A 55,734-nucleotide genomic window follows, 5' to 3' on the forward strand; every position below is an offset into this window, starting at 1 on the left:
TAAACTGATTACGTATATGCCAATTGAATGTGAATAAACTGAACGACCATTTGGCAAATTTCACCGGCTTGATCGTACCCCCAATAAACTGGATAAGCGCCATCGCCAAAACCGGATTGTAACATGGGGATATGGTAATCGGTATCAGGAATCGTCCAGTTCAGCCAATCGCCTCCATTACGCTGATACTGCGGATTCTCGCGGAAACTCTTTGCAAACAGGGCGGCAAAATAATCATCGTATAGATTACCATTAGGATGTTCTTGATGCCACCGACTAGCAAAGTCGCAAAAAGCTTGATGCGCCTGCTTATCGCAAATACATGCGAGACCGGCATCTACATTGAACCCAAAAAACTCCTCGTCCCCCATCCCCAAAATATCTTCATGTCCAATCAGAGCTTCCTCGAACCTGACGGCAGGAACATCGGAGAAACGCAGACGAACGGCGGCATAGCGGGCACTGTCACCATCCTCGTCCGGTCGCACCACACAGACTTCAGTTGAATAGGTTCCAACAGGCGACGTTTGGAAATAAGGCTGCTCTTCAATATGTCCCAAATAACATAGCGGATCTCGGACAAGAATTTGGCCGGTAGGAATGGAAGTGGGACCGATATCTAAAACTGCCAGCTGCTTGCCTGCAATTTCAGGCAAAATAAAATAGTCATTCAGATCTACAGGGCATTTCAATCTGTCACGCTGCTGCTCCCACTGGGACAGCCATTCATTTGTTGGTGCCATAGGTATTCATCTCCTTAAGGTACTGCTATTTTAATGCCGGAATTTCACATTCCCATGTATTTTCGCGTTCGTTGATATATCCTGAGAAGCGGTAGGTCGGTTGATAAAACCCTTTTGTGTCATAGGTATAATCAAGTTCATAATTCTCTACATATAATTTATCATTTGTCTGGAACGGCACGTACTGCTCAAACTTACCAGCCTCTACCTCTGAGAAGGCTTCCTTCGGGGAAATAATGTTTTCCGTTGCTACATATTCATTCCAGTAAATATCGTACAAGAGGGAAGCTGTGTTACCTTTAGCACCAAACTGCATGAGAACGGAACCCGAAGCAAATGCCGCTGTATTCGTAGCTAAATCTTTTTTCACAATGGCATCCCATCTTAAAGTGTCGTTATTCTGTACGGAGAAGACGGCAGAATCGGGAAGCAGCCCATTCTTCTTGAACCAGTCCTCATACCGTTCTCGATTAGATTTGACGTCAGTCTTCGCAAGCGAAGCGGCGTCCTCCCATGTCGTGAAACTCCAAGTTCCCGTTCGGACAAAGAAAGTAAGCTGCACCGCATTGCCCTGAGCTGACTTGCCCGGATACACCTTGTTATCGCCCTCACGCCGAGTAGTGCTGGAAAAAGTTATACCCTCCGCATCTGCAACAGCAGCTGCAACGTTCTTAGTATACGAGTTATCTTTGACACGAACATTTCGATATACGGAAGCAGAAGAGGGGGTTGCAGGCAGGGTCAAATCTATTGTCAGATTGACTTTGGTCATATCTTGTTTTGCGGCAGGCAAAAAGGCTAGATTGCCATAGGGTTGACTTTCATAAACCCAGAACGCCCCTCCAATAATTATTGCAATCAAGCAAGGAAGTATTAGCACCTTGGCAATAGGAGTGAAGCGGATGCGTCTTTCCCGGATAATAGAAAGGATGGCCATCATACAGAAGTAACCGAATAGGCTTCCTAAACAGTTGTGAAACAGATCGTCGACTTCAAATATGCCTTTTCCCGTCAGTAGTTGACCAAATTCGATAAAAGCGGTTGTCCCCAGGGATGCCAGGAATGTAACCTTAAATCGTTCTGCTTTGTCCCATAAGAGGGGAAGTAAAAAGCCGAGCGGAACGAACATCAACATATTAAAGAGGATAAGCTGCAACTCGCTGATTGACCACTTATTCCAGGCGTTGATATATCCACTAAAATAGTCAATGTTGACATTGCCGGTATAGTTTGCTCCACGGCTTGTTATAGTAAGCGCCAATACCAGTAGCAGCCAGCACGAAAGTAGAAAAGCGGTGACCCCCTGTTTTTTTGTCATGTTTTTTTCTCCGTGAAACCCCTTTTTGTAAATCGCATAAACAATCCAAATAACAAGCGCAATCGAAGCTCCGCCTACTAATGCCAACACGCCCCATCGAAGCAGAGCATGAATAATCGTAATAATATCCATCTTTCTATGGCCTCCTAAAGAGAAAGCAGAAAACAAACTCCCTGCTTTCGTTTCTTTTATTTTAACGAAAGCAAGGAGTCTATATTTTAAGATTACATAGATAAAATCCTAAGAAAATCTTAAGAATCGGCTTCCCGGGGGGGTTTGTGATATAATCATCAGCCCCAAGCGTAAGACCAGTGATTTTATCCGTTTCCTCATCTTTGGCGGTAAGCATAATAACGGGATAAGTATGACTATCTCTTTATTTTCCCATTACACTACCCGCCTCTTACACACGAGCCTGCGGCTCTTCTTCGCCTAACGTCTTCGTCATATAAGTCTCGCCCCACTGCTTCATACTCACAATGATGGGTTCCAAGGTGCGTCCGAAGTCAGTGAGTGAGTATTCCACCTTGGGAGGAACCTGATGGTACACCTCACGGTGCACAATACCGTCATGCTCTAGCTCTCTAAGCTGCAGGGTCAGCATACGCTGCGTGATGTCCGGGCAGATTTTGCGAAATTCATTGAAACGCTTGGTCCCGTCAATCATGTGATACAGCAGCACACCCTTCCATTTGCCGCCTATGACATCGAGTGTATATTCAACGGGACATCCTTCTTTGTTAGGACAGGTCTCCCCATATCCGGTCTTGCGGGTTCTCATTCCAGTCATCCTCTCTCACGGTATACAACTTGATACTACATAACATAAATGTGCGTACTTCCTTATACGCTTGTTATCCCATATAATTGTGCCAAAATCAATACATAAAGAAAGGAATGAGTTATATGAGTAAAATGAAAGCCGTAGGACTTCATCAATATCTGCCTATTGATCACCCGGACAGTCTGCTTGACCTTCAATTGGAGAGACCGGTACCCTCAGGGAGGGATCTGCTTGTTCAGATTCACGCCATCTCCGTTAATCCGGTGGACACCAAGGTCCGCGCTCCCAAGGACAAGACCGAGGAACAGCCGCGTGTGCTGGGCTGGGATGCGGCCGGAGTCGTCGTCTCGGCCGGGCCGGACTGCCAGCTGTTCAAGGCTGGTGACGAAGTCTACTATGCAGGGAGCATCACGCGCCCGGGAAGCAATAGTGAGTTTCAGCTCGTAGACGAACGCATTGTCGGCAGGAAACCGAGCTCTCTTGGCTTTGCTGAAGCGGCCGCCCTGCCGCTGACTTCGATTACGGCGTGGGAGGGACTTTACGATAGGCTAGGGATTTCACCGATTAGGGAAGATAATCACGGGAAATCCATATTAATTATTGGCGCTGCCGGAGGCGTCGGCTCAATCGCAACCCAGCTGGCCAATTTAGCCGGATTAACCGTGATCGGCACAGCTTCCCGGCCTGAATCCGTTCAGTGGGCACATGAGCATGGGGCTCATCATGTTATCAGTCACTATGAGCCATTCCTGGATCAGCTTCAGCAGCTGGGACTGCAGGAAGTGGACTATATTTTCTGTCTAAACTATACGAATCAGCATTGGGCTCACATGGCCGAGGCCATAGCTCCCCAAGGGATTATCTGCTCTATTGTAGAGACTCATGAACCCCTTAATTTGAACCTTCTCAAAGACAAGAGTGCCGCCTTCGTATGGGAGTTCATGTTCACCAGAGCCAAATACGGAACTCCAGATATGATTCAGCAGCACCAGCTCCTGAATGATGTCGCAGATCTGATTGATCAAGGCCGCCTTAAGACCACCGTGACTCGCCGATTGGAGCCGATTCACGCCGCTAACCTGCGCACAGCCCATCAGCTTGTGGAGTCTGGAAGCATGATCGGGAAGGTCGTGCTGGAACATTGGTGACTGGACTGTTCCCAAGCTCGGCAACCTTCCCGGGCATCGGCATCCAGCTAGTCCATGGCAAATAGATGTACAAAGAAACCGTCCCTTTACAGATGGTGTGTGTTACTTCACCCCATCTAGGGACGGTTTCTTTGCGTATGATGCATGTAAATCAATAGTTCATTTTATATTTGGGAGCAATTGTCTTACTGCTCTTTGGTACTAATTAACTTGTTCATCTTCAGCGAACCGTCAATGACAACCAGCTTGTACACCGATTTGAACTTCTTGTTCTTGGTCGTACCGTCGTTGTAGCTAATGTTGTACTCCTCGGCAGTAGTCACTTCATAGCTCTTGCTGTCCGCACTGGCCTTGAAGTCGGTCACGGTCTGGGAGACCAGCTCTTCCGTGATCCCCTTCTCGTTCAGGTGGTCGATATAGCTGGAAGACTCCTTATAGGCAGGACCTGAAGGGTCGATGTAATAAGCAACCTCTTCAAAACTGCGGTCATTAATCGCACTAACGGAAGTTGTCAGATAATCGCTCATAAAAGACTGGATGGCAGAGGCGTCGGCTTGTCCCGCCGCGGACGTCGTATTTACGGATGAAGAAGCTGCTGATCCGCTGGTGTATACCTTTGGTGACTGCTCCTTGATTTCCTTCACATTCTCATCACTGTAGCTGTAGGTCTGTTCCTCGGAATCCACCAGCCAGGCCTTCTTGGCCGCATCATACGTAAGGATGAAGCGCTCATCATGGGTAGCATCCTCCAGCACCGGAACCTCCCCTTCGTAAAAGGTATCTTCATTGTACTCACCCTGAACGAGCACCGAAGCATGCCATTGTCCATTGTCGTTATACAGGTTGAATGAACTCATATCGAAGCGGGTACCCAGATATTTACCTTTATAATAATTGCCGGACTCTTTGTTATACAGAATTCTGGAAAGTTCATTCTCTTTATAGCTCTGCGTAGCCTGAGTAAAAGCCGCCACATCCCCAGACGTATAAGCCTTGAGTCTTTCTTCTGAATGCTTGGTGATAACCTTCATAATGCCACTCTCAAAATCACTGTTCGCCGCCAGGTTGACTTCGACATAACTACCGTTAATCGGCACTTCATCGGTTCTCATTTTGCCCCAAGGGTAATTCCCCTCAACCGCAAGCTTCACGGAGCCGTCGGTCATGACCGGTCCAAATGAGGACTGGGCGAACGGGTCAAGCCCTACGTCTTTGCCATTAATGATCAGGCTTCCTTTCAGACCGGTCTCTGCCCCGAGACCTGTAGAGATGGTGACATCTTCGCCTTGCAGCTCGAGATTCTCCGCGTATTCACGGCCTGATCCGAACAGGTCGACCTCTTCGGACTTCACCAGATCTACGAAGTCGGTCTTCAGTCTTGCCTCCAGCTTGTAAGTTCCCGGTACATATGGACCGACCGTCTTCTCGTAAAACTCTTTGTCCGACTTGGTAACTTCCTTCCCATCTACAAGCAGGCTTACGTCTTTATAATTCGTGCCGAGCTTCAAATATACCGGAGTTACATTCAGCTCGTAGTTATTGTAGACAAGCAGCTTCTTGCCTTCCTTCTCCAGGCTGATGGAACCTGAGGAATAGGCCTCATCGGACTGTTTGGCCTGAGTTTTGAGATCCTGGATCAGACTGCTCTGCTCGTCCGGGTGCTTCTCCAAATAACTCATCAGACTCTTAACCGAAGCTTCGTTGATGACCAGCTGCTTGTCGTTGGAGGTTAGAAGCGAGGCTACCTTCTTGCTGTCTTTCGCTTGGAGAGCTAACTCAAAGCGGCTGACCAGCCGCTCCTTGGACAGCAGATACTCCCCGGTCTTGTAGCCGGCAATCAATATAACGATCAGTGCTCCAGCCGAGATTAGAGTCCACTTCGTTCTCTTTGACATCGGCTTGGACGGAATAGATTGACTTACCGGCGCAGCACTGCGCTGGAGCTGGGCTGGCACTGCAGCCTCCCGCACCTGTCCGGCCCGGGTCCCGCATTCCTTGCAGAAAGCCGCATTCTCTTGAAGCGTTGATCCACATTCTTTGCAAAAAGCCATTTTCCATACTCCCCCACTCAAAAACACCTCCAAGGCCCCTATTACTGGAGTGATGGAGGTGATCTGATTATTTATTGTGTTGATACAGACTGAACTAAAGGTGTCCGGACTAAATCGGCACGGCTCGGTGCCGCGCAGCCCTAGTTCAACCTAAGCTCATACCTTACCAGAACATGCTGCTAGGAACAACGTCATCCATGATCTTGGTGATGGCCTTGCCCATGATATCCAGGGTGATGAACGTAGCAATGTAGGTTAACAATACCCCGTAGACTACATCCAGCCCTCTGGCATCCTTCTTGACCCAGCTGGTGATTACAAGAGGCGGCGCAATGAATAACAATCCCAGAAATGCCCCCACCAGGAAAATAGCAAAAATCTCAAGCTGCAGAATGGACAGTACGAAGGCAATGACCATCAGGCCTAGGAAGGGAACCAGCAGGGCGCCGAATCTGGCTATAACATCCCGGTAACCCGCATTCGTCTTCGCCAGCTTAATTGCACCAAAGCAGAACGTAGCGATCAGCAGGATCAGAATGGCCAGCGAAAGGGTCGGCTTGATTACAACCTCAACGAATGAAATACTCGGATGCGCTACATTATCCAGAAATGGACTATCAGAGAAATACTTTCTAGCTACGGAGCTAAGGTAAAAGTAGAGCATAAGCGGAGCCAGCAGGCTGAACAGCACCATCGTAATAATTCCGTTGACCAGCTGCTCTCCGCCTATGTTATGAATGCTTGAGAAAGGTTTCTTCAGAATCGCCCCGAAATAGTTAAAATACAGCCGCGATACATTCTTGGCATTCTGCAAATACACATTCGGCTGAGCCGGAGATTGTCCGCTGCCCGGGTATCCCGCATGCTGCTGATAAGCAGGCTCCTGCTGCTGTGTATATCCGGGCTGATCTTCAGGCCGCCCCGGAGGCTGCACCCCAGGCTGCAACGCAGACGGTTCTACCGTCTCAGAGGCTGCTGCGACTTCCACCGGAAGCTTGGCTCCGCAGTTCTCGCAGAACTTCCCGCCCTCGTTGTAGTGATTACAATTTGTACATTGCATAGCATCTGTTCCCCCGTTTTGATAAAATTATGTACTTAAATCCACTTCTTCTTATGTCGAAGCAAGTCTTATAACCTATAAAATTCGGATATTTTTGCCGAATTTAGGTCTTTATGTCTATGACTCTTTCAATATTATCATATAACTTATAGGATTAATCAACCCTGTTTTCTTTCATGCGTTAAAGGAGACACTTGCATTTTCGCCGCCTAGCTGCTCATAAAAAAAAGGCCCTGCTCATGGAAAATCCACGAGCAAGACCGCCATAACCTCTATTAAATGGTAAGGGAATCCTCTTCCATATGAATGAATTCGTCGGGGTGACTCCGGATATATGCAGCAATGCGCTTCACCACTCCGGGAACAACCTCCTGGTATCTCTCTTCAAGAACTTCGATTGAGGCAAGCAGCTTTGGATGCTGCTGTAGATGCTCTCTGGAGAGATCGAACTGCTCCAGGCTCAGAGGATGCCCCGTCTCTACCAGCACCTTCTCCGTGCTCTCCAGAATATCCAGAAGCTCATCTTCTCCGAAGAATCTAAGACTTGCCTTTAGCCCCGACCAGCGCGCTCCGGTTGCCAGAAAGTATGCACTCCACCAATAATACTCTGTTAAAGACTCGGACGCATGCAGGTAATGCGTCTGGAATACAAATAAGGCCTGCTGTCCCGGGGTAAGCTGATTGAACAAGTTAGTAAAATCATTCCCCAGAGTCTGCTCCTCTTTGTACCTCTGAATTAGCGGGTCAAAACAAGCTTTCCCTAGCTCTTCGTCATTCAGCAAACGGAACGTTACTCTGTTCATATGGACCAATAGAATAAGAATCACTCCTTCAGAATGATTATATAATATATCTATTCAATTCATCCATAATTTAACAAAATAATCAGATTTCCCTTTGTTACTTTCCCCCTGAATGTCTTCACTCTAAGCTCATTCAGTACAACGGACACCTTACAGCGTATCCTGCCCGGTCCGCTTGAACTCGTGCTTCTCTACAACTGCAGATATCTTGTCCTGAACGGCTTGCCGCTTCAAATCGCGGAATCCGATGAATTTCTTCTTCTGCTCACTCCAAATCCGGAAGCGGAGCGACTTCAGACTGGTTAACAGCGTAATCGTCTGTACCTTCTGAAGCTGAGGGTTCTGATTATGAACCTTCTCCAAATAATAATTCGGCACCCTGGAGCTTAGATGATGTATATGGTGGAAGCCGATATTGCCGGTAATCCAGTGCAGCAGTCTTGGCAGCTTATAGAAGGAGCTTCCATGCATTGCTGCCTGAACATAATCCCAATCTTCCTCCGGCTCAAAGTAGCTGTCCTCAAATTGATGCTGGACATAGAACAGCCAGATACCCGCTACACCGGAGACGAAGAAGATCGGAAGCTGTACAAGGAGAAATGCCTGCCAGCCTATCGCCCAGATCAGCAGGGCAACAGCCGCGGCAATCCCCGCATTAGTGATATATGTGTTCATGCGTTCCTTCGGCTTCGCACCCTTGCGGTTAAAGCGGTAGGCAATAAGGAATACATATACCGGGCCAATGGTGAACATAATTAACGGATTGCGGTACACCCGATAATAGAACCTTCGAAGCGGAGAAGAGGCCAAGTACTCCTCCTCGGTCAAGGTCCAGATATCACCGGTACCCCGCCGGTCAAGATTGCCATTAGTGGCGTGGTGGACCGAGTGGCTATGACGCCACTGATGGTAAGGACAGAGGGTCAGAATCCCTGTCAGCGTGCCCAGAATTTCGTTGGCCGTGCGGCTTTTGAAGAATGAATTATGACAGCAATCATGAAATATGATAAAAGTTCGGACCAGGAATCCCCCCGCTATAACGGCAAGAGGCAATGTAATCAGATAAGAGACAGACAGACTCAGATATGCCAGATACCAAAGTACAAAAAAGGGAACGAAAGTGTTAATGATCTGCAGGATACTACGTCTTAGCTGTGGTTTCTCATAAGGAGCAACCTGCTTGCGCCATCCACCTTGTTCCTTGTTAAACATGCTGATACTTATCCCTCTCTCTTGGAAGCTAAATTTTATAGATATACTCTCTACGTATTACGTAAGGTTAACAGAAAGGTTTCAATATTAACTCAGGTAAAATATTCTGTCGCCTTATTGAAATAGGTACTCGGGTGCAGGGCGGGATGCTTGAAGAACACTTTCTCGTCCGTCACCTGTTCCGAGACACTTAGATCATAACCAATGATCCTGCGGACCTTGTCGGCGAAGGGCCTTCCTTTGACCAGAATGCCCAGTTCGAAGTCATGGCATGCGCTCCGCTCATTAATATTATAGGAGCCATGAAAGACACAGCTTGATCTGGCATCATAAGTGATTTTCCAGTGGGAGAAGCGTTCGGTCTTGCTGTAATCATAGTAGGATACCCCTTTCTGAAAGGGGCCGTACATATGACTCTGGACCGCGGCTTTGTTGGTCGGATGATCGTTCACGTTCAGCGGATTGCAGATGATGATATGCTCGGCCTGCTCTTCACTTAGGCTCCCCAGCATCTCCCAGAACGCATTGTCGATCAGATAGGGATTCACAATGATGGTCTCATCTTCCGCATATTTAAGCAAATCCAGATAGTATTGCTGAATCAGATTCACCGGGTTGCCGGGGAAGCTGGCGAACAGGGTGCACTGCTCCTCCCCGAAGCTGCGGTCCATCTCGGGATAGTAGAAGTCATCCGCCGGATCGAACACCTCCCCGCCCAGCACCGTCCACTGGAATACAAAAATCTGATTCAGCGAGTAAGCCGCCGCCCCCCGGATGCGAAAGCAGCCGTCATGCCACTCGTCTTCCAAGCTTGGATAACCGAGCTTTCTGCCGTCTATCTCCTGGTCTCCTTCGGCGATAACCGGATTCTCGAACAAATATTGATCCCCAACATTAATGCTTCCCACAATAGACGTAACTCCGTCGATTACTAGGAACTTCCGGTGATTAATCACATTGAGGCCCGTTGTAATCTGCTCCTGCACATAATCTTGAAGGAACAGACCGTGTTCTGGTACTCCGGCTGCGGCAAGCTCTTCCCTCTTGCTTTTCCAATCCACATTGCTGTAACTGGTTGTAAACGTATTGATAAGCTGACAGCCAGCGGCCTCAAGCTGCTCGGCCAGACTGCCGAAGTCACCAAACTTCAGGTTGCTGTTATACCCTACGGCGGTAATGCCGTAGTCCACCATCACCCTTACAATAATCCCTCTAGCCCGTGCGTCCAGCAGCGCCTGAACTACCTTTTTGCCGGAATTATCGTTGAAGAAAAGCATGACAGACAGGTGAATATAACGCTCCGCCTGGTTAATCTCCTCCAGCAGGACCCGCAGGCAGTCAGGGCCGTTCACATAGGCGTCAACCTGATTGTTCTCCGTTGTTCCCGGAAGCAGGGCGCTCAGCCTGCCCAGATCCAGCTTATCTACCAGGTAAGCCAGCTGCTCCAGAAGCTCTAGCGTCATACCGGGCAGCTCCTTCAGCTGCTCTGGCGAGGTGAAGAATCCGCCCAGCTTCTGCCGATATCGGACTGCTTCTTTGAACGGAATATGAGTATCCGCGAATACTTTGGCCAGCTCCGCCCCTTCTACAACCTTGTCAACCGGGCCGCGGGACAGATAGTAGTTCATGAAATTGATCATCCCGTCCTGCAGCTTCCGATCCCACTGATCCATGGATACAATCTCCGTGTGCTCCATTACGCAACCCTCCTCCCGTGCAATTCGTCATCTTGGTAGTATATTAAACCGAACATGCCTACTATGACCCGGGATGAATGAAGAAAGAGACTATGCTCTTAAGTCTGGTGACTTGGAGTGTAGTCTCTCGAAGCTGCGTTACACAGGTGTGGTAATGAAGGAAAGAGTTATAATCTTATCGGTTATAGTTATCCTGTAGCTCGTTATTGTAGCCAACATAAACCACTATAGTAACTCCTGTTTGTGTATGAACAGTCGAGCCTTTTTGGGGATCAAGGACATATTTTCTCTAACAGCCTATTTCCCTCTCAGAAAAGCCGCCGCAAACTCGATCGCCTGCACGACCTCTTTCACGAACTGCGCGTTCTCCTTCTCCCAGTTGGCGGGATTGTCCATCTCATACTCCTCCACCCAGTCTCGAAGCTGGGCGGCAGCTTCCTGGCGCTGAGCGGGCTTCGCAGCTCCGCCTTTGCCGCGCAGAGCCTGGGCCGCGAACTGCATCGCTTTACAGGTGTCTTTTACAAACCCGTACTCGTCCTTGTCCCATGCCTTGGGATTGTTCATATCATAGAAGGAGATCCACTTCTCCAGCAGCCCGGCTGCCTTCACAGGATCCATTTTCACGCTCGATTGTGCCATTTTCAACTTAGCTCCATTCTTTTGTCATATAATATATAAGATGCAGTTAGGATTTTCACATTTTGGGTACGGTCGTAACTACGGGGAATGCTTGGACTTCCGGCCGCTGTTGTCTCCAGATTTCCGATTTATACTATTGTGTTGAAATCCGGAGACAAAGCATATGCTTCCGATGTAGCTTTCCTTTAGAAAGCTTGTAGGCGGTCGCTTCGCTCCTACAGTTCCAACCTTCCCCTCCCTTACGCCTCTTCTCCATGTCATCTTTTTAACTACATCTTATATAGTCACAGGCCGCACCTGTAATCGCTCCCCTTAGTGTACCACCCCGGCGGGGGAGAATTCCTGTTTTTTGCATTTTTACGGCCTAATTAATTTGAAATATACGTTAGACTATGTATTATACTTGAGGCATTCATTTAAGAAGATGCGAAGGAGATTACATTTGAATACACCTGAATTCATATACACCTATGCCTATCCTGAGGAGGAAGTCTCCTTGTGTCAGCTTGAGATGCGGGCCCTCTTCGGGTTCGTGCCTGAGACCAGCCTGCTGAAGAGCACCACCGAAATCGACCCCAGCCGCAGCCCCTTCATCCGGGAGCGCATTGATGTGATGTACGAGGGGGACAAGCTTGAGGATATCCTCAAGCAGGTGGAAGAGATCGAACTGAATGGAGACACATTCAAAGTTATTTTCGTGAAGACGAACGATCTCACCGGCGACGACAAAGTCGAGTACGATGAGCGCCGCGCAATCGAAAGAGAGATGGGGATGCATATTGAGGGAGAGGCGGACGTGAACAAGCCCGATCACTGGTTCGGCCTGGTTGCCATGGGCGGACGCTGGTACTTCGGCCGCTACCAGAAAAGCACTGCCGTATGGCTCCATCATATGAAAAAGCCACGCAGCTACTCCATCGCCCTGAGTACGCGGGTAGCCCGGGCTGCGGCCAACATTGCCGTTCCGAAGCCCGAAGGCGTACGGGCCATCGATCCCTGCTGCGGCATTGGAACGGTCATGATTGAAGCCCTGTCCATGGGCATAGATATTATCGGCCGGGACATCAATCCGCTGATCGCCCGCGGTGCGCGGGAGAACATTGCCCATTTCGGCTACAACGCGCCGGTAACCCTCGGTGATATTGCGGACATCACCGAGCATTATGATGTCGCGATTGTCGACATGCCGTACAATCACTTCTCGAAGGCCTCTTCGGAGACCCAGCGATCCATTCTGAAGCACGCCCGGCGGATAGCGGACAAGGTCGTCATTATCAGCGTCGAGTCGATGAATGAGATGATTGCAGAGTCCGGGCTAACTGAGCTGGACCGCGGATTTGTTCGGAAGGCGGGATTTACCCGTCAGATTATTGTCTGCGGGTAATTGTAATTACCGGAGACTGCTTCGGATCAAGCCTGCCCATGACCTTGAGAAGGTTCGCCTCTGACATCGCCATACAGCCGGCGGTAGGCTTATCTTGACTGCGCCAGATATGCAAGAAGATGGCGCTGCCTTTTCCTTTTATAATCGGATTGTCGTTGTACCTGATTACCACAGCATATTTGTACTGCGGGATATACAGACGCTCGAAGGACTTCCACCTAGCAGCCGGATTGCCCGTATAGTGAACCCATTTGTTATACTGCGCTGAGGTAGGATCATCGATCCAGTAATCCTGCCGGCCTGCCAAGGCATAGGTCATCTTCAGCCCTGCTGGCTTAGCTGCCGTGCCAAAGGCGTGACCGATCGGGAAGGTGCCGGCAGGCGTCTTCCCATCGCCTTCGCGCGACTTGCCAATCCCGTTCTTGCCGAGTACCACGGAATTCCGCTGAGTGTGGTCTTCCATTCCCCGTTTATTTTCTCGCGCAGAGACAAGGTTCCCTTGAATGAGGAACTGCTTGCTGCCTCAACCAGAATAACCTGCCCTTCCGAAGTCTCCTGGCGAACCGGAGGCATCTTATCAGATGCACCTTCTGCGGATACGCCAGCGCACAACACCATCGTAGTTACAGCCATAAGAAGCAAAACTCTTAAAACTCTCACCCGTTCTCCCCCTCCGAGATGCCAATTCTACCAAAGCCCTCTTCCTCTCATTACCCCCTATTTAACGACAGAACTTCAGGCTTTTCTAGACAAAATTTAGGGGATTCCGGGTTCCTGGGAGATTTGTTAGCGAGAGTTTCTTACTTACTTGCGATTTAACTATACCTGGAAAAAATTGTTGACAACTTGCGGCGATGCAGTATATTTATTAATTAATAAATAAATGAAATCTTGGAGGACATCAAGAAGTGGCCAAAGAAGATCGCAAGCAGCAAATTCTCGAAACAGCCATAACCGTCTTTGCCGAACAAGGGTATTACAAGACCACGACCGCACAAATTGCTCACGTAGTAGGGATTACGCAGCCCTATGTATTTCATTTTTTCAAAACGAAGGAAGATCTGTTCATCGCAGTGCTGCAGCAGTCCGTTAAGCGTATTGCAGGCATATTCAGGGAAGTTGAGGCGCCGGCGGAGCAGCTGATGGATCAGATGGGCAGAGCGTTCTATGATTTGTTAGAGACACACCGGGACGAAACGCTTCTGTCGATGCAGGCGTTCACGACGGCTGAGCCGATCATTCGCCAAAGGGTCCAGGAAGGCTTTGCCCATATCCATCAGGTAGTTAAGGAAAAATTCGAGCGAGCAAAGATCCCCCAACCCGGCTTCCAGGCTTCTAGCTTCATTGGACTCGGAATGACTGCGGTCATGTCCAAGGTATTGGAGCTGCCCCAGCTTTCACCATACTGTGAGGAGGAGTAACATCCCTTATCCTGTTTTTGATTACACCAATTAGTTAACAACCCATTGTTGAAGGAGATGAATTTCAATGGCAAAAGTAACACCTGGAAGATACACAGCTCGTATAGAGGGGGACTTCGTCGTCTTCCTAATCGGCATGCGCGTCAACAAGCTTTGGGCCGTGCACAAATGGCTACCGGTATTTCTGGCCATGACGCCTATGGTGCGGGAACTTTATACCAATCGCAAGCTTGGCTTCCGTGGCACGGAGTTCATGCTGGGCTGGCGCAGCATCCATCTGCTTCAATATTGGGATTCATATGATCAGCTGGAGGCGTATGCCCGAAGCGGGCAGCATCTTACCGCATGGGGAAATTTCAACCGCAAGATCGGAACGGATGGAACAGTCGGAATCTACCATGAAACCTATAAGATCCGAGCCAACGAGTATGAGTGCTTATACGGCAACATGCCGGTGTTTGGGCTTGCGAAGGTGTCGGAGCATATTCCGGCTGTGGGCCGGATGGAGACGTCGCGCCGTCGTATGGGAGGGGAGAATGATCCCGCCGTGCCGACTCCGGCAAACCCTCAATAATCGTTGCAGTTAATTACCTAAATACATATTATGGTAATGTGGTTGTGAAAGAGGGACGGGGCGGGGGGTTTTTGAATGGGAAGTGCAACATTAGGAATTATAGCTATCACTCTATCTATTTCTTTTTATTTGTTAAGACGACGGCTGGTTGGAATTTATCATTATCACCCTTATCCTGTCGGGTGGTTTTCGGGCCTTTGTAGATTGGAAATATAGAAAAGGCTCCAAAGAGTATCTGGCTTCACTTATTGTATTAGCTCTTGGTGTAACGTTAGTCTTATTGCTTATGTAATTTATCAGCAGCTGAGTTGAACCTTCTGAGCGGTTTGAATCTCGATCTCAAATATCTATGTAATGAGATTACAAAAATTTTGATATAGTTGGGAGCTGAACATGATGATAAAAGGTTTTGGGGGCGTTTTTTGGAGAACCAGGGATCTTAAGACTACCAAGAAGTGGTACAGCGAAGTGTTAAAGCTTGAGATTGGTGACTGGAATGGAACTATAATCAAACCTCAGTCAGGAAATGAGACTATTCTTTCCTTCTTCACTGAGGAGGACAACTACTTCCCAACAGGGCAACAAGTGATGTTAAATTTCCAAGTACATAATCTGGACGAGACGCTTAAGCATCTTGAACATGTCGGAGTACCTCTTGCCAAGCAGCAAGAGACTAGTGATTTCGGAAAGTTTATTTGGATTGAAGATCCCGATGGCCGGCTGATCGAGCTTTGGGAGAAATAACAATAAAGAGGAACCTCAGATTAAGTTTTTTAAGGGAGGACTCTAGATGTCTTTAGTTAATAAATTAAGAATAGTCAGCGCTTTGATCATGAGTGGTGGAGCCCTCTATCCCATGGGATATGCTCCAAAAAGCGTGTACTTTTTCACACTTGTACCCGGACTACTACTCCTCTTCGTTTCAACCCATCTCGAAAGCAAGCAGAGGCGTTAGCAAATGAAGATGATAATAAGGGCAGTCCAGGACTTTATCTATTCGGTCCACGGCTGCCCTGCTTTCATTTACTTGAGCCTACTTTACGTCTAACCACTGCATACCCGCTGCTACTGTACGTCCAAGCACCACATACCCGCTATTTATTCGCTTTATGCACCTTCAGCTGCTTGCCCTTAATGGTGGTATGCTTCATAACCTGAAGCACGAGCGGGCCCTTGCCGTTAAGAATCTCTACATAGCTTACATTGTCCTGTATGGTAATAATGCCGATGTCCTCCGCCGTAACGCCTTCGATCCGGGCCAGGGTGCCGACAAAGTCCACGGCTCTAAGCTTCTTCTTCTTCCCGCCATTGAAGTAGAGCTTCATGATCTCCTTGTTGATCTCTTCACTCTTCTCTTTCTTGAGTGCGGTCCGCGAATAGATTTTCTGTTCAAAAGCTTCCATCGCTCCGCTCACTTCCTCCTCGGAGGGCGCCTCCACCCGAGGGATCTGGAATCCGATATACTGTTCGATCTCGGCCAAATACTTGTCCTCCCGCGGCGTCATCAGCGTAATAGCCTGTCCGGTGCGTCCCGCACGGCCTGTACGGCCTGTCCGGTGAACATAGCTCTCCTTGTCCATGGGAATATCGTAGTTAATGACATGCGTGATGTTCTCAATATCGATCCCGCGCGCGGCCACATCGGTGGCAACCAGATAGCGGAATTGACCCCGGCGGAACGCATTCATGACCTCGAACCGGTCCTCCTGCACCATGCCCCCATGAATCCGGTCACACGGATACTCTGCGTCGGCAAGCTGCCGGAACACCTGGTTCACCAGCTCCTGAGTCCGGCAAAAAATCATACAGCTGTCCGGGTTCCTTGTAATCAGCAGGTTCTGAAGCACTTCAGGCTTCTCTGCTTCCGTAACCTCGATAAGAGAATGCTCGATCTGGTTCGTCGTGATCCCGCCGGTTCCTTGAACTTCGATATATTCGGGATCCTTCATATACTTGCGGCTCAGGTTGTCGACATCCTGAGGCAGCGTAGCCGATAGCAGCACGGTGACCCGATCCGCCGGCACGGCCTGAATGATCGCCTCCACCTGATCAATGAAGCCCATGTTCAGCATCTCGTCCGCTTCGTCAATCACAAGGTATTTCAGGCGCCCAAGCGGCAGCGATCCCCGCTGAATATGGTCCAGCACGCGTCCGGGAGTGCCTACCACAATGTGATTCTTCTGCTTAAGCTCCAGCTTCTGCACAGCATAAGGGTGTCTCCCATATACGGCCGCGGCCTTGACCCGCTTGAAGCGGCCAATGTTCGTGATGTCCTCTTTCACCTGTACGGCAAGCTCCCGGGTCGGTGTCAGGACGAGCGCCTGCGGCTTGTTCTCGTTCCAGTCCACAAGCTCACAGAGCGGAATGGCATAAGCGCCCGTCTTGCCGCTCCCCGTCTGTGACTTCACTACAATATCCCTGTCTGCAAGCAGCAGGGGGATAACCTGACTCTGCACATCGGTGGGACGGTCGAACCCGAGGCCCTGAAGGGCACGGACAATCTCTTCACTTAATCTGGCTTCTGCAAAATGTTCTATGTTCATGGCTGCAACCTCTTTTATCCTAAGTTATGTTGGCTGGTAATCGGGCCAGATCCTGGCCTGGCATCTGCTCAAGCTTATTCTAGCACAGTCCCGAGGAGGCTCGTTAGCCCGCGAGCTAAGGAAGTCATCTCGCTTCAGAGCATAATCCTGCTCCTTGTACATATGGTAGTTACAGAGGAGGAGATGTCCTATGACTTTTCAGCTTAGTGTAACGCTCATCGCGGTGGCTTTTGCTGCCCTGGCTGCCGTTGGCATTCTGACTTTGCGCAAGACGATGACTTCTCTCGACGAGACGAACAAGACGCTCGGGGAAGTCCGCAACGCCGTCCACGGACTAACCCAGGAAGCGCAGGTACTGATCCGTAATGCCAACCAGATCACCATGGACGTTAAGGGCAAGATGAAGGCCGTCGACCCGATTGTGGAATCCGCCCATGATGTGGGTGAGGTGCTCCATAATGTGACAAGCACGGTCAAGCAGGCGGCCTCGGCCATCGGGCAAAAGGTGACTGAGCAGCGCGCCCACGGGCAGAAGGTAAATGTGAAGGTGAAATAGCCTAGCGTGCATGAGATGTGAGCCAGGCTGAATGCCATACAGAAGTCAGTCTGAGTGCAAGGCGATGCTCCCAGCGCACAGTGCTCAACGTCACATGACGCCCATAGCGACCATAGGCCGCCCTTTGCGTAAGGGCAGCCTTATTTTTATGCCAAATTAGCTCGCGCGCATTTATACCCTATGCTCCTCGCCCTCGCCCATCACTGCACGGATATGGCCAAGTTTATCCGGATTCACCACAATAAATACCCGCTGTATAAGGTCAACTTCGGGCGACAGCTCCAAGGTGATCACCGCTCTCGCCGTATTCTCCTCATGAAAGACCAGGCTCAATCCTCCATTCATCTCCATAAGGCGCATATTCCAGATGCGCAGCTTCTTGAAGGCACGCTGTGAGGTCAGCAGAGCCACAACCCGTTCCCGGGTGATGATCGGATTGATCGCAGCCCGTACCCGGCCGCCGCCATCGGAGACGAGCACCGCATCCTCTGTAAGCAGGCTCACCATCTCGCCGATATCATAATGCTGAATGGCGTCCGCGAACCTGCTCATGAGTGCTGCCCGGCGATCTAGGGAGCCGATGGTTAATGCGGAATTTGGAGCCCTGTTACCCAGGCTTTGCTTGGCCCGGCTGAAGATCTTGCGGCAGCCTGCCTCCGACTTTCCAACTACCTCGGCAATGAATCCATAATCATATTCGAAGACCTCCCTGAGCAGGAATACCGTCCGCTCGGCCGCCGTCAGCCTCTCCAGCATGACCAGGTAGGCATAGGAGAGGGTATCCGTCCGCTCAGCTGCTTCATAAGGCCCGTCGTAATGTGCCGCATAGGCATCAGGCAGCGGTTCCGGCAGCCATTCGCCAACATAAGTCTCCCGCCTCCGAGAGGCAGACTGTATGAGATTAAGGCAGCGGTTCGTAATGGATTTGGCCACATAGGCCTTCACATTTCGAATGCCGGATAAGGACCGTCCGTGTATCTCCGTGAACCAATCCTGGACTATGTCCTCCGCGTCCGTGACGGACCCCAGCATCCGGTACGCGACCGAGAATGCATAGGATCGATACGCAAGGTACAGCTGCTCCATCTCAGGCGTTCCCAGCTGAGCTTCCATGACCCCCCGGTTCTCATTCGCATTCAACTGTGCGCCAGTGCCCGCTCCTGTATTTGTCATGTTAACGCCCCCCGTTTGGATATAGTCTCCTAACGCCTAGACATCTAACTCCATATATGCCAAAAGGAGCCCGATTAAGGCTCCCGAATAGATCAGTCCCGCTGCACCAGCCCCCTGGACCTTCGATCAGTCAAAACACCCCGGGTACATTCCGGTGGCAATGGCTATCCGATTCCAGCTGCAGATCGCATTAATGGCCATGACCAAATCGACATACTCTTTCTCGCTGAAGTGCTCGCGCACTCGTTCATAGACGGCCCCTGGAACACCCGAATCCGCTACCCGCACCAAGTATTCCGTAAGTTCCAGCGCAGCTTTCTCTTTATCAGAATAGGTCGGCATCTCCCTCCACACACTCAGCATCAAAGCCCGTTCCACAGGCTCTCCGAGCTTTAGCAGGTCTTTCACGTGATAATCGATGCAGTAGGCGCAGCCATTAATCTGAGAGGCACGAATCTTAATTAGTTCAAACAGCACTTTATCCACCCCGCTGCTGCTTACCGCCTGCTCAAATGCCTGCATAGCCTTCAGCGCTGCAGGGTTAACTTCCCGATAATTAAATCTCACACTCATCAGTGTCGCCTCCTTAAGTTCTCTCATTAAGAAGACAGATTACTGATTGAATTTGTGACACCCACGATTGAAAATTTAACCCGAGTCTCCAAAGTTTAGATGCCAACAACCGTCAAGGCTGAGTATTTAATACTGTATGCCGTCCTGCACAAGGGATGGGGCATCCTCTATCGAAAGGTTTCATTCAGTTCGTACAATTTCGTGCGTTTCCGTCCTACTCGGCCTCCCGCCACCAGGCAGCCGAGATGGGGTTCTGCAGCTGCCCCACCCTGACCGTCTCTCCGATCCGAGGCGTAATCATCTCGACTTTCCGTTTGGCTGCCTCACGTAGGGCACGCTCCACGGGTTCCGTCCATGGGTGCAGGGCCAGCGTGAAGGCAGCCCAGTGAATGGGCATCATCACATCTCCGCGCAGATCCAGATGAGCCTGCACCGTCTGCTCAGGCATCATATGAATGCTGGCCCAGCGCTGGTCATACTGTCCACACTCCATCAAATTCAGGTCAAAGGGTCCATACTTTGCTCCAATCTCGGCAAAATGAGGCCCGTACCCGCTGTCCCCGCTATAAAAGATTCTGGCCTGCTGCCCATGAAGAACCCATGAGCACCAAAGTGTCGTATTGCTGGTCAGGCTGCGGCCGGAGAAATGGCGGGCTGGCGTACACACCAGCCTGATGCCCTCGAATTCAGCCTCTTCCCACCAGTCATACTCTTCAATCCGCTCCGGGTTGACTCCCCATCGCTCCAGATGCGCGGCCACCCCAAGGGGCACGAAGAACCGGCGTACCTTGTCCCTAATCTTCAGTATGGTGACATAGTCGAGGTGATCATAGTGATCATGAGACAGAATCACGGCATCCAGCTCAGGCAAATCTTCAGCCTCACAAGGAAGCTTATCGCTGTATCGCTTCCCGCCCACAATGGGGGTCGGCGAGGGAGCTCTGCCGAGCATCGGATCCAGAAAGATCCGCTTCCCGTCAAGTTCCAGGAGCAGCGCCGAGTGTCCGAACCAGGTAACCTTGGCTTCCCCGGAAGACGACATCTGAGAAGGCGAGTAAGGAACCACATTGAGCGGAAGACGGGGTCTTCGGCCGGGTCCCCCCTTAATCATATCGATGAGGATGGACAGGTTCCCCTTTAAGCTGTGATCGACCGAGGTCTCAATTTGGTTCACGAATTTGCCCTTCACGCGGTTCTTCGAGCGGTTGATGTGTTCCAGTGACTGCGGCGAAGGCTTCCCGCCAAAGATCGGGTGCAGCAATATATACAGATAGACAATCATAACCAGGATTAATATGGCTGAGACCACGTACATCCATGTAGCCATGCAGATGACCCCTTTTCTAAGTATTCTCACTATGTAATATTCTGGATGTTACCTATAAATCATACTACTATGCCGTTCAGAATCCAAATCATGCTCCCGGGTAAAATTAACCCAACCATATCAGAAGGAGGAGGTTCAGCATGCCTAATGACTTAACGCATCTTAACTGCACGGCCTTTTTGGGTACGAGAATCGTTGCTCGTGGTTCTTTACATCACGTGGTATCTGAAGTAAAGGATGCCTTGGATAACGAGGAACTCACACAGCTGCTTGTATTTGACGATATCACCGGGAAGCAGATCGATATTGATTTTCGCGGGAACACAGAAGATGTACTCACACGGTTAGGAGAGCCGTCTGGCGGCTTGCCCGGTGCGGAAGTAAATCCCGAGCCTGCAAGGCGAATCGGCAGGCCCAAGCTGGGGGTTGTATCCGGTGAGGTTACGTTACTGCCACGGCACTGGGATTGGCTTAAGAGTCAACCTGGAGGGGCGTCGGTAACGCTGCGCAAGCTCGTTGAAGAGGCCCGCCGTTCTGGAGAAGATCAGAGCCGGGTACGGGAGTCCCAAGAAGCAGCCTATTGCTTTATGACCGCGATGGCCGGGAACTTCCAGCATTACGAAGAGGCGCTGCGGGAGCTTTATGCTGGGGATTTGGAGCGATTTAACCACTTTATTGATGACTGGGCACCTGATATCAGAGACCATCTCAAACGCTTAGCCGCTAATGCCTTCCCAGAAGAGAATGTATGAGTAAATGAGAGGAGATCTATAATTATGAATATCGTGAAAGTGAACGGCATTGATCTGGCCTATGACAGCTTCGGCCGTAAGGATGACGCAGCTGTTCTCCTCATTGCCGGGCTTGGAACCCAGATGATCCGGTGGACGGATTCGTTCTGTCAGGTGTTAGCGGCGCGGGGCTTTCACGTGATTCGCTTTGACAATCGCGACGCAGGCTGCTCGGCGCATTTTACCCACTATGGGGCGCTGGACTTTGACACACTGGCGGCTACTCTCATGTCGGGGCAGCGACCGGACATTCCTTACACCCTGGATGACATGTCCAAGGACGCTATCGGATTGCTTGACGCCCTTTCCATTGACCGGGCCCATTTCGTTGGCAGGTCAATGGGCGGAATGATCGCACAGCTTGCAGCCAGTGAATACCCTGAACGGGTTCTATCACTCACCTCCATTATGTCCAGCTCCGGCAATCCCGAGCTGCCGCCATCTTCCCCGGATGTCATGGCGATGATGACTAAGCCGGCACCGAGCCCCTTTGAGGATGAAGAAGGTTATTTGGCGCACAGCCTCTCTTTTGCAAAGCGTATCGCCGGTACGGGCTATCCGTTCGATGAGGACGCTTACCGGGCGCTTATTCTCGAGGAGGTCCAGCGAGCCTATGATCCGGGCAGTACCGGGCGACAAATTGCTGCAATCGCGGTCTCCGGTGACCGGCGTCCACAACTAAATACGATAGCAGTCCCAGCGCTTGTTATCCATGGGATGGACGATCCCCTGTTCGTCCCGGCATGCGGCGAAGACACCGCTTCGGCCATCCCGGGCGCCGAGCTCATGCTGGTTGACGGCATGGGGCACGACCTGCCGCACCAGCTGTATGAACTAACAGCTGACGCCATAGAGCGAACGGCTCGCCGCAATGGACGCGCGTATCGTTAATAGCCACAAGCTGGGGTCTCACGGTGCCCCATCACCCAACTAATAAGACCTCCAGACCCTTCGCTTAATGATAAGCCAAGGCAATCAGGAGGCCTTTTGCATGTGTTGGTACCAAAATCAGCATCTGCCCTTGAAATCACAAACAGCTCCACCTATGCTAAATTTAGCAAGATGAAGCTGTTCTCTAACTCTTCGATTAGGCCAAGCCCTTAATCTCAAGCAGCTCGTATTCGATCTTCCCCATAGGGGCCTCTACGGTGATCTTGTCTCCGACGGATTTCCCCATGAGCGCTGCGCCCAGCGGGCTCTCGTAAGAGATTTTGTTATCGGCGACGTCCGCCTCTGCGGGTCCTACGATTCTGTATTCGATTTGTTCGGCGAATTCCACATCATTCAGAATGACGACAGAACCGACCTGAACGACGGAATTGTCGATTTGGTCTACAATCCTTGCGTTTTTCAGCATTTTCTCAATCGTAAGCACTCTCGTCTCCATGAAAGATTGATCATTTTTGGCCGAGTGATACTCACTGTTCTCTTTAAGGTCTCCGTAGCTGATTGCTGTCTTAAGGCGCTCTGCAAGCTCTCTGCGCTTGACCGTGGTCAGCTCCTCTAGTTCGCGTTCAAGCTGGGCATAGCCCTCACGTGTCATAATAATTTCGTCTTTAGACATTTCCGTACCTCCTGAATAGTTTCAAACTTATGATACTAATTATTGTAACCGATTTACAGCGCCCGTGACGGGTTAATCCGGACTCAGGTGATTTTTAATATCATGAGCAGCTGCCCCCCGGTGCTATTCACAGACCGCACGCAATGACAGGAATTCCATATTTACCAGTGATAAGATCATGTACAAAGGAGGTGATGCGGTATGGATTGGCTGAACCGGATGAACAAGGCTATTGATTTGATGGAGAACATGATGGAAGAACCCTTTGATATAAGCGAAATAGCCAAAGCGGCTTACTCCTCCCCTTTTCACTTCCAGCGCATGTTCCATATGCTGACCAGTATGACTGTAGCGGAGTATATTCGCAAGCGCAGGTTGACGTTAGCTGCACAGGAACTGGCCATTTCCGGCTCCAGAGTGCTCGATATTGCGCTGAGATCCGGTTACGAATCCCCGGAGTCCTTCTCCAAGGCCTTCCGAAAGCTGCACGGGGTTCCTCCATCCGAGGCGCGTAGCCCAGGAGTTACCCTCAAAGCCTTCCCCCGCATCTCTTTCCATCTATCACTGAAGGGAGATCAAGGAATGGACTATCGTATTGTGGAGCAAGAGGAGTATCAGGTTGCAGGCAAGTTAATCGAGGTCACTACAAGAGACGGGGAGAACCACCGGGTGATCCCGAAGTTCTGGGTGGCCTGTAACGCCGATGGCACATCTGACAAGCTATTTTCGATCGGACTGGACAAGAATCTGCTCGGCATCTGCCTGGATATGCGGCCCGAGCAGGAGCTGTTCAATTACATGATCGGCACCCGGGTAAGCCCCGGAACCTCTCTGGAAGAGGAGTTTACCGTGCGGACCATCCCCGCTGCGACCTGGGCGGTATTCACTTCAGCCGGACCAATGCCAGACGCGATTCAAGACGTATGGAAAAGGATTTTTCAGGACTGGTTCCCTTCTACGGGGTATGAACACGCCGAGGGCCCCGAGATTGAACTCTATCCCATGGGCGATATTTCATCTGCAAGCTATCAGTGTGAGGTCTGGATTCCTGTAATCAAGAAATAATTCCAGACTTTCCCCGGCTGCCCCGTACGATCTCCTCCTTGTTGGCACATCAGGCAGATTGTGGCGCAGTAGATCATATCTTTAATTAGGCGGACTCGCTTACAATGATCCATATTCCCAATCGCTAGCACGAATGTCCGAACTGATGGCATTCGGTCTGAGTCAGCCAGAGAGTCACGGGACCCAAAGGAGGAGTTACCATGGCAAAAAAGATCGCTTTAATCAACGGACATCCAGATCCGGCAAGCTATTGCAGCGCATTGGCCGAATCCTATATGAAAGGAGCCGCCTCCAATAAAGCGGAGGTTCGCTGCATTGAGCTTGGCAGGCTCAGCTTCAACCCCAATCTTATGTACGGATACTCAAAACGGATGGAACTCGAGGAGGATCTGCTGGCGGCACAGAAGACGATCAGCTGGGCCGATCATCTGGTCTTTGTCTATCCGACCTGGTGGGGCACGATGCCTGCCCTCATGAAGGGCTTCATTGACCGCACGTTCCTGCCGGACTTCGCTTACCAGAATGTGCCCGGTTCCCCACTTCCCAAGAAGCTGCTAAAAGGGAAGACGGCACATCTCCTTGTCACCATGGATTCGCCGCACTGGTACTACAAGTGGGTGGCGAAGCAGGCAGGACACCATATTATGAAGCGCAGCATTCTCGGATTCTGCGGAGTTGCTCCTGTCCGAATTACTGAATTTGGCCCCATCAAGACATCATCCGCCGAGCGGCGGCAGCAGTGGCTGGATACAGCTCTGCAGCTTGGCACCAAGTTAGCATAGCCTAAATGGCTGAACCGGAATCCTCCCTATGCCTGCGCGTTAGGGGTGCACCGATTTGTGCCGACTCCCTAACACCGTCCCCTTCGCAGACCTGTACTCCTTGATAATCGGGACATTTATGAGTGCGATCTTCTGAGCCTAATGCGGATAAGTATGCAAAAAGCCTTCTGTCCCACGCTGTGGACAGAAGGCCTTCTTCATATCAGGCTAGTCTTAGCCTACGCTCTTACTCGGCCGACCCCGGCCTTTATACTTTAAATCTGCTGACCAAGGCCTGAAGCTCCTGCGACATCTTGCTTAACGCTTCCGCCGAGGAAGCCACTTCCTCCATGGAGGCATTCTGCTCCTCCGCAGATGCGGCTACGTTCTGGGTATTCGCAGAGGACTGCTCTGCAATCAGCGCGATATTCTCCATGATCTCGACCATCGCGCGGGCACTTGCATTCGCCTGCTCCACCACCGCCGATACGTCCCGCGTCTCGGAAGACACCTGCTGGATAGAACTCAGGATATCGGTGAATACCTCCCCTGTCCGGTCCACCTGCTTAATTCCCTCCTGGAAGACCTCGGTGCCTTCATTCATGGACACCACAGCTCGCTCCGCCTCGCTCTGGACCTCCATAATAAGATCCCGGATCTGTGCAGCGGCATCCGTCGTCTGCTCTGCCAGCTTACGCACTTCACCTGCCACGACCGCGAAGCCTCTACCCTGCTCTCCTGCCCGGGCTGCCTCAATGGAAGCGTTGAGGGCCAGCAGGTTCGTCTGGCCGGCAATCTCCGTAATTAACTTCACGATCTGTCCGATCTCGTTAGACTTCTCACCCAGTGAGTTGACCACTTCAGCCGAGGTCTTAACGGATTGCTGAACCAGGCTCATCTGCCGGATCGCCTCGGTGACTACCGCATTTCCCTGTCCTGCCTTCTCATTCGCAAGGTCGGTCAGTCCGGTGACTGCGCGAATGGAGGACTCGGCCTGATCCATGCCTTTGGAGATCTCGCCTACAGCCTGTGTGGCATCATGCGCGCTGCTTACCTGCTTCTCAGATCCGGTAGCCGCTTCCTGCATCGATATCGTGATCTGTTCAGTTGCGCGGCCGGTCTGCTCCGCATTAGCGGCAAGCTCTTCCGCAGTTGCCGCGACCTGCTCGGTATTGAATCCTACCTGGGAGATGACATTCCGCAGATTGAGTTTCATTTGATTGAATGAGCGGGCCAGATCGCCGATCTCGTCACGGCTCTTCACAGCGATATCTTCCTGATCCAGATAACCTGCAGCAATCTTCTCTGCGCCTTGGGCCAGCGCCTTCACCGATCTGGAGATCAGCCGGGAGATGATAATCCCAATGAGGGCAGCTAGCAGGATCGAAATAAGACTGACGATAACAAGCGTAGTCTTCACCGAGTCTACAAGTGCCGTCGTGTCCTTGCTTCCCTGGTCCATAAGTTGTTCCTGACTCTTAGCGATCTGATCCGCTACTTCCCGCAAATCCCTCACAATAGGGAAAACCTTCTCTGTCGAAAATTGTTTCGCCTGGGCCACCTGCCCCGACCTCATGAGGGCGGCTGACTGATCCGCCGTAATCTTGAACTGTTCGTTCAAGGCATCCATGCGCTTTAGCCGATCTTTATTTGCCGCAATCGTTACAAGATTTCCAGTTACTTTGATATTATCCTTAAGCTCTTTATAGGCTGAGGTCAGAGCATCTGCGGCCCCTTCCTCCTGCAGCAGCAGGCCTCTTAAATTACTAATTTCGCGTGAAGCAGAATTCTGCATATCCTTGGTATTCGATAGAATCACAGCCCGCCGGTCAACCAAATCCGAATACGTCTCATCCACCCTTTGCAGCTGAGTATAAGAGAGAAAACTTATAATACCAAGCAGTACGGCAATACTTAAAAAGCTGGCAACCAACTTCTGTCCAAGCGTCAATTTCATATCTTGTTGTCCTCCTAGATGATGTTCCTCTTATAGTAATGAAATTGGAAAGAAAAAACAATAGTGAAAACGGATTCAAAGCTGCCAACTTAGCAAAAAGCAGACCTATCATCACGGAGTGAAATGCCCGCACTGCAAGGTCTCTTGCGAGGTTTGCCGAATTCCTGTCCGGGGTATTACCTCTTATGAAGAGACAGCATCCAAGCTAGGAGTGTTGACATGACCATAAAGCCCTTCGACTATTCCCTGGATTACAAACAACTCAATATCCGCGAGCACCCCGAACTATATGCCGTTGGACGCGGGGAGCAGGGCGTGCTGCTGGTGGAGCCCTACAAAAGCGAAATCCTCCCCTACTGGCGCTTCGCGACACCGGAAATCGCACGGAAATCTTCAGAGAAGATATTCGGCCTGTTCCTGGATTATAAGCAGGCGGGTGACTTTATTGGAATGGACATGGCCCGGAAATTTCTGCAGATGGGCTATACCCGGGCCCGCCGTTACACGAACCACAAGGGCGGACGTAAGTACGGGGAGGATGGCCGTGTGCTTCCTTTTCAGAACGATCCGGTTAAGGCTGAGGCCGCCGCTATTTTCAAAGCTAAATGGCAGGAAGCCAAGACCGATCCGGATTATATCCGCATGAAGGCGGAGCACCGGAGCAAATACGAAGCTCCAGGTTCCAAATAAACCTGCCTTAACCGGGCAATAGCCCAGCCCTGATCCCACCCTTCTACATACATTACATTAGCCCACTACCTAGAAGGAGTGAATTAACTATGGGATTTAATCCACCGCCAGGACCGTTTAACCCGCAGAACCCGCAAGGATCACAAGGACCATTTGGGCCCCAAGGTCCATTTGGACCACCGGGGGCATTCACGCCAGGACAGCCAGGACCCGGGATGCCGCCAGGACCGCAGGGTCCCGGAGGAGCACCGCAGCCTCCCTCTTCACCTCCGCCCCCATTTGTCCCTCAACAGCAGGCATCAGCCTTTGCGGTTGACCCCGGATCGATTGTCCGCTGCCTGTTCCGCTACACTTACATTTGGCAGACGAATGGCGATCAATACTGGTTCTATCCGGTCTTTGTCGGCCGTACCTCCGTATCGGGCTATAGATTCTTCGGGGGCCGCTGGATGTTCTTTGGTGTTGACCTGAGAAGAATCAGCTCTTTTACATGCTACTGATGACCAGGCACGAATAAGTGCAGCGAAATTCTCCATAATAGGGAGGTAAACTTAAGGCCCGAATGGAGGAACTGCCATGATTGAGAATCTTGAAAGCAGCTATAACTGTGCCCGTGCGGGGGATGATCTGCATCAGCTTAAGCAGGAGCTTGCTTCGCTGCGCGCCCAGGGGACACAGACCCAGGAACATGAAGAGAACATCAATCGGCTGGAGAACCAAATTTCGTTCATTATGAACAAATGCGGCATTAACCACTGATCTGCACAGCTCTTCAGCACTTAAGCCCTCCCTCACCTTAAGGTGAAGAGAGGGCTTATTTCGGGTTCATTTATTCAGAATACTATCCTCCAGCACCACGGACTTATCTCCGTACTCCTTAATAATATGCCGCTCTCCCCAAGAACAGAGTGAATCGAGAATCTCCTTCAGGCTCCATCCATACTCTGTAAGTTCGTACTCCACTCTGGGAGGAACCTCGTTATAGCTGATCCGATTCACAATGCCATCGCACACCAGCTCTCGAAGCTGCTGGGTCAGCATCTTCTGGGTTATCCCCGGCATGAGTGCCTTCAGCTCGCTTGTCCGGCGCTTGCCATGCGTCAGGTGGCACAGAATCACGCATTTCCACTTTCCTCCGATGACCTCCAGGGTCGCTTCAATCGATATATTATATTTTTTGCGGGCTTCCATCCTTTATTCCTCCAATAGTTACTTTTTAGTGACTATATAACTTGAAAGTACGTACTATTCATTTCGAATCAGTTCATACATAATAACATTTGCCGCTTGGCAATGACTATACTTAGGAGTGGATGAAATGTCTTTAGATAAAAAAAGAAGCACGTTCGCGCTTCTGGCGCTGGCCATTAGTGCGTTTGCCATTGGTACAACGGAGTTCATCAGCGTAGGTCTGCTGCCTCTGATCGCAGGCAGCCTGCATATCTCGGTGCCCCTTGCCGGGCTGACCGTGACCCTGTACGCCCTTGGGGTCACTTTCGGTGCTCCGGTACTGACTTCCCTAACCTCGGGAGTTCCCCGCAAGACGCTGCTCATGTGGATCATGCTTGTCTTCATTGCAGGCAACAGCCTGGCCGCGTTCTCGGGCAGCATAACTCTGCTCCTTACCGCGCGCGTGATATCGGCACTGGCCCACGGGGTATTCATGTCGATCGGCTCTACGATTGCCGCAGATCTTGTGCCGGAGAACCGCAGAGCGAGCGCGATCTCCATCATGTTCTCAGGTCTTACCATTGCCACCGTAACCGGGGTGCCGCTGGGAACCTGGATCGGCCAGCATCTTGGTTGGCGGGCCGCGTTCGTGGCCATTGCCGCTGTCGGTATTATTGCCTTTATCGCCAACGTGATCCTCGTTCCTTCAGGACTTCGCAAAGGGAACCGGACGCCAGTGAGTGAGCAGCTTAGACTGATCACCAATGGACGGTTGCTGCTCTCCTTCGCCATTACAGCACTCGGCTATGGCGGGACATTTGTGGTCTTCACTTATCTGTCTCCGCTGCTGCATGACATTACCGGCTTCAAGGAAGGCATGGTAGCCTTCCTACTCCTGCTCTACGGCATCGCCATTGCGATAGGCAACGTGATCGGCGGCAAAGCCGCGAACAGGAACCCGGTCTCCGCCCTGTTCTATATGTTCGCCGCCCAGGCCCTCATCCTGTTCATTCTCATGTTCACGGCACCCTTCAAGGCGGCGGGCCTGATTACGATCCTCTTCATGGGCCTGTTCGCTTTCATGAATGTGCCTGGCCTGCAGATCTTCGTTCTGACGCTGGCCGAGCGGTATGTACCCAAGGCGGTAGACGTAGCCTCTGCACTCAATATTGCCGCTTTCAACGCAGGCATTGCGATTGGGGCTTATCTTGGCGGCATCGTAACCGAGAAGCTCGGGCTCATTCATACGACCTGGGTCGGGGCGCTGATGGTGCTGGCCGCCGTGCTGCTGACTGGCTGGAGCCGTGCGCTGGAACGACGCGAACGTCCTGCTGTACAGGCCGTGTCTGGATCTAACTGCTAACTCCATCAGCAGACTAAAGAGACCCTTCCGCATGTCCATTTGCGGAGGGTCTTGTACATATTTACTGCTCGGGAGCCGGGGATATCCCGCCCTGTTTGATCTGGCCTCCTCAGCCATTCCCCGTTCCGTCGCCCGGGTCCGGCGGATCAGGTGTTTTTGCGAACAAAAGCATCCAGCAGATCAGCCACACTAACATCCCCGAGCTCTTCGGCTATCCGGTCCGCCTTCGTCTTCCTTCTGATCGATCCTGTCAAGACGATTTCAATGTTTTGGTCTTTGTCCAGCAGGATGGAGTTAACCTCAAGCACATTCGTAAGCAAGCCGACAACCACGGCGATCTGCTGGGGGGATAGCTTGGCGGGAGTGTTCTTCTTTTTTCCATTGCTGCCATTACCATTACTTCCATTGCCACTGCCATTGCCGCCCTTAGTCCCATTACCACCACCGTTGCCGCTATTCCTCACGGGCCTCTCCCCCAAAATTTACACTATAATCGTATTTCCTGTATCCACGCCACCTTCCTCTTTACCAAGCCCCATTGCAAAGGCAGCAAAAATAACAGCCATCACAATCGCAGTGATTAGTATCTTACTGTTCTCTTCATCCATATATGGACCACCTTATATTCAAATCTATCCTGCTTCATCATATGACAGCTTCTTCAAGAGGTGCACCTCTCCGCCCAGAGATGAATACACTACAGCACAGGCATATATAACATTTTGAATGAGGCGGTGTTATTTGATTATGTATTACCAACCTTATGTGATTCCTCACCCTGCAGCTTTTCGTTCCGTGTCCTATTATCGCAACAGCGACCTTGTAATCAAGCTTGTCGGGGAGTCGATCCAAGGTGAACGAAATGATGAACTGTTCTATGACGCTCTTATTAAAATGGCTCCTACTCAGCAAGAGAAGGATGTTATTATCAGTATCCGTAATGATGAGAGAAAGCACCGGAAAATGTTCCGGACCCTGTATACCGAGTTAACAGGAATGGCTCCTCCCGCAGGCGAGAATCAACCGGTAGAAGCCCTGCCCGCTACTTATCTGGAAGGAATCGAGAAGGCGCTTATGGGAGAGTTGAAAGCATTTGAGAAATACCGCACGATTTATTTGAATATTGATCCCAAGTACCGCGATTGGATATTTGAGATCATGACCGACGAACTCAAGCATGCGTCTTATTACAACTGGCTGTATGCCAAGAACAAGTGATAGCAAGGGAACAGGGTATTTGAGCTTCGCCTGAATTGTGGTATATTTAATGCGTTCATTATGAGCAGAAGATAACCTCATACGTCTTAATTTCACTAGGGGAGCCTGCCGGCTGAGACGAAGTAACCGCTTCGGACCCTTGGAACCTGATCTGGATCATACCAGCGTAGGGAAGTGAAGCGCCTTTGAATCATGTCATTCAATCATGAACTCAGCAAAGTGTAGGCCCTTCATCCTTTTACGGGAATGAGGGGCCTTTTTAGGTTGTTCTTAAGTGGTACTTTATGGGTGTGCGCAGCTTGGACAGCCCACGCCTGTCCCTGGTGGGTCTCACCTTATTCGGTATTAGGGAGGTCATCTTTATCACGCCAATCCTATTTCTTCATCAACTGTCATACTCTTATGCGTCCTCCCCCGCATCCAGACCCGCACCCATTCTTGATCGTCTGTCCATGGAGGTTCATAAGGGGGAATTCGTATCCCTCATCGGACCCAGCGGCTGCGGCAAAAGCACGCTCTTCAAGGTGATCGCCGGCCTGCTAGAGCCGACCGGCGGGGTCATCACCTGGACAGGCGGTGAGGTATCCAAGCGTCTCGGGTCCATCTCCTACATGCCGCAGCAGGACCTGCTGCTTCCGTGGAGAACGGTACGGGACAACTGCCTGCTGCCAGGGGAGCTGCAGCGGCGCCCAGCGAACCGGGCCGAGCAGCTTGCCTTCATCTCGGATATGCTTGAACGGTTCGGCCTCGGCCGCTGGGCCGAGGCCTATCCTCATGAGCTGTCGGGAGGAATGCGGCAGCGGGCGGCCTTCCTTCGGACGCTTGCGGCAGGCGGCGATCTGATGCTGCTCGATGAGCCATTCGGCGCACTCGATGCGCTGACCAAGCGGGAAATGCATCACTGGCTGCTAAGTCTGTGGGGAGAGCTGCAGCGGACCATCCTGTTCATCACGCATGATCTGGAGGAGGCACTCCTGCTGAGCGACCGGATTCTGCTCATGCCGCACGGGGGCGGGGCTCTGGAGGAGATCCACGTTGATCTACCGCGTCCCCGTCAGCCTGGGATACATGCTTCGCCACGGTTCCTTGAGCTTCGGATGGAACTCGAGCAGCGGCTTACCGGAGCTGATCGCCGATGACGACTGCCTTCATCCATTACCTTCGCAAGCTGCTGCGCAGCTACGGGCCTTTCCTGCTGCTGCTCATCTTGATTCTAGCCCTATGGGAATGGCTTGTCCGCAGCGGGACAGTTCCCGCTTTTATCGTGCCCGCTCCGAGCTCCGCCCTGGCGGCCCTGATCCATAACCGGGGGCTGCTGTTCGGTACGCACCTGCCGGTCACGCTGGCCGAAGCAGCGCTGGGGTTCGCCCTGTCTGTCCTGCTGGGGACCGGCCTTGGCACCTGGATGCATATGTCCCGCACGGTCGAGAGAGCCGTGTATCCCTTTGTCATTATCAGCCAGACTCTGCCGCTCATCGCCTTGTCCCCCATCTTCATCATGTGGTTCGGCTACTCGATCTGGAGCAAGGTCGCCGTGGTCATCCTTACGGCCTTCTTCCCGGTCGTTGTGGGCACCTATGATGGACTGCGAACGGGAGGACAAGCGTACAGCGATCTGCTGCGCACGATGGGCGCAAGCCGAATTCAACTGCTGATGAAGCTGCAGGTTCCGCTTGCACTTCCCTCCTTCTTCTCGGGACTTAAGCTCTCCGTGGTCTACTGTGTTATCGGGGCCACCATAGGAGAGTGGCTCGGCGGGAGCAGCGGACTTGGGTATTACAGCCGCCGAATGGCAGGAAACCTGCAAAGTGATGCCCTGTTCGCGGCCGTACTCCTGCTATCCCTGCTCGGCTTGGCGCTGTTTCTGGGAGTTGCCCTAATCGAGAGGGCTGTCCTCGGCCGGGGCGGCTTTGCTGCTATGACAGGACGGAGCCGCAGGAAGAACAGCTAGCAGGGAATGAACTAAAGTAATGAACTGAACGTTTGAATGCATTTCATATATCCACACCGAAAAGAGGTCGTAATTTCATGTCTAAATCCATTAAAATCTCCCTTCTGCTGCTCTCCCTAATGTGGGTGCTTGGCGGATGCAGCTCCAATTCAGGTTCCGCGCAGCAGGAAGCGGGTTCCTCAGCCACTTCCAAGGTAAAGCCGCTGCAAAAGCTCAGCATCATGCTCGACTGGTATCCGAACGCTGTACATTCCTTTTTGTACGCTGCCAAGGAGAAGGGTTACTTCGCTGCTGAAGGATTAGATGTCGATATTCAAATGCCTGCCGATACGAATGACGCACTGAAGCTGACTGCTGCCGGCAAGATAGATCTGGCTCTCAGCTACCAGCCGCAAGTCCTTATGGCCCGGGGGGAGCAGATCCCCGTCAAATCGATCGGAGCCGTGGTCCGGCATCCCCTCAATCACCTGATGGTAGCTGAGGATAGCGGGATCAAGCGTCCCAAAGACCTTGCCGGCCGTACGGTAGGCTTCTCCTCCATTCCGCTCTATGAAGCCATGGTCAAGACCATGGTCAAGCAGGACGGCGGAGATCCGAATGCCGTGAAGCTGGTTGACGTCGGCTTCGACCTGATTCCAGCCTTGTCCACTGGGCAAGTGAACGGACTCATTGGCGGCTTTATCAACCATGAACAGCTTCTGCTTCAGAAGGAAGGGCACCCGGTCACTTCCATAGACCCTACCCAATACGGAGTGCCGGACTATTACGAGCTTGTCCTGGTTGCCAGTGAATCGGGACTTACAAATAAGCAGGATGAGCTGCGGCGGTTCATGAAGGCGGCGGCGGAAGGCCAGCGGTATGTGAGCGAACACCCGCAGGAGGCTCTGAACATCCTGATGAAGCACGAAGACAGCACCTCTCCGCTGGATGCGGATATTGAGAGTAAGAGCCTGAACATTCTGCTGCCGCTTATGGACGCAGGCGACAAGGCCTTCGGCTACCAGGATCCGGATTCCTGGACCCGTGTACAGAAATGGCTGACCGACAATGGACTGCTTAAGCAGCAATCGGGGACGAAGGCCCAAGATGCTTTTGTTAATCTGTAGACCAGAACTCCCTCGCGGCCCTGGCCGCGCAGGCGCATTTAATCTTAAGGAGGACTTATCATGACTTATCTATCCAAAGTACGGGAACAGAATCCCCTGATTCACAACATTACGAACATTGTCGTAGCGAACTTCTCGGCCAACGGACTGCTGGCCCTCGGCGCCTCGCCGTTCATGGCAGACTCCCACGAAGAGGTGGAAGACGTAGCGCAAATGGCGTCTGCTGTCGTTCTGAATATCGGCACGCTGAATGAATATGCCATTCAGTCCATGCTGCTGGCAGGCAGATCAGCTAACCGGCATGGCGTGCCCGTCGTGCTGGATCCGGTCGGCGCTGGTGCCACGGCTTACCGCACAGAGGTAACCGCGCGGCTTACCAGCGAAATCAAGCTTTCAGCCCTAAGGGGCAACGCGGCGGAGGTCGCGAATGTGGTTGGCCGCGCCTGGACCAGCAAGGGCGTAGATGCCGGCGAGGGCGATGGAGATGTTGTCAGCATTGCCGAAGAAGCCGCGGCCAAGCTCGGTGCCATCGCGATTATTACCGGCAAGGACGATGTAATCGCAGACGGTGACAGCACTTATATTGTAAGCAATGGTCATCCGATATTGACCAAGGTTACGGGAACGGGCTGCCTGCTCAGCGCCGTAGTCGGCGCCTTTCTGGCGGTAGCGGAAGAGGGTAAGGCCGAGGCCGTTGCCGAAGGTATCTCCTTCTACGGCGTGGCCGCCGAGCTTGCTTACGAGCTGACGGAAGGAAAGGGGCCCGGCAGCTTCCAGACCGAGTTCCTGAATCAGCTTGCCGTTCTTACACCGGAACGGTTCCAGGAGCGTTCCAGAATTGTCCGGCACAGATAACAGGCGAGGATGGAATTGGCTATTATAGCTAAAAGCAATGGCTATTAGCTATGAACTGTTATGAACTGGAAATAGAAGACAGCAAGCAGCAGGAGTACAGAAGAGGAGAGCAGAATCCCACATGCAGTGCTGTCTGACACACGCATCCACATGGCGGGCGACTCTCCGGGCTCAGCTGGCAGTGCAAGAGTTAAGATTACCCGATAAGAACATCGATCAGAAACACCAGTTAGAATGACTAACATTGTAGGAGGTCTCTAGAGCATGACCATCAGGAAAGCATTGACCATCGCCGGCTCGGACAGCGGCGGCGGGGCTGGTATTCAGGCAGATATCAAGACTTTTCAGGAGCTGGGTGTCTACGGGATGTCCGCTCTTACGGCGGTAACCGCACAGAACACGCTCGGCGTGCAGGGGGTCTATCCTCTTGAGGATGAGGCCGTTGCTCGCCAGCTCGACTCGATCGGCGAGGATTTAGGGCCGGATGCGGTCAAGACGGGCATGCTGTTCAGCCCGGAGATTGTCCGCATTGTGGCGGACAAGGTGCAGCAGTATCATTGGAGCAATCTGGTCGTGGATCCGGTGATGATTGCTAAGGGTGGGGCTCCCCTTCTGCAGCAGGAGGCTGTGCGCACAGTGGTTCGCTACCTGCTGCCGCTTGCCATGGTAGTCACCCCCAATATCCCTGAGGCAGAGCTGCTCACGGATATGAAGATTACTACTCTGCAGCAGCGGGAGGAAGCGGCAAGAAGGTTGGTGCAGACAGGCGCCCGTTATGTGGTTATCAAAGGCGGGCATGCCGCCGAGACTGAGTCTGCGGTGGATGTTCTCTTCGACGGGCATGAATTCATGTACCTGGAGAGCCCGCGGATTTCTACGCGGCATACGCACGGGACAGGCTGCACCTTCTCGGCTGCGGTTGCGGCAGGACTGGCTCAGGGACACACGGCCTACGATGCAATCCGAACCGCAAAGCTGTTCATTCAAGCAGCCATTGAGGACGGCCTGCATATTGGCGGTGGGCATGGGCCTACCAATCATTTTGCCTATCAGCGCAGAGAGCGGGGTGCCGGGAATGTCAGACCTTAACCGGATTCCATCAAAGGCCATACGCAGTCTGCTCAAGGTCTATTTCATTATGGGCAGTGTGAACTGCCGCCTCGACCCGGCTGAAGTACTGACAGAGGCCCTGGCCGGGGGAATTACGTTATTTCAATTCAGGGAAAAGGGGAACGCCTCCCTGACGGGAAGCGCGAAGTTCGAACTAGCCAAGAGCCTGATGCAGCTGTGCCGGGCACATGGCGTGCCTTTTATCGTGAACGATGATCTGGAGCTGGCCATCGCTCTGGATGCGGATGGCATTCACGTAGGCCAGGACGATGCTCCTGCCAGCATGATCCGAAGCAAGCTGGGACCAGGCAAGATCATCGGCGTCTCCGCCCATACCCTGCAGGAAGCGCAGCAGGCCATCCTAGACGGCGCCGATTATCTGGGCGTTGGTCCGGTCTACCCGACCAACTCGAAGGCGGATGCCCAGCCTGTGAATGGAACGCGATTAATCGAGGAGCTGCGGGCGCGGGGGATAGATATCCCTTTGGTCGGCATTGGAGGCATCACGCTATCTAATGCTGCGCCGGTCATTGCCGCCGGGGCGGACGGCATTTCGCTGATCTCTGCCATAGCACAGGCAGATCAGATCAGCGAAGCCGCGATGGGATTCATGAAGACGGTGGAAGAGGGATTACGCCACCGGGGGTAGGAATGGTTTATTTTATAGCGATATAGATCTGGACTACAGCACCATCCGGATTGAACTCACGCGCGTCATACAGCTCATAATCCCCGGTGTACGACCGCTGTTCCTCTGCATGCTGAAAGTAGGACCAGATTCGGCCCCAGGCCTCGCCTACGACCTCCTGTACCGGTCCCCGGTTCGTGGTGAACACCTTGTACTTTGCCGCTGGTACCACGGCTACCGTAAGTCCGCTGAGGTCCGCAGTCTCACTTCCGCTCAGCTCATGGCCGATTAGAAGCGTGTAGGCTCCGGACGCATCACTCTCATAATCGGTATACAGCGCATAGATGAAATGGGGATGCTCTGCTTGAATCTGGTCTGTAATCGCGCTCTTGGAGTAGGTTTCCCACAGCCCGGGGATTTGGCCATTTGGGCCGGCCTCTTGGCTGTTGGTGGTTCGGCAGGTGATCCCCGCAAGTCTAAGCTCGGGTCCGTGTATGTAATCTTGGCTCATCTCTCATCCTCTTTTCCACATTAGTATGAATTCATTCTACTTGGACAAAGTGGACATCTGTATGTCCGGGTTCGAATAGAGGCTGAGAATGGTCTGAGCCCGGTTGCAGATTTCCTGCGCTGCCTCGATCGGCTGCTCGATACGCACATGCCCGCCGAAGCTGAGCATCATTCCATAGAACCACTCATCTACCGGGTAAGGGCCTTCCATCCTTATCGTACCGTCAGGACGCTGTGTAATCAGCTCAGGGGCGAACATATCCTGGACCCGATACCGCACTTCAGGACTGAAGATCAGCACCACGTGCCGTTCGCTCGGTCTTGACCATTCCTGATTCCACTCATAGCGATCCAGCGAAGGGGTCTCTCTGCGCACGAAGAATTCCTCCAGCACCTGGGGCTCCTGCATCCGGGTTAGACGGAACATCCGAAATTCCTTTCTCAGTCTGCAGAAAGCATGCAGGTACCATAAGTGCCCTTTCAGAATCAGGGAACACGGCTCTGCAATCCGCTCGGTCTGGGCCCCGTTCATACTACTGTACTTGAACCTGATCAATTGCAATCTCTCTATAGCTGTCTTCAGCAAGCTCACCTTGGTCTTGGCGCCGGGGCCTTGTCCCCATGGATTGAAGTCAAATACCATTCTGGCGCCTTGATCAGATGCCGGAAGATTAGTCCTGCTGAGCAGGGTCTGTACCTTCTCCAGCAGATTGTCGATGCTCTTGTCCTCGATGGCAGCCCCCACCCCTTTGATAGCCGCTACGACGGTAGTAATCTCCTCCAGCGTAAGGAACTGGCGGTGAATGGTGTAATGCTCCATAATCTCGAACCCGCCTGTTGTCCCCTGATGGGCCACGACCGGGATTCCTGCCCGGCTTAACACATCCATATCCCGGTAAATGGTCTTGGTCGAGACCTCGAACCTGCCCGCTAGCTCGGCGGCACTAACTCGTCCGCGATTGAGCAGCAGGACGGTTGTAGCCAGCAAACGGTCAATTTTCATAGAAGTTCTCCCCTCTCTATCAACGCCCGCCCGTATAGTCGGTCAGGTACGGCATACGGCCTCATCAACAATACGTCTAGGAACAAGCTTCCGGCTTGCTTCCTATCTCCTGGCATCAAAAAAGCAGACGGTTAGCCGTCTGCCTGATTGTTCCTCATGTGCATCCCTAAGCCGATCTAACCTACGGTAACCGGGTCCTGATCTTGCCTGATCTGCTTGCTTCTAAGCTGTCCGCAGGCCGCATCAATATCGGTGCCGTGCTCCAATCGCACACTGACGCTGACATTCTGCTTCTTGAGCGTATCGTAGAACGCACGGATGGTCTCCCGCTCCGGCCGCTGATACTGACTGTGCTCATCAACCGGATTGTAAGGAATCAGATTCACATTCGCCAGACTACGCCGATCCCCGATCAGCTCGGCCAGTTCCAGCGCGTGCTCTCTCTGGTCATTGATGTCCTTAAGCATAATATATTCCAGTGTGATTCTGCGGTTAGTCCGCTCCAGATAGTAATCAATGGCCTCCATCAGCTTCTCAATCGGAATGGCCCGGTTGATCTTCATAATCCGGGAACGAATCTCGTTATTCGGCGCATGCAGGGAGATCGCCAGATTCACACGCAGATCGGTGTCTGCGAATTCCTTGATCTTGTCGGCCAAGCCGCTGGTGGATACCGTGATATGTCTCGCGGCAATCGCAAGCCCCTTCTGATCCTTCACAACCTGAATGAAATTCACCATATTTGCAAAGTTATCAAACGGCTCGCCGATCCCCATCACAACGATATGGCTGACCCGGTCGCCCTGCCCGGCGGCATCCAGATACAGCTGCACCTTCATGATCTGCTCCACAACTTCCCCGCCGGATAAATCCCGGCTCTTCTTCAGCAGGCCGCTCGCGCAGAAGCTGCATCCGATATTGCAGCCCACCTGGGTTGTTACACATACCGACAGGCCGAACTTATGCCGCATCAGCACAGTCTCAATCAGATTCCCGTCCTGCAGCCTGAACAAGAACTTGACCGTCCCGTCCTTGGACTCCTGCTTCACATGCTCGGTCAGCGTCTGAATGACGAAGTGGTCTTCAAGCAGCTGAATACACTCTGGATTCACATCCGTCATCTGGGCGAAGTCCGTTACCCGCTTCACGTAGAGTGCTTCCCATACCTGGGAAGCCCGGAACTTGCGGTGCCCGCGCTCTTCGAGCCAAGCGGTCAGCTGCTCGAACGTCAAGCCATATATAGTCACTTTATTTATCATTATTTATCCTCTTTCCAAACGCTTGAATTCTGTCTTTCTGGTTCCTAAGAAGCCACGACTCACGCAGTCTATATTATTGTCCCAGACTTTTTTTGTGAACACAAGAGCCCAGGAATTATTTCCGGAAAAGTTGTGCTGTTCAGAACCGATTTACCCTCCCTTAACAAAATGGGCGGACGGTGCAGCAGGTATCCGGCCATTCGCTTGGTTCCTTCATGAATACACTAACTCTATATGATCTGTCTCGGATGAAGGGAAGCGAGGTCTCGTATGCCACACACCTTTACTCAAAAAGAAATCAGCCGGGTTACCTGCCACTTCGGTCTAACCCCACTAAGATCCGTACCTGTATCCTCCTTATACCGCCGGAACGCTGTATTTCGGGTGACAACCACTTCGGGCACATATGCCCTGAAGCCATTTAGACGGAGTGAAGCTTACCGAGCCACCACAGGCCAGCAGTTAAGAGCTGCGGTACGCCACGTCAAACTTCTTACGAGCAAAAGATACTCCCACATGCCCCGCTGGGTCCGGACAAGAACCGGGCGATTCTGGATTGAGTTCAAAGGATCTCCCTTCTATATGACAGAGTGGATCCATGGCCGGGGACTGGGGCTGGCTCAAGATTACACAGCACTTGGCCGTGCGCTTGCTGAACTTCATCTTATCCGGCCAGTCTCCCGCTCCAGAACCAACTCATCCATTCTCACCTACATCCCCCAGTGGAAAGCTCAAGCCGGTAACCTCCAGCAATATATGGCAACCGTGATCCGGCACAAGGGCCGCCATTCCGCTTGGTACAAGGCAAATGGTCCCGACTGCACCCGCTTGGCCAAGCAGGCTTGGAGCTGTTTCAAGAGACCCGGCATGACGAGACTTCTACTAAGGGACGCACGCCATCCCTCCCTGGTTCACGGAGATATTACCTCACTTAATATCGTGATCTCGGAGGGCGGCGGGCTTTACATCATTGATTGGGATCGGGTCAAGACGGGTTCAAGTTATCTTGACATGGTTAAGGCACTTCGAAATATCTGTCAGTACAAACCTGAGTTTATTCGGTCTTTCCTCCAGGGTTATGAAGAAATACGCCCTCTATCCAGATCTGAACGCAGGTTAATCACGGTCTTGTTCAGCCTTCCCCAGGAAGGCTGGAACGGTGCGCGATTCCCTCATCGTTCTATGAATCGGGCCATGATGGATATATTTGTACAGACTTGGCCTGAGCGTAAGCAGGCTATCCGGGTAATGCAGCAATGGTCCCTCAGTTAATCCCTGTCCACACTTACTTTGAAATGCCAAAGAAAGACGGGTGCTATCCTGCCCCGTCTTTTCCTTAGAACAACCCCCTATCCCGTAGAAGGCAGTGTCCTCTTATGAGTTTTGTACAACCGCAGCGATCAGGATGGCCCAACCTGCCAGCCAAGCAAGCCCGCCAAGCGGCGTAATTGCTCCCAGCTTTCGGATGCCCGACAGACTCAGTGCATATAAGCTGCCTGAGAACAGAATAATCCCGGCGAACAAGAACCAGCCGGCAAGGATCACCTGCGAAGACCCATTCATCTGACCTGCAAGCACGCCCAGCAGCAATAGTCCAATACCATGAATCAGGTGGTACTGAATTCCCGTCTGATACACTTTCATCTTATCGTCAGACAGCTTCTCCTTCAGGGCATGCGCGCCAAAGGCACCGAGAGCAACCGCGAGGAACATCATAATTCCTCCAAGCAGCAGCAGTGTATTCATATCCAACACCTCCAAGACAGATATTACCGGGTCCATATAAGACCGTCAATTTAATCAGATGGATTTTGGACAGATTGAAATGCTGGCAGTTGTTCCGCTTTATCAAGTTATCTTTTTCTAACGCGAAAGAATAAGAGAAGTGTAATAATTCCGATTACAAGGTATGATGCAAAAAATATGTAAAAAAGAGATGGATACTCCACTCTAAAGCTTGGATTACAAAAGATTGTAAAAAATCCATATAACGGCATAAGGATAATTGGCATATCTATCTTTCGTCGGTCTTTAAATAATTGAATTATTAGTAAAACAAATACTATAGATGCCGAAATAATAATGAATTCATTCATGACCCAACTCACTCTCCATTAACTAAGGGCATTTTAAGTAGTATAAGTATTTACATTGCAATCACCTATCAATTTGTGACAGGTGATTGCACATGAACAGTAAAAGCAAAAATGAAAGTGATTTGTGAAAGTACTATATCTTATCGATATAAGCGCAAGTTTTTTCTAAAGCTGATTTACAAGATTCGAACGAACTGTAGCATGCAACAGCAGCTGATGCTCCCGCTACGCCAGCAGCTATTGCGGAAATGAGACCTACGACCGTAACAACATTGCTGTAATTAAAAACTCCCTTGAAATGTTTTTGAGGTGTTTTTCTTGTTTCGCGCTAAGAACCGTGGGAGATTGGGTTGAGCCCCGGACCCAATAAAACTCTCTTGTGATTAATAGTTTAATATAACAGTATACTATTTTGGAAGCGTATTCCAATATTACAATATTTTAATAATAAATTTGTTTATTTCTGGTAGAGATAGTGGTATTTTAACAGTGTAGTAGATAAATATATAAATAGGAGATGGTAGAGAATGCTAAGAAGAATGAAGAAGTACCTGTCGGGAGTGGCTTTTTTAGCGATTTTTGCGCTAACGTTTGCACAGTCCGCTTTTGCAAGTGATCAACCGGCCCAATTGATTTCGGCCAATCTGTATGCTTACAAGTATGGGTACCTGTCATTCAGCGGTAATGTTGAAGTGAGCAACCTGGCTTACCAGAAGAACGTAACCATCCATTATACTCCAGGAAACGGTCAATGGTATGATACGCCTGCTTCCTATCAAGGTCCGACAGACTCCACGCATGAGAAGTGGAACTTCGCAGTTTCCACTTATAGTGGGGATACTGTGAACCCGCAGCTCCAAGGCGCACAAACTGTTCAATTCGCAATCAAGTATGAGACTGGCGGCCAAACCTATTGGGATAATAACAATGGGCAGAACTATTCCGTCAGCCGTTATAACACAAGCTCCACTATTCTGGGTAAGCCGAACGTTCTTCGTGCTTTTGACTCCCTGTCCCAGAACACCTTCTCAGGTGGTGTATATCTTAAGAACCTGGACTACACCAAAACCGTTAAAGTCCTGTATACCACAGATAACTGGAATACAACCAAAGAAGGTATCGCTACGTACTACGCGCCAGCGAACTCCGACGGCAGCGTACAAGAGTGGCACTTTAGCTTTGGCAACATTGACTCCAGTGTGTCCCAGATTAAATACGCCATCTCTTACAGCGTAAATGGTCAAACGTACTGGGATAACAATTACGGCACCAACTACACGGTTAACCGGTAATTCATACAGACCTATCCAATTACTTACAATCGCCTTCCGACTGCCTCCTTGGCATATCGGGGGGCGTTTTCTATTATTATGGTAAAATAAGGAGAGCACACAATCACATGATATATAACGGGGTGTTAGGATGGGTCAAAAGATCGTTATCGCCGGAGGAACCGGCTTTATAGGCCAATATTTTCAAGAAAAGTTTCAAAGTCTCGGCAAGGAGGTCATCCTCATATCGAGGCAGCCCGATCATATCTCCTGGAGTGATCTCCCCGGGATAACGGATGCGCTGAACAACTCGGAACTACTGATCAATCTTGCCGGGAAATCTGTGAACTGCCGGTATAACCGTAGAACAAGGAAACGATCATGAACTCCCGAACGGAGACGACACAGATTCTGGGCAATGCCCTGCTGGCATGCCAGAACCCGCCTCCGCTGTGGCTCAATTCGAGTACCGCCACGATCTATCGGCATGCAGAAGACCGCCCCATGACAGAGGGTGACGGTGAGATAGGTTCCGGGTTCTCCGTGGAGGTAGCCAAGGCTTGGGAGGAGTCCTTCTTCTCGTTCAAGCTGCCCCATACCCGCCAAGCCGCCTTGCGAATCGCCATTGTTCTTGGAGAACATGGCGGCGTAATGACCCCCTATCAGAACCTCGTCCGCTTCGGGCTCGGGGGCATCCAGGGGTCAGGCCGGCAGAAGTTCAGCTGGATCCATATCGAAGATTTGTTCCGAATCCTGCTGTTCCTTCAAGAGAGAGAGGATCTAAGCGGGGTATTCAACTGCTCTTCACCTAACCCGGTAACGAATCGGGAGCTGATGACGCAGCTGCGGACCGCCATGAACCGGAAGCTCGGGCTGCCTGCAGCGAAGTGGATGCTTGAGATAGGCGCCCTGCTCCTCGGAACAGAGACCGAGCTAATCGTGAAGAGCCGCTGGGTTATTCCCGAGCGGCTTACGAGAGAAGGATTTGTGTTCCAATTTACCACTCTTGAGGATACGGTTCACGATATATTACATTAACTCCATGTCAGCCCGTCTCCATACTTCCCATCTGCCCAAAAAAAAGTGGCAATCCCCCTACCACAACCGGGGCTTTGCCACCATTAACCATAGCATGATTAATAAGATTACAAGATACATCCATACTGAACGGGTAAGCTGCTGTACCAGCAGACTCTTGTTGTGTTCCGGCTCGGCAAATTGCCTGAGCTTTGGAGAGAACGCCCGCGCCAGGAACACAATCGAACCGGCCATGATAAGAACGGTTGCGACAATCCAGGAGGTATCCCAGGCATAACCTGCGGCATATGCCAGCACGATCCCGGAACCTACCAGGACATGACCCATATGCTTAACCAGCCTGGTCGATGACCGGAACATCTGGATATAGGTACCCAGCTCAGGCCATTCTGCCGTCCGCATCCTCCGAACTAGGGAGATGAGAACGAAGAAAGGCCCGATGGATGCAACTGCACTGAGTATATGAATATAAAGCAGCAGTTTATAAAGTAGAACCACGTTTGTCGTTAGTCCTGAACCGGGCTGAACTCATGAACCCATACCCGCATTTGCGGCAGCCAAGGCATTCCTGGATGATAGGACAGAATCGAATTCTTATATTCCTCCACTGTGGTAAATCCCTCTTGAACGGCATGCTCATCCGTTAATTCGCCAAGAGACTGTGAATAGACCTTGTTCACGACAAAGCTGCGGCCTTCGAGCGTCATAATCTCGCCGACATCAGCATACCGGCCATTACGGCGTGTAGCGGTCTTTTGCCCTGCAAGGACCTTGTCAATATCGGCCTGCTGTGTAATCAGGCGGTCAACCGTGCATGATTTCGGCGGCAGAGCATCATGATTGTTCTGTTCCATATTGAAAACCTCCCTATAGTTAGTCCACAACTCACTTTAACATAGATCAGGGGCGAAATCACACAAGTAAGGCCACCCCCGAGAGGATGGCCCTAACTGTACTAAAGCGTATTAATGATGACAGGCCTAATCCCGGCTGAACACCTTGGCAAGCAAGCGAAGCATCTCCACATACAGCCACACGAGTGTGACCACGAGCCCAAATGCTCCGTACCATTCCATATACTTGGGAGCACCCAGTTCTGCTCCTTGTTCAATGAAATCAAAGTCCAGTACAAGATTGAGCGCCGCCACGATCACGATCACAATGGATATTCCGATTCCGATCAGACTGTTGTCGTGCAGATAAGGAATGGTAATGCCGAAGAAGCCCAGGATGAAGCTAAGCAGATATACCAGGAAAATCCCGCCCGTAGCCGCGATTACGCCCAGCTTGAAGTTCTCGGTTGCCTTGATGAGCCTGGTCTTGTAAGCCACAAGCAGGGCAATGAATACCCCCATAGTCAGCAGCGCTGCCTGCAGGGTAATCCCATTATACAGCGTCTCATACCTCGCTGAGAGTCCGCCCAGCAGCATTCCTTCCCCAATCGCATAGATAGGCACCAGATAAGGGGCCGTTGTAGGAACGAAGCTGATGATCAAGGCCAGGATCAGCGCAGCGATGGCTCCCATCACCATAAATGGGACTGCATTGCGTCCGCTGAAATACATGGACCAGGTCCCAAATGCCCCGCCTAATAATATCACCAGCGTAATTATAGTCTTGTTCACGGTACCGTCAATCGTCATTTGCGTCTGTCCTGTATAATGCCTGCTTCGTTCAAAAGTCTTGTCATTCAATGTCGGGTTGCCACTACGTCCGATCAAGAATCATCACCTCTTGGTTAATTTGTCCTAATTCTAGCACATCTCATGCCGGAATCCCACATATTTCCTGCCAAGCCAAGACATGCTCTATATCTATGCATTTCTTCCCGAGATATGTTTGACAGCCCATACCTTTTCCTTAAAAATAGGTTCCACACGGACCCTAATAAGCACGACAGCCGGTCAATGTGTATAACAATAAGGACACAAAAAGCCGGCTGCTCAGAAACAGCCGGCTTTCATAAATTCTGCTCCGTCCCAGTTAGGATGGGTATTTATTTTGAAGAAGAGGAGGCAACCTCGTTACATGCGGTTACACAGGACTTTGCCAGTGAACAGCCTGCGCACTTGCCTTTCTTCGTCTTGCGTATATAGGAGGTTAAAGTCCAGCCTGCGTATCCAAAAATAGCTGCGCCAATCACAATACTCGCTACCATGGTATCACTTCCTTTTGCCCGAGTTTAGTTGTAACCGAGGGCTCTTCCGACCAACATGATGATATAAGAAATTATATAGGCAATGACCAAAGCATACAACACCGAGAACCAGGTCCAACGGGCGGACATCGTCTCTTTACGAATAACCCCCACCGTTGCCAGGCAAGGTACATAGAGCAGGATGAACGCCATGAAGGAGTATGCCTGCAGTGCGGTAAAATGACCTGCCAGCAGCCCTTGCAGCGTTGCTGTATCAGGTGCGGCATAGATGATATTCATCGTGGAGACTACCACTTCTTTGGCCAGGAACCCGGTGATCAGAGCGGCGCCAGCCTGCCAGCTTCCGAAGCCGAGCGGGGTAAGCACCTGTCCGATCAGACCGCCAATCTTGGCCAGGAAGCTCTGATCCATCGCCACATTGAAGCCCTGTGGGCCTGTATAGCTTAACAGCCAGATCAGCACCGATCCGCCAAAGATAAAGGTACCGGCTTTCCGAACAAAGCCTTTGCCCTTCTCCCAGGTGCTCCGGGACAAGGTCTTCCACTGCGGAATCCGGTACGGGGGAAGCTCCACCACGAACATGGACTCCTGCTGCTTCAGGATCGTTGAGGAGAACAGCTTCGCAAGAACAAGGGCCAGCACAACTCCAAGCACATATAGCGACAGAACGACCAACGCTTGATTGGACTTGAAGAAGATACCCACGAAGAGGCTGTAGACCGATAACCGGGCTGAACAAGACATCAGCGGGGTCAGGATAATGGTAAGCAGCCGTTCCTTCGGCTGTTCTATCGTCCTTGCGGCCATAATCCCGGGTACATTGCAGCCAAAACCGATGATCATCGGGATAAAGGTCTTGCCGTTCAGGCCGACCAGCTCCATCAGCCTATCCATAACCGAAGCGATCCGGGCCATATAACCGGAATCTTCAATGAATGAGATGATGAAGAACAGGATGAAGATCTGCGGCACGAAGACCAGCACGCCACCAACTCCGGCAAATATACCGTCAAAGATAAGGGCTTTAATAAAGTCCTGCGCGCCCATGCTGTCCAGCAGCCAGGTAGTTCCGCTGCGAAGCGGACCGTTGATGAAAGCATCCAGCAGGTCGGATAACGGAGTTCCTATCCACTCAAAGGTAAGCTTGAACGTAAGATACATGAACAGCAGGAAGATCGGGATTCCAAGGAACTTATCCGTAACAATCCGGTCAATTCGCGCCGAGAAGGTCTGGTAGCCTTCCTTGGTATTCGTGAGACACTGCTCAAGATATGCGTGAATGTGTTCCGCCCGCTGCTTGCGAATATATTGAGACAGCGTCCTTACACCAAAGGTGTGGCGAAGAGACTCCTCTGTAGATTTGTACAGCTGCTCTAGCCAGCTCGGATCGATGGCGGCTTCCAAGGCAGTACGAACGACCGAGTTGCCTTCGAAGAACTGAATCGCCATCCAGCGAGGGGATAGCGTATCTCGCGGCATCCGCTCCATCAGCTCGGCAGCGGCATTCTCCAGCAGTTCTCCATAAGAGATGAAATAAGGCTTCAGCTCCTCACCGGACGCAGACCCCGTTATAGCCTCAAGCACCTGATCGGTTCCCTTGCCGCTTCTGGCTACAACCGGAATTACCGGTACACCCAGCAGACTCGATAAGCGGTCTGTATCAATCACAAGCCCGCCCTGCCTTGCGACATCCATCATATTTAACGCGATGATCAGCGGCTTGCCATATTCCAGCAGCTGTACGGTCAGATTCAAGTTCCGTTCGAGCTGTGAGGCATCTACCACATTGAGTATGGAGTCAAAGGACTCACTCAGCAGGAATCGGGAGGCGACCTCTTCGTCATGGGACAAGGGATTAAGTGAATAGAGACCTGGCAGGTCGATCAGCGTTCCCTTGCCTGCCTTCAGCGTGCCAACCTTCTTCTCTACGGTCACGCCAGCCCAGTTGCCTACATATTCGTACGAGCCGGTTAACGTGTTGAATAAAGAGCTCTTGCCTGTATTGGGATTCCCGGCCAGGACGATTTCGCTCATACCGCTTCAACTAGAATCTGAAGCGCCTCGCTCCGGCGGATCGAAATCCACTGGTTGCTTGCTTCTAAAGTAATCGGTCCGCCGAACGGGAGCCGTTTAATAATGGAGATTAATGTGCCTTCCATGATCCCGAGATCGTTCAATCTTCTGCTTACAAGCCGATTGCTGCAGGCCATGTCAGTGATACGTACTGGTTTGCTTAGCTCGATCTCTGTTAACTTCATTGGTTTCACCCCAAATAATAATGATAACTATTATCAACTGACTAAATTATATGATAATGATTCTCATAATTCAATGTATTTTATATGGAGTAATTGTTACAAATCGCACAGAGACCTTAACTTAGGAATGAAGATGCCCTAATTGGAGATAAATGGTGTCTTTCGTATGTACTGTCTGTCTAGGGTCTGCCCCATTACGAAAACTCCGATATCCGCACTGCGGATCCTGGTGCCCGGCATATCCCGCTCGTTAACTTTAATCTTACCGGATGCTTCACCTGGTGCAATAAAAGGAAGCCGCAGCAGCGTCCAATCCGCATCACTGCTCTGTAACAGAGCCAGCTCCTTCTCCTTGTCGGCCACCAAGGACGGATAGATTAGGCGGAATACGGCGGATACCATACACTTTCATCAGGTCCAGAATCTGGCCTGTCAATTGAGTATATATCGGATATTTCTCCCGGACCGGCTGGCCGAAGGCGTTGATGACCACATCGCAGCCCTTCAGCACCTCTGCAACAGCCTCTGGATCACGAGCGTCCCCCTCTATGATCTCCAAATATTCCGAACTTGCCGTTAACCTTGCCCTATTGCGGACAAGCATTCTCACTGTGTAGCCCTCTGCTAAAGCATGCTCCACGATACCCCGTCCTACGGTACCTGTTCCGCCAATCATGGCAATCTTCTGCCGAGTATTCACTGCTTCATCTCCTTCCATGGATCCAAATAGTATGAACTAATGTACAATACGCAGCAAAAAAGACTCCGTTCCCAGGAACGAAGTCTTCAATCTGTATGGAATGAATTAAAGAAATGAACGTTTGTTCAATCCATCTAATTATTTAAGATAGAGTCTTGAGAGCCTCTGCCCTGAAAGGAACCAACTCGTCCAGCTTACCCTCGCGAACCTTGTTCGCCCAAGCCGGGTCCACAAGCAGCGCGCGGCCGACGGCAACCAGATCGAACTCCCCGCGATCAAGCCGCTCCAGCAGTCCGTCAATATTGGTGTTACTTGCCCCTTTCCCTTCTGTAAAGCCGCTCATAAAGTCATTATCCAAACCGACAGAGCCAACGGTGATTGTAGGCTTGCCGGTCAGCTTCTTAGTCCATCCCGCGAGGTTCAAGTCCGAGCCCTCGAATTCCGGCTCCCAGAAGCGGCGGGTCGAGCAGTGGAAGATATCCACGCCAGCCTCTACGAGCGGAGCAAGAAATTGACCCAGCAGCTCAGGCGTCTCGGCCAGCTTGGCTGTGTAGACTGAGGATTTCCACTGCGAGAATCGGAATACAATTGGGAAGTCCGGTCCTACCGCTGCGCGGCACGCCTCTATGACCTCTACAGCGAACCGGGTGCGTCCGATCATATCGCCGCCATATTTGTCGGTACGCTGATTCGTTCTTTCCCAGAAGAATTGATCGATCAGGTATCCGTGCGCGCCATGGATCTCAACGCCGTCAAAGCCAAGTCTCTTCGCGTCCGCAGCAGCCTGGGCATAAGCAGCTATGACCTGCGCAATCTCTTCCTCCGTCATAGGCTCCACTACCTTCTCGCCAAAAATATTGATCCCCGACGGTCCAATCGGCAGCGCCTCCGGATTAGGGGAATCCCCGATCTTACGGTCGGTACCCACATGCCAGATCTGCGGAATGATACGTCCGCCTACGCTATGTACAGCATCCACGACTTTCTTCCAGCCGTTCAAGGCATCCTCACCGTGGAATCTTGGAACGTTAGGGTCCCCCGTTGCCGCTGGGTGATTAATTACGGTACCCTCGGTCACAATCAGACCTACGCCATTCTCTGCCCGGCGCTTGTAGTATTCTGCCACATTCTCCCCAGGTACACCGCCCGGCGACTTAGAACGTGTCATCGGAGCCATCACAATTCGGTTCGAAAGCTCCAGAATCCCGGCATGAAAAGGTTGGAACAATGGATTAGTCATTTGATTACCTCCTGGTTCACTATTTATAGTTAGTATCTGAAATTTCTTGAAGTATGCTCATGTAGTTGGATGGATCTCCCACGTCTCTATTATATCGGTATTTTCCGAAATGTAAAACTTAGTACCCTCTCCCTCCGTCTGCACAGACAAAAGCCGCCCCTTTACGAGCGGCTTCACTCTTATCTATTTTGTCCGATATAGGGTCTTCTCAATCGCATCCTTCATCAAGAACCCAGCCCGGTTCCATGTCCACCTAAGCATATCCTGTCTGCCCTGGCGACCTTTCGCTCTGCACAGCTGGGGGTGCTCGAAGGCGTAGCGCATCTGTCTCTTTAGGCTGCCTATGTCTACTTCTGCCCACTGCTGGCCTTTACCCGCGAAGAGATGACGGAATTGGCGCGAGATGGAGTGACTGCTGTTCATGCTCTGGAGCGGGCTGCTTAAACGGTACGGAACTATGAAGGAATTCCTTCTCGTCAAGAAGTCCATATGACCGCCCCACCCTGTAGCCATCACGGGGGTTCCGCTGGCCAGAGATTCCAGGAACGGCAGCCCCACGCCTTCCCCGCGGGTAGGGAGTACGAAGACTTGGCCGAGTCTGTATATGCCTTGAATTCTGTTGGACTTTAAATGCCGGCCGATGACCACTATCGGTGCCGTCGGCTTTTGGATGCCAAGCCTTTTCTTGTATTGCCGTATCCGCTCCTTAATCCATTGCTCAGTCTCGTATGGGGCGTAACCATTCGTCTTTATGACCAGCAGCACCCGATCTGAGGCAGAGAACTCCTCCCAATAGGCTCTTAAGAGGGCCTCGGGGTTCTTCCGGTGCTGGAATCCGAATACGGACACAAATGTGAATCTTCCCTTCGATTGGGCGACAGACAGCTTCCGGCTGCCGGGTCCGTACTCTCTGGCATTCACCCCATGGGGCACAATGAAGATAGGTACCCTCACGCCGCTGTTCCTCAAAGCCTGCTGGTTATGGCGCGAAGGAACACAAATCGCATCAAATTTATTGATGTTCGGGAACCAGCGGGCAGGGATTCTTGTCGTCTCCCAGACCGTATTGAGAATAATGCAGTCATAACGAGCTCTTGCTGCCCTAAAGTTAATCTGACTCGGAGGATGGTGATAGATCAGGACCTTCTTACGGTCAGATTCTCCCCTTCCTCCGGCCCTGCCGCTGGGGCCAACCCTTACCTTCACGCCCTGCCGCCTCAGGGCCTGAACATAAGCCCGGCTTGCAATTCCAAGTCCACTGGCCCGCTGAACGGGACCTTCCCACACTACTTGATACCTGCTGTTCAAGGGCATACTCCCAACTCCAATTATCCTTTTTTCGCAGTATCATATGCCTCAGCCATGGATTGGGATTGGACCCCTGCAGATAGAGCAATAGTTTCATATTTAACCTGCTGCAAAAGGCCCTCCGGATGGTATGATATAGGTGAATGGTAGACTTAACGCACCCAGCCTAATTTATGATAACCGGAGGATAACTTCTATTGAGATTACAACTTCGCAAAAAGCTATATTTCAGCTTCCTCATCATTATCGTCCTGTTTCTGGTTACGGCCTCCATATCCACACTACTGACTCAGAGGATCGTTCGTCTAACAAGCGATATCCTTATCTCAGAAAAGCGGCTTGAGGTCGTTCAGAGACTTAACCTATTTGCCCGTACAGCCAATGATAACGGAGCCCACTATTTACTTGCTCCGCTTTATATTGAAGAGGAATTCAAGTCCAAGTTCGAGGCCAACGTCAAATATCTCGATCAGGAGTTTCAGCAGCTTGAAGCCATTACAACTGCGCCGTCCGACCTTGCCCAGATCCGCCAGTTCAAGGAGAAATGGGCCGATTATGTCGACGACAGGCGGAATATTATGAATTTGAAGAAGTTCGGCGATGTTACCGAGGCTCAGGAGAACTACACCAAGGACAGCTACGATCCGATTGCCTTCGCTCTTCATGCGTTCTCCAAATCGGAGCAGGCTCAGATCAACAGCTATAACAGCCGAATTGAAGCCAGCGGACGAACGATCCAAGTCGTGAACCTTCTGATGGGTTCCCTGGCTACTGTACTTTCGCTCCTCATCGCCGTGGCGCTCTCCAATTCCCTGATCCGCAGAATTCTACTTCTGCGGACCAATGCCCAGACGGTGGCCGGCGGCAACCTTCGGGTTCCGGATCTCCACTTCAAGAGCAAGGATGAGCTTACAGATCTTGCGAATTCCTTCAATGCCATGACAGAGTCCCTTCGGGCGGTCATAGACTCCAACCAATTCCTGCATCAGCTGTCCCGCAGGGATGGATTGACGGGAATCGCCAACCGCCGCTGCTATGACGAGTCACTGGAGCAAGCCTGGAGCCTTTCATCGGCTCAGTCCAGGCCGATCTCGCTAATTTTGTTCGATATCGATTATTTCAAGAGATTTAATGATATTTACGGTCATCAAGCAGGAGATGGGTGTCTTAAGCAGGTAGCAGACATTTTACAAGAGCAGGTAAGGGAGACGGGCGGACTGGCTGCCAGATATGGCGGGGAAGAGTTCGCTGTCTTGCTGCCGGATCGGACAAGTGACGAGTCCTGCCACATTGCAAGGCATTTCCAGAGTGCCCTGGCAGAGCAATATATTCCTCATAGCGGCTCCGATATCAGTGAATTTGTTACCGTCAGCATCGGGATATCCACGCTCACGGCTTCGGAAGGGACCACGCCGGATAATTTGGTAATTCAGGCCGACAGGGCGCTGTATCAGGCCAAGGAGAATGGAAGAAACCGCATATGCATCTATGAGGATAATCAACGAACAGAAGGTGATCTTAACCGATGAGAAGACGGCTGGCATTAATCGGAATCATTGCAGTATTGCTGGGTCTCGTGTCCTGTTCAAGCCCGGATTCCAGTGAAGCTCCTGTCACATTGACATTCTGGACTACCACCTCAAGTCCCGAAACCGCGTTCTTTCAGGAGCGGATTGCGGTCTTTGAGAAGGAACACCCCAATATTAAGGTAAGTATGGCAAGGCATGAGTTCCCTTTTGCAACCAACGAATTCAAGACTGCCGTCCTTGGTGATCAGAAGGTGGACGTATTCCGGGCAGATAATACCTGGATCCCTGAATATGCCAATCTGAATATTATCAGCCCCCTGAACACGCTCGCCCAAGGCAAGGACCTGCCTGGATTCGTGGATTCTGCACTGAACGCAGCCACCTATCAGGGGAATGTCTATGGATTTCCCTCCGTTATGGAGGTCCCCGCCCTTTTGTATAACAAAAGAATACTTGGTGAGGCCGGATTCACACATCCTCCGCAGACGATGGATGAACTGATGAAGATGGCTAAGGCGCTTACGGGCAAGGGGAGATACGGAATTTATGTAACAGAGGACTCCTACTTCGCGCTGCCCTACCTATGGGCATTTGGAGGGGGAATGATTACGGACCAGAGGCAGATTCAGATCGCCTCGGATCATTCCAGACAGGCCTTTGCCTTCATGCTGAAGCTGCGCCAAGCCGGCGTTACCCAGTCTTACCCCGACTTTAATAACTGGTACGCTACGATGATGGATGATTTCACCCATGGCCGGTCTGCCATGATCATTAACGGTCCATGGGCCATTCACGACCTGCTGAGCGGTGCGGAGTTCAAGAATCCAGACAACATTGGCATCGCCCCGATTCCAAGGGGACCGGTTGGGCAGGGGTCGCCTATCGGCGGTCACAGCCTGGTGATTAACAAATACACCAGCCATCCCAAGGAAAGCTATGAGCTGATCCGCTTTCTTACAAGTACAGAGACTGAGGTGCTTCAAAGCCAGCAATTCAAGACTCTTCCGACACAAAAAGCCGCCTATACCGATTCAAGACTTGCCTCCGACCTGCTTGTTCAGGGCTTCCGGACCCAGCTCGATGTAGCCAAGCCGCAGCCGAAGATTCCAGAGAGCGCCAAGCTGTTCATGGATTTCACCCCGAACCTGAACGCCATGCTGCTGGAGAAGGAGTCCGTTGACGAAGGGGTGAGGAAGATTGAGAACTCCTGGAGGAGCCTTCTCAAGGTAAAGTGAAGCGATCTAAATGGATTGTAGAAGCGTGATCCGTCGAGCAAGGACATACTGGGTTGGCCGTAAGCGTGTTGACCGGGATAGATGGGATGATGACGCTCTAGTAAATTTGGAGGTCCTTTGACAATTGGGGGATCTTCCCGTTTTTTTGTTATTGTAGAGGGGAATACTCGGAATTACTATAGGAAGTTAGCAAGAAGGAACGGCCAAATTTCGGCATGACAAAAGGACGCCAGTGGCGTCCCAGAAAGCGTTGCTATTACAAGGTATCTGCCAATACCTTGGCCTGTGAATCGAGCTGGCGTGCCGCCTCCCCGATACCCAGAAATTCATCGACAGCCTGCTGAATGCAGGTCTGACTCTCTGTGATGGAGGACTGGGAACGCTTCGTCCCGCTCAGCGTCTCCAGCACTTTGGCGGTAATGCCTTCAGTATATGAATTCACTTCCTGTATAGCTTCTTGTACCTGCTGAGCCAGATTGCGGACTTCTCCTGCAACGACATTGAATCCCCGACCATGTTCGCCCGCGTGAGCTGCTTCAATTGCAGCATTTAGTGCGAGCAGATTGGTCCGGTTCGCAATGTCCTTTATCGTCTTCACAATCCCCCGTATGGAATTGCTCTGCTTCTCTAACAGCTCGAATGATATCAGGTTATCATGGGATTCCTTCGCCACCTGCCCCATGACGGCTTCAACCTCCTGACTCCGTGCAACTCCCGCTGTTGCCCGGCGCAGCAAGTCCTCCGCCGTATTCTGCAGCTCACTCGTTAACCGGGTAGTGGCATTCTCCCGGAATGTAATATCGGTAGCGATCTTAAGAACAGCATGGACCTCCCCTTCATCGTTATAAATAGGGGTGTAGGTGGCCTCCAGCCAAAGGATTCTTCCATCCTTGG

Annotated in this window: 61 protein-coding genes, 2 pseudogenes and 1 riboswitch (1 of these 64 cut by a window edge); of the genes and pseudogenes, 27 read left to right on the forward strand and 36 right to left on the reverse strand. The window is 51.4% G+C overall.

All coding sequences use genetic code 11. From position 1 onward, the window contains the following. Window positions 1–8 precede the first annotated feature (8 nt). The 4 genes and pseudogenes from ACEN86_RS19550 to ACEN86_RS19565 form a co-directional block, all read right to left on the reverse strand. The gene (locus ACEN86_RS19550) at window positions 9–743 is read right to left on the reverse strand and encodes a DUF4241 domain-containing protein (protein ID WP_495632146.1); all 735 of its coding nucleotides are present in this window, start codon (window positions 741–743) and stop codon (window positions 9–11) included. A 25-nt stretch (window positions 744–768) separates the two neighbouring features. Beyond that, window positions 769–2,193: a VanZ family protein gene (locus ACEN86_RS19555; RefSeq protein WP_495632147.1), complete on the reverse strand. Its 1,425-nt coding sequence runs from the start codon at window positions 2,191–2,193 to the stop codon at window positions 769–771. Between the two features lie 139 nt (window positions 2,194–2,332). Continuing rightward, window positions 2,333–2,437: pseudogene (locus ACEN86_RS19560) on the reverse strand (response regulator); the annotation flags it as partial. 27 nt (window positions 2,438–2,464) lie between these two features. Then, on the reverse strand, window positions 2,465–2,842 hold the full coding sequence (locus ACEN86_RS19565) for a winged helix-turn-helix transcriptional regulator (protein ID WP_495632148.1): 378 nt from the start codon (window positions 2,840–2,842) through the stop codon (window positions 2,465–2,467). A 116-nt stretch (window positions 2,843–2,958) separates the two neighbouring features. Here ACEN86_RS19565 and ACEN86_RS19570 point away from each other — a divergent pair, with 116 nt between their 5' ends. Continuing rightward, window positions 2,959–3,993: a zinc-binding alcohol dehydrogenase family protein gene (locus tag ACEN86_RS19570; RefSeq protein ID WP_495632149.1), complete on the forward strand. Its 1,035-nt coding sequence runs from the start codon at window positions 2,959–2,961 to the stop codon at window positions 3,991–3,993. A gap of 185 nt (window positions 3,994–4,178) precedes the next feature. Here ACEN86_RS19570 and ACEN86_RS19575 read toward each other — a convergent pair whose 3' ends face one another. From ACEN86_RS19575 to ACEN86_RS19600, 6 genes are all read right to left on the reverse strand, one after another. Then, window positions 4,179–6,044 (reverse strand): zinc ribbon domain-containing protein, encoded by a 1,866-nt coding sequence (locus ACEN86_RS19575; protein ID WP_495632150.1) that lies wholly within the window; start codon window positions 6,042–6,044, stop codon window positions 4,179–4,181. A gap of 163 nt (window positions 6,045–6,207) precedes the next feature. Beyond that, a complete protein-coding gene (locus ACEN86_RS19580) occupies window positions 6,208–7,104 on the reverse strand; it encodes a hypothetical protein (protein WP_495632151.1) in 897 nt (298 codons plus the stop codon). Between the two features lie 275 nt (window positions 7,105–7,379). Further along, a complete protein-coding gene (locus ACEN86_RS19585; RefSeq protein ID WP_495632152.1) occupies window positions 7,380–7,916 on the reverse strand; it encodes a hypothetical protein in 537 nt (178 codons plus the stop codon). A 141-nt stretch (window positions 7,917–8,057) separates the two neighbouring features. After that, the gene (gene desA, locus ACEN86_RS19590) at window positions 8,058–9,119 is read right to left on the reverse strand and encodes a Delta(5) desaturase DesA (RefSeq protein WP_495632153.1); all 1,062 of its coding nucleotides are present in this window, start codon (window positions 9,117–9,119) and stop codon (window positions 8,058–8,060) included. Between the two features lie 92 nt (window positions 9,120–9,211). Continuing rightward, window positions 9,212–10,816: a phospholipase D-like domain-containing protein gene (locus tag ACEN86_RS19595; protein ID WP_495632154.1), complete on the reverse strand. Its 1,605-nt coding sequence runs from the start codon at window positions 10,814–10,816 to the stop codon at window positions 9,212–9,214. Between the two features lie 297 nt (window positions 10,817–11,113). After that, the gene (locus tag ACEN86_RS19600) at window positions 11,114–11,455 is read right to left on the reverse strand and encodes a hypothetical protein (protein ID WP_495632155.1); all 342 of its coding nucleotides are present in this window, start codon (window positions 11,453–11,455) and stop codon (window positions 11,114–11,116) included. A gap of 424 nt (window positions 11,456–11,879) precedes the next feature. Here ACEN86_RS19600 and ACEN86_RS19605 point away from each other — a divergent pair, with 424 nt between their 5' ends. Next, a complete protein-coding gene (locus tag ACEN86_RS19605; protein ID WP_495632156.1) occupies window positions 11,880–12,839 on the forward strand; it encodes a TRM11 family SAM-dependent methyltransferase in 960 nt (319 codons plus the stop codon). Here ACEN86_RS19605 and ACEN86_RS19610 read toward each other — a convergent pair. Further along, window positions 12,823–13,275, reverse strand: coding sequence for a L,D-transpeptidase family protein (locus tag ACEN86_RS19610; protein ID WP_495634356.1), 453 nt, complete (start codon window positions 13,273–13,275; stop codon window positions 12,823–12,825). The two genes, ACEN86_RS19605 and ACEN86_RS19610, sit on opposite strands and share 17 nt — an antisense overlap. Beyond that, window positions 13,161–13,499 (reverse strand): hypothetical protein, encoded by a 339-nt coding sequence (locus ACEN86_RS19615; protein ID WP_495632157.1) that lies wholly within the window; start codon window positions 13,497–13,499, stop codon window positions 13,161–13,163. Before ACEN86_RS19615 ends, ACEN86_RS19610 begins: the two co-directional genes overlap by 115 nt. A 248-nt stretch (window positions 13,500–13,747) precedes the next feature. On the opposite strand from ACEN86_RS19615, the gene ACEN86_RS19620 reads away from it, so the two are divergent. The 4 genes from ACEN86_RS19620 to ACEN86_RS19635 all read left to right on the forward strand — a co-directional run bounded on the left by ACEN86_RS19620 (window position 13,748) and on the right by ACEN86_RS19635 (window position 15,578). Continuing rightward, complete coding sequence (locus ACEN86_RS19620; protein ID WP_495632158.1) at window positions 13,748–14,260, forward strand: TetR/AcrR family transcriptional regulator; 513 nt, start codon at window positions 13,748–13,750, stop codon at window positions 14,258–14,260. Window positions 14,261–14,327: 67 nt separating this feature from the next. Then, window positions 14,328–14,834, forward strand: a complete 507-nt coding sequence (locus ACEN86_RS19625; protein WP_495632159.1) for a DUF4188 domain-containing protein — start codon at window positions 14,328–14,330, stop codon at window positions 14,832–14,834. A gap of 148 nt (window positions 14,835–14,982) precedes the next feature. After that, window positions 14,983–15,126: a DUF4181 domain-containing protein gene (locus ACEN86_RS19630; RefSeq protein ID WP_495632160.1), complete on the forward strand. Its 144-nt coding sequence runs from the start codon at window positions 14,983–14,985 to the stop codon at window positions 15,124–15,126. A 104-nt stretch (window positions 15,127–15,230) separates the two neighbouring features. Further along, complete coding sequence (locus ACEN86_RS19635) at window positions 15,231–15,578, forward strand: VOC family protein (protein ID WP_495634357.1); 348 nt, start codon at window positions 15,231–15,233, stop codon at window positions 15,576–15,578. A gap of 350 nt (window positions 15,579–15,928) precedes the next feature. Here the strand turns inward: ACEN86_RS19635 and ACEN86_RS19640 are convergent, their stop codons facing one another. Further along, the gene (locus ACEN86_RS19640) at window positions 15,929–17,377 is read right to left on the reverse strand and encodes a DEAD/DEAH box helicase (protein ID WP_495632161.1); all 1,449 of its coding nucleotides are present in this window, start codon (window positions 17,375–17,377) and stop codon (window positions 15,929–15,931) included. A 190-nt stretch (window positions 17,378–17,567) separates the two neighbouring features. On the opposite strand from ACEN86_RS19640, the gene ACEN86_RS19645 reads away from it, so the two are divergent. After that, window positions 17,568–17,933 (forward strand): DUF948 domain-containing protein, encoded by a 366-nt coding sequence (locus tag ACEN86_RS19645; RefSeq protein ID WP_495632162.1) that lies wholly within the window; start codon window positions 17,568–17,570, stop codon window positions 17,931–17,933. A 171-nt stretch (window positions 17,934–18,104) separates the two neighbouring features. On the opposite strand, the gene ACEN86_RS19650 is transcribed toward ACEN86_RS19645, so the two are convergent. The 3 genes from ACEN86_RS19650 to ACEN86_RS19660 form a co-directional block, all read right to left on the reverse strand. After that, window positions 18,105–19,106 carry a sigma-70 family RNA polymerase sigma factor gene (locus ACEN86_RS19650; RefSeq protein ID WP_495632163.1) on the reverse strand — a complete coding sequence of 334 codons (1,002 nt, stop codon included), beginning with the start codon at window positions 19,104–19,106 and terminating at the stop codon, window positions 18,105–18,107. A 126-nt stretch (window positions 19,107–19,232) separates the two neighbouring features. Next, window positions 19,233–19,679, reverse strand: coding sequence for a carboxymuconolactone decarboxylase family protein (locus ACEN86_RS19655; RefSeq protein WP_495632164.1), 447 nt, complete (start codon window positions 19,677–19,679; stop codon window positions 19,233–19,235). A gap of 214 nt (window positions 19,680–19,893) precedes the next feature. Further along, the gene (locus tag ACEN86_RS19660; protein WP_495632165.1) at window positions 19,894–21,006 is read right to left on the reverse strand and encodes an MBL fold metallo-hydrolase; all 1,113 of its coding nucleotides are present in this window, start codon (window positions 21,004–21,006) and stop codon (window positions 19,894–19,896) included. Between the two features lie 140 nt (window positions 21,007–21,146). On the opposite strand from ACEN86_RS19660, the gene ACEN86_RS19665 reads away from it, so the two are divergent. Both ACEN86_RS19665 and ACEN86_RS19670 read left to right on the forward strand, forming a co-directional pair. Beyond that, on the forward strand, window positions 21,147–21,758 hold the full coding sequence (locus ACEN86_RS19665) for a DUF2239 family protein (protein ID WP_495632166.1): 612 nt from the start codon (window positions 21,147–21,149) through the stop codon (window positions 21,756–21,758). A gap of 24 nt (window positions 21,759–21,782) precedes the next feature. Further along, the gene (locus ACEN86_RS19670; protein WP_495632167.1) at window positions 21,783–22,688 is read left to right on the forward strand and encodes an alpha/beta fold hydrolase; all 906 of its coding nucleotides are present in this window, start codon (window positions 21,783–21,785) and stop codon (window positions 22,686–22,688) included. 196 nt (window positions 22,689–22,884) lie between these two features. On the opposite strand, the gene greA is transcribed toward ACEN86_RS19670, so the two are convergent. After that, window positions 22,885–23,361 carry a transcription elongation factor GreA gene (gene greA, locus ACEN86_RS19675; RefSeq protein WP_495632168.1) on the reverse strand — a complete coding sequence of 159 codons (477 nt, stop codon included), beginning with the start codon at window positions 23,359–23,361 and terminating at the stop codon, window positions 22,885–22,887. 201 nt (window positions 23,362–23,562) lie between these two features. Between greA and ACEN86_RS19680 the strand changes: the two genes are divergently transcribed. Both ACEN86_RS19680 and ACEN86_RS19685 read left to right on the forward strand, forming a co-directional pair. After that, complete coding sequence (locus ACEN86_RS19680; protein WP_495632169.1) at window positions 23,563–24,426, forward strand: AraC family transcriptional regulator; 864 nt, start codon at window positions 23,563–23,565, stop codon at window positions 24,424–24,426. A 200-nt stretch (window positions 24,427–24,626) separates the two neighbouring features. Next, window positions 24,627–25,208, forward strand: coding sequence for an NAD(P)H-dependent oxidoreductase (locus ACEN86_RS19685; protein ID WP_495632170.1), 582 nt, complete (start codon window positions 24,627–24,629; stop codon window positions 25,206–25,208). A gap of 247 nt (window positions 25,209–25,455) precedes the next feature. Here the strand turns inward: ACEN86_RS19685 and ACEN86_RS19690 are convergent, their stop codons facing one another. Next, a complete protein-coding gene (locus ACEN86_RS19690) occupies window positions 25,456–27,144 on the reverse strand; it encodes a methyl-accepting chemotaxis protein (RefSeq protein ID WP_495632171.1) in 1,689 nt (562 codons plus the stop codon). Between the two features lie 219 nt (window positions 27,145–27,363). Here ACEN86_RS19690 and ACEN86_RS19695 point away from each other — a divergent pair, with 219 nt between their 5' ends. The 3 genes from ACEN86_RS19695 to ACEN86_RS19705 all read left to right on the forward strand — a co-directional run bounded on the left by ACEN86_RS19695 (window position 27,364) and on the right by ACEN86_RS19705 (window position 28,593). Next, entirely contained in the window at window positions 27,364–27,834 is a 471-nt protein-coding gene (locus ACEN86_RS19695) for a DUF4385 domain-containing protein (protein ID WP_495632172.1), read from the forward strand. Between the two features lie 89 nt (window positions 27,835–27,923). Next, window positions 27,924–28,334: a collagen-like protein gene (locus ACEN86_RS19700; RefSeq protein ID WP_495632173.1), complete on the forward strand. Its 411-nt coding sequence runs from the start codon at window positions 27,924–27,926 to the stop codon at window positions 28,332–28,334. Window positions 28,335–28,410: 76 nt separating this feature from the next. Beyond that, window positions 28,411–28,593 (forward strand): DUF2524 domain-containing protein, encoded by a 183-nt coding sequence (locus ACEN86_RS19705; protein WP_495632174.1) that lies wholly within the window; start codon window positions 28,411–28,413, stop codon window positions 28,591–28,593. Window positions 28,594–28,659: 66 nt separating this feature from the next. On the opposite strand, the gene ACEN86_RS19710 is transcribed toward ACEN86_RS19705, so the two are convergent. Further along, on the reverse strand, window positions 28,660–29,025 hold the full coding sequence (locus ACEN86_RS19710) for a winged helix-turn-helix transcriptional regulator (RefSeq protein ID WP_495632175.1): 366 nt from the start codon (window positions 29,023–29,025) through the stop codon (window positions 28,660–28,662). 127 nt (window positions 29,026–29,152) lie between these two features. Here ACEN86_RS19710 and ACEN86_RS19715 point away from each other — a divergent pair, with 127 nt between their 5' ends. Beyond that, complete coding sequence (locus tag ACEN86_RS19715) at window positions 29,153–30,367, forward strand: MFS transporter (protein ID WP_495632176.1); 1,215 nt, start codon at window positions 29,153–29,155, stop codon at window positions 30,365–30,367. A 146-nt stretch (window positions 30,368–30,513) separates the two neighbouring features. On the opposite strand, the gene ACEN86_RS19720 is transcribed toward ACEN86_RS19715, so the two are convergent. Together ACEN86_RS19720 and ACEN86_RS19725 are read right to left on the reverse strand one after the other, a co-directional pair. Beyond that, on the reverse strand, window positions 30,514–30,831 hold the full coding sequence (locus ACEN86_RS19720; protein ID WP_495632177.1) for a hypothetical protein: 318 nt from the start codon (window positions 30,829–30,831) through the stop codon (window positions 30,514–30,516). Between the two features lie 18 nt (window positions 30,832–30,849). Then, window positions 30,850–30,975 (reverse strand): hypothetical protein, encoded by a 126-nt coding sequence (locus ACEN86_RS19725; RefSeq protein ID WP_495632178.1) that lies wholly within the window; start codon window positions 30,973–30,975, stop codon window positions 30,850–30,852. A 139-nt stretch (window positions 30,976–31,114) separates the two neighbouring features. Between ACEN86_RS19725 and ACEN86_RS19730 the strand changes: the two genes are divergently transcribed. From ACEN86_RS19730 to thiE, 7 genes are all read left to right on the forward strand, one after another. Then, on the forward strand, window positions 31,115–31,585 hold the full coding sequence (locus tag ACEN86_RS19730) for a ferritin family protein (protein ID WP_495632179.1): 471 nt from the start codon (window positions 31,115–31,117) through the stop codon (window positions 31,583–31,585). Between the two features lie 87 nt (window positions 31,586–31,672). Then, a riboswitch (TPP riboswitch) is annotated at window positions 31,673–31,775 on the forward strand. Between the two features lie 109 nt (window positions 31,776–31,884). Further along, the gene (locus ACEN86_RS19735; protein ID WP_495632180.1) at window positions 31,885–32,724 is read left to right on the forward strand and encodes an ABC transporter ATP-binding protein; all 840 of its coding nucleotides are present in this window, start codon (window positions 31,885–31,887) and stop codon (window positions 32,722–32,724) included. After that, complete coding sequence (locus ACEN86_RS19740; protein WP_495632181.1) at window positions 32,721–33,536, forward strand: ABC transporter permease; 816 nt, start codon at window positions 32,721–32,723, stop codon at window positions 33,534–33,536. Before ACEN86_RS19735 ends, ACEN86_RS19740 begins: the two co-directional genes overlap by 4 nt. Window positions 33,537–33,613: 77 nt before the next feature. Beyond that, window positions 33,614–34,642 (forward strand): ABC transporter substrate-binding protein, encoded by a 1,029-nt coding sequence (locus ACEN86_RS19745; protein WP_495632182.1) that lies wholly within the window; start codon window positions 33,614–33,616, stop codon window positions 34,640–34,642. 60 nt (window positions 34,643–34,702) lie between these two features. Beyond that, the gene (thiM, locus tag ACEN86_RS19750) at window positions 34,703–35,497 is read left to right on the forward strand and encodes a hydroxyethylthiazole kinase (RefSeq protein WP_495632183.1); all 795 of its coding nucleotides are present in this window, start codon (window positions 34,703–34,705) and stop codon (window positions 35,495–35,497) included. A gap of 264 nt (window positions 35,498–35,761) precedes the next feature. After that, complete coding sequence (thiD, locus tag ACEN86_RS19755) at window positions 35,762–36,586, forward strand: bifunctional hydroxymethylpyrimidine kinase/phosphomethylpyrimidine kinase (RefSeq protein WP_495632184.1); 825 nt, start codon at window positions 35,762–35,764, stop codon at window positions 36,584–36,586. Beyond that, window positions 36,573–37,256 carry a thiamine phosphate synthase gene (gene thiE / locus ACEN86_RS19760; protein WP_495632185.1) on the forward strand — a complete coding sequence of 228 codons (684 nt, stop codon included), beginning with the start codon at window positions 36,573–36,575 and terminating at the stop codon, window positions 37,254–37,256. Before thiD ends, thiE begins: the two co-directional genes overlap by 14 nt. Window positions 37,257–37,263: 7 nt before the next feature. Here the strand turns inward: thiE and ACEN86_RS19765 are convergent, their stop codons facing one another. The 3 genes from ACEN86_RS19765 to rlmN form a co-directional block, all read right to left on the reverse strand. Beyond that, entirely contained in the window at window positions 37,264–37,746 is a 483-nt protein-coding gene (locus ACEN86_RS19765; protein WP_495632186.1) for a GyrI-like domain-containing protein, read from the reverse strand. 36 nt (window positions 37,747–37,782) lie between these two features. Continuing rightward, a complete protein-coding gene (locus tag ACEN86_RS19770) occupies window positions 37,783–38,748 on the reverse strand; it encodes a helix-turn-helix transcriptional regulator (RefSeq protein WP_495632187.1) in 966 nt (321 codons plus the stop codon). 176 nt (window positions 38,749–38,924) lie between these two features. Then, on the reverse strand, window positions 38,925–40,004 hold the full coding sequence (gene rlmN, locus ACEN86_RS19775) for a dual-specificity RNA methyltransferase RlmN (protein ID WP_495634358.1): 1,080 nt from the start codon (window positions 40,002–40,004) through the stop codon (window positions 38,925–38,927). A gap of 273 nt (window positions 40,005–40,277) precedes the next feature. Between rlmN and ACEN86_RS19780 the strand changes: the two genes are divergently transcribed. After that, window positions 40,278–41,279 (forward strand): phosphotransferase, encoded by a 1,002-nt coding sequence (locus ACEN86_RS19780; protein ID WP_495632188.1) that lies wholly within the window; start codon window positions 40,278–40,280, stop codon window positions 41,277–41,279. Window positions 41,280–41,381: 102 nt separating this feature from the next. Here ACEN86_RS19780 and ACEN86_RS19785 read toward each other — a convergent pair whose 3' ends face one another. Beyond that, window positions 41,382–41,753: a DUF423 domain-containing protein gene (locus tag ACEN86_RS19785; protein ID WP_495632189.1), complete on the reverse strand. Its 372-nt coding sequence runs from the start codon at window positions 41,751–41,753 to the stop codon at window positions 41,382–41,384. Between the two features lie 877 nt (window positions 41,754–42,630). On the opposite strand from ACEN86_RS19785, the gene ACEN86_RS19790 reads away from it, so the two are divergent. After that, window positions 42,631–43,395, forward strand: a complete 765-nt coding sequence (locus tag ACEN86_RS19790) for a hypothetical protein (protein ID WP_495632190.1) — start codon at window positions 42,631–42,633, stop codon at window positions 43,393–43,395. A gap of 130 nt (window positions 43,396–43,525) precedes the next feature. Beyond that, window positions 43,526–44,412 (forward strand): annotated as a pseudogene (locus tag ACEN86_RS19795) (TIGR01777 family oxidoreductase). Window positions 44,413–44,469: 57 nt separating this feature from the next. On the opposite strand, the gene ACEN86_RS19800 reads toward ACEN86_RS19795, so the two are convergent. From ACEN86_RS19800 to ACEN86_RS19845, 10 genes are all read right to left on the reverse strand, one after another. Next, window positions 44,470–44,910, reverse strand: coding sequence for a DUF2269 family protein (locus tag ACEN86_RS19800; protein ID WP_495632191.1), 441 nt, complete (start codon window positions 44,908–44,910; stop codon window positions 44,470–44,472). 8 nt (window positions 44,911–44,918) lie between these two features. Continuing rightward, window positions 44,919–45,266, reverse strand: a complete 348-nt coding sequence (locus tag ACEN86_RS19805) for an ASCH domain-containing protein (protein ID WP_495632192.1) — start codon at window positions 45,264–45,266, stop codon at window positions 44,919–44,921. Between the two features lie 126 nt (window positions 45,267–45,392). Further along, window positions 45,393–46,133 (reverse strand): Bax inhibitor-1/YccA family protein, encoded by a 741-nt coding sequence (locus tag ACEN86_RS19810; RefSeq protein ID WP_495632193.1) that lies wholly within the window; start codon window positions 46,131–46,133, stop codon window positions 45,393–45,395. A 275-nt stretch (window positions 46,134–46,408) separates the two neighbouring features. Continuing rightward, window positions 46,409–46,570 carry a FeoB-associated Cys-rich membrane protein gene (locus ACEN86_RS19815; protein ID WP_495632194.1) on the reverse strand — a complete coding sequence of 54 codons (162 nt, stop codon included), beginning with the start codon at window positions 46,568–46,570 and terminating at the stop codon, window positions 46,409–46,411. A 24-nt stretch (window positions 46,571–46,594) separates the two neighbouring features. Then, on the reverse strand, window positions 46,595–48,604 hold the full coding sequence (gene feoB, locus ACEN86_RS19820; RefSeq protein WP_495632195.1) for a ferrous iron transport protein B: 2,010 nt from the start codon (window positions 48,602–48,604) through the stop codon (window positions 46,595–46,597). Further along, a complete protein-coding gene (locus tag ACEN86_RS19825; protein WP_495632196.1) occupies window positions 48,601–48,828 on the reverse strand; it encodes a FeoA family protein in 228 nt (75 codons plus the stop codon). The genes feoB and ACEN86_RS19825 overlap by 4 nt, the downstream gene beginning before the upstream one ends. Before the next feature lie 138 nt (window positions 48,829–48,966). Beyond that, complete coding sequence (locus ACEN86_RS19830) at window positions 48,967–49,230, reverse strand: NAD(P)-dependent oxidoreductase (protein ID WP_495634367.1); 264 nt, start codon at window positions 49,228–49,230, stop codon at window positions 48,967–48,969. Then, window positions 49,148–49,528, reverse strand: coding sequence for an NAD(P)-dependent oxidoreductase (locus ACEN86_RS19835; protein WP_495632197.1), 381 nt, complete (start codon window positions 49,526–49,528; stop codon window positions 49,148–49,150). The genes ACEN86_RS19830 and ACEN86_RS19835 overlap by 83 nt, the downstream gene beginning before the upstream one ends. A gap of 142 nt (window positions 49,529–49,670) precedes the next feature. Then, a complete protein-coding gene (locus ACEN86_RS19840) occupies window positions 49,671–50,768 on the reverse strand; it encodes an NADH:flavin oxidoreductase (RefSeq protein ID WP_495632198.1) in 1,098 nt (365 codons plus the stop codon). A gap of 183 nt (window positions 50,769–50,951) precedes the next feature. Further along, window positions 50,952–52,076 (reverse strand): glycosyltransferase family 4 protein, encoded by a 1,125-nt coding sequence (locus ACEN86_RS19845; RefSeq protein WP_495632199.1) that lies wholly within the window; start codon window positions 52,074–52,076, stop codon window positions 50,952–50,954. Window positions 52,077–52,273: 197 nt separating this feature from the next. Between ACEN86_RS19845 and ACEN86_RS19850 the strand changes: the two genes are divergently transcribed. Both ACEN86_RS19850 and ACEN86_RS19855 read left to right on the forward strand, forming a co-directional pair. Further along, entirely contained in the window at window positions 52,274–53,605 is a 1,332-nt protein-coding gene (locus ACEN86_RS19850; RefSeq protein ID WP_495632200.1) for a diguanylate cyclase domain-containing protein, read from the forward strand. Next, window positions 53,602–54,840 (forward strand): extracellular solute-binding protein, encoded by a 1,239-nt coding sequence (locus tag ACEN86_RS19855; protein WP_495632201.1) that lies wholly within the window; start codon window positions 53,602–53,604, stop codon window positions 54,838–54,840. Before ACEN86_RS19850 ends, ACEN86_RS19855 begins: the two co-directional genes overlap by 4 nt. A 256-nt stretch (window positions 54,841–55,096) precedes the next feature. Here the strand turns inward: ACEN86_RS19855 and ACEN86_RS19860 are convergent, their stop codons facing one another. Further along, window positions 55,097–55,734: the 3' portion of a methyl-accepting chemotaxis protein gene (locus tag ACEN86_RS19860; protein WP_495632202.1), read on the reverse strand. It continues 286 nt past the right edge of the window; 638 of the gene's 924 nt are visible here — the last part of the coding sequence; its start codon lies off the right edge, out of view; the stop codon is at window positions 55,097–55,099.

This window comes from Paenibacillus sp. Paensp111 (assembly GCF_059492195.1).

Excerpts from the sequence above, each read along its gene's own strand:
- ACEN86_RS19550 (WP_495632146.1), bottom strand. The coding sequence starts at position 743 with ATGGCACCAACAAATGAATGGCTGTCCCAGTGGGAGCAGCAGCGTGAC.
- ACEN86_RS19555 (WP_495632147.1), bottom strand. The coding sequence starts at position 2,193 with ATGGATATTATTACGATTATTCATGCTCTGCTTCGATGGGGCGTGTTG.
- ACEN86_RS19565 (WP_495632148.1), bottom strand. The coding sequence starts at position 2,842 with ATGAGAACCCGCAAGACCGGATATGGGGAGACCTGTCCTAACAAAGAA.
- ACEN86_RS19570 (WP_495632149.1), top strand. The coding sequence starts at position 2,959 with ATGAGTTATATGAGTAAAATGAAAGCCGTAGGACTTCATCAATATCTG.
- ACEN86_RS19575 (WP_495632150.1), bottom strand. The coding sequence starts at position 6,044 with ATGGCTTTTTGCAAAGAATGTGGATCAACGCTTCAAGAGAATGCGGCT.
- ACEN86_RS19580 (WP_495632151.1), bottom strand. The coding sequence starts at position 7,104 with ATGCAATGTACAAATTGTAATCACTACAACGAGGGCGGGAAGTTCTGC.
- desA (WP_495632153.1), bottom strand. The coding sequence starts at position 9,119 with ATGTTTAACAAGGAACAAGGTGGATGGCGCAAGCAGGTTGCTCCTTAT.
- ACEN86_RS19595 (WP_495632154.1), bottom strand. The coding sequence starts at position 10,816 with ATGGAGCACACGGAGATTGTATCCATGGATCAGTGGGATCGGAAGCTG.
- ACEN86_RS19600 (WP_495632155.1), bottom strand. The coding sequence starts at position 11,455 with ATGGCACAATCGAGCGTGAAAATGGATCCTGTGAAGGCAGCCGGGCTG.
- ACEN86_RS19605 (WP_495632156.1), top strand. The coding sequence starts at position 11,880 with ATGCGAAGGAGATTACATTTGAATACACCTGAATTCATATACACCTAT.
- ACEN86_RS19625 (WP_495632159.1), top strand. The coding sequence starts at position 14,328 with ATGGCAAAAGTAACACCTGGAAGATACACAGCTCGTATAGAGGGGGAC.
- ACEN86_RS19635 (WP_495634357.1), top strand. The coding sequence starts at position 15,231 with ATGATAAAAGGTTTTGGGGGCGTTTTTTGGAGAACCAGGGATCTTAAG.
- ACEN86_RS19640 (WP_495632161.1), bottom strand. The coding sequence starts at position 17,377 with ATGAACATAGAACATTTTGCAGAAGCCAGATTAAGTGAAGAGATTGTC.
- ACEN86_RS19645 (WP_495632162.1), top strand. The coding sequence starts at position 17,568 with ATGACTTTTCAGCTTAGTGTAACGCTCATCGCGGTGGCTTTTGCTGCC.
- ACEN86_RS19650 (WP_495632163.1), bottom strand. The coding sequence starts at position 19,106 with ATGACAAATACAGGAGCGGGCACTGGCGCACAGTTGAATGCGAATGAG.
- ACEN86_RS19655 (WP_495632164.1), bottom strand. The coding sequence starts at position 19,679 with ATGAGTGTGAGATTTAATTATCGGGAAGTTAACCCTGCAGCGCTGAAG.
- ACEN86_RS19660 (WP_495632165.1), bottom strand. The coding sequence starts at position 21,006 with ATGGCTACATGGATGTACGTGGTCTCAGCCATATTAATCCTGGTTATG.
- ACEN86_RS19665 (WP_495632166.1), top strand. The coding sequence starts at position 21,147 with ATGCCTAATGACTTAACGCATCTTAACTGCACGGCCTTTTTGGGTACG.
- ACEN86_RS19670 (WP_495632167.1), top strand. The coding sequence starts at position 21,783 with ATGAATATCGTGAAAGTGAACGGCATTGATCTGGCCTATGACAGCTTC.
- greA (WP_495632168.1), bottom strand. The coding sequence starts at position 23,361 with ATGTCTAAAGACGAAATTATTATGACACGTGAGGGCTATGCCCAGCTT.
- ACEN86_RS19680 (WP_495632169.1), top strand. The coding sequence starts at position 23,563 with ATGGATTGGCTGAACCGGATGAACAAGGCTATTGATTTGATGGAGAAC.
- ACEN86_RS19685 (WP_495632170.1), top strand. The coding sequence starts at position 24,627 with ATGGCAAAAAAGATCGCTTTAATCAACGGACATCCAGATCCGGCAAGC.
- ACEN86_RS19690 (WP_495632171.1), bottom strand. The coding sequence starts at position 27,144 with ATGAAATTGACGCTTGGACAGAAGTTGGTTGCCAGCTTTTTAAGTATT.
- ACEN86_RS19695 (WP_495632172.1), top strand. The coding sequence starts at position 27,364 with ATGACCATAAAGCCCTTCGACTATTCCCTGGATTACAAACAACTCAAT.
- ACEN86_RS19700 (WP_495632173.1), top strand. The coding sequence starts at position 27,924 with ATGGGATTTAATCCACCGCCAGGACCGTTTAACCCGCAGAACCCGCAA.
- ACEN86_RS19705 (WP_495632174.1), top strand. The coding sequence starts at position 28,411 with ATGATTGAGAATCTTGAAAGCAGCTATAACTGTGCCCGTGCGGGGGAT.
- ACEN86_RS19710 (WP_495632175.1), bottom strand. The coding sequence starts at position 29,025 with ATGGAAGCCCGCAAAAAATATAATATATCGATTGAAGCGACCCTGGAG.
- ACEN86_RS19715 (WP_495632176.1), top strand. The coding sequence starts at position 29,153 with ATGTCTTTAGATAAAAAAAGAAGCACGTTCGCGCTTCTGGCGCTGGCC.
- ACEN86_RS19725 (WP_495632178.1), bottom strand. The coding sequence starts at position 30,975 with ATGGATGAAGAGAACAGTAAGATACTAATCACTGCGATTGTGATGGCT.
- ACEN86_RS19730 (WP_495632179.1), top strand. The coding sequence starts at position 31,115 with ATGTATTACCAACCTTATGTGATTCCTCACCCTGCAGCTTTTCGTTCC.
- ACEN86_RS19740 (WP_495632181.1), top strand. The coding sequence starts at position 32,721 with ATGACGACTGCCTTCATCCATTACCTTCGCAAGCTGCTGCGCAGCTAC.
- ACEN86_RS19745 (WP_495632182.1), top strand. The coding sequence starts at position 33,614 with ATGTCTAAATCCATTAAAATCTCCCTTCTGCTGCTCTCCCTAATGTGG.
- thiM (WP_495632183.1), top strand. The coding sequence starts at position 34,703 with ATGACTTATCTATCCAAAGTACGGGAACAGAATCCCCTGATTCACAAC.
- thiD (WP_495632184.1), top strand. The coding sequence starts at position 35,762 with ATGACCATCAGGAAAGCATTGACCATCGCCGGCTCGGACAGCGGCGGC.
- thiE (WP_495632185.1), top strand. The coding sequence starts at position 36,573 with ATGTCAGACCTTAACCGGATTCCATCAAAGGCCATACGCAGTCTGCTC.
- ACEN86_RS19765 (WP_495632186.1), bottom strand. The coding sequence starts at position 37,746 with ATGAGCCAAGATTACATACACGGACCCGAGCTTAGACTTGCGGGGATC.
- ACEN86_RS19770 (WP_495632187.1), bottom strand. The coding sequence starts at position 38,748 with ATGAAAATTGACCGTTTGCTGGCTACAACCGTCCTGCTGCTCAATCGC.
- ACEN86_RS19780 (WP_495632188.1), top strand. The coding sequence starts at position 40,278 with ATGCCACACACCTTTACTCAAAAAGAAATCAGCCGGGTTACCTGCCAC.
- ACEN86_RS19785 (WP_495632189.1), bottom strand. The coding sequence starts at position 41,753 with ATGAATACACTGCTGCTGCTTGGAGGAATTATGATGTTCCTCGCGGTT.
- ACEN86_RS19790 (WP_495632190.1), top strand. The coding sequence starts at position 42,631 with ATGCTAAGAAGAATGAAGAAGTACCTGTCGGGAGTGGCTTTTTTAGCG.
- ACEN86_RS19805 (WP_495632192.1), bottom strand. The coding sequence starts at position 45,266 with ATGGAACAGAACAATCATGATGCTCTGCCGCCGAAATCATGCACGGTT.
- ACEN86_RS19815 (WP_495632194.1), bottom strand. The coding sequence starts at position 46,570 with ATGGTAGCGAGTATTGTGATTGGCGCAGCTATTTTTGGATACGCAGGC.
- feoB (WP_495632195.1), bottom strand. The coding sequence starts at position 48,604 with ATGAGCGAAATCGTCCTGGCCGGGAATCCCAATACAGGCAAGAGCTCT.
- ACEN86_RS19825 (WP_495632196.1), bottom strand. The coding sequence starts at position 48,828 with ATGAAGTTAACAGAGATCGAGCTAAGCAAACCAGTACGTATCACTGAC.
- ACEN86_RS19830 (WP_495634367.1), bottom strand. The coding sequence starts at position 49,230 with ATGGTATCCGCCGTATTCCGCCTAATCTATCCGTCCTTGGTGGCCGAC.
- ACEN86_RS19840 (WP_495632198.1), bottom strand. The coding sequence starts at position 50,768 with ATGACTAATCCATTGTTCCAACCTTTTCATGCCGGGATTCTGGAGCTT.
- ACEN86_RS19855 (WP_495632201.1), top strand. The coding sequence starts at position 53,602 with ATGAGAAGACGGCTGGCATTAATCGGAATCATTGCAGTATTGCTGGGT.